This window comes from Paenibacillus anaericanus, from assembly GCF_003994475.1.
GTDB classification, from domain to species: Bacteria; Bacillota; Bacilli; order Paenibacillales; family Paenibacillaceae; genus Fontibacillus; species Fontibacillus anaericanus.
In genome coordinates, this window is sequence record NZ_RZNY01000002.1 from 173,015 (window position 1) to 230,685 (window position 57,671).

The 57,671-nt window shown below is 43.1% G+C and carries 49 protein-coding genes (2 of these 49 running past the window's edge); 10 read left to right on the forward strand and 39 right to left on the reverse strand.

The features are described from left to right. The 3 genes from EJP82_RS03080 to EJP82_RS03090 form a co-directional block, all read right to left on the reverse strand. Positions 1–155: the 5' end (the start) of a hypothetical protein gene (locus tag EJP82_RS03080; protein WP_127190557.1), read on the reverse strand. It extends 382 nt beyond the left edge of the window; only the first 155 of its 537 coding nucleotides appear in the window; its start codon is at positions 153–155; its stop codon lies off the left edge, out of view. A 274-nt stretch (positions 156–429) separates the two neighbouring features. Continuing rightward, positions 430–603, reverse strand: a complete 174-nt coding sequence (locus EJP82_RS03085; RefSeq protein WP_127190558.1) for a DUF896 domain-containing protein — start codon at positions 601–603, stop codon at positions 430–432. Positions 604–840: 237 nt separating this feature from the next. Further along, complete coding sequence (locus EJP82_RS03090; protein ID WP_127190559.1) at positions 841–1,203, reverse strand: LysM peptidoglycan-binding domain-containing protein; 363 nt, start codon at positions 1,201–1,203, stop codon at positions 841–843. 207 nt (positions 1,204–1,410) lie between these two features. Here EJP82_RS03090 and lexA point away from each other — a divergent pair, with 207 nt between their 5' ends. Then, positions 1,411–2,037, forward strand: a complete 627-nt coding sequence (gene lexA / locus EJP82_RS03095) for a transcriptional repressor LexA (RefSeq protein WP_127190560.1) — start codon at positions 1,411–1,413, stop codon at positions 2,035–2,037. Positions 2,038–2,116: 79 nt separating this feature from the next. Here lexA and EJP82_RS03100 read toward each other — a convergent pair whose 3' ends face one another. From EJP82_RS03100 to EJP82_RS03210, 23 genes are all read right to left on the reverse strand, one after another. Next, positions 2,117–2,878 (reverse strand): SDR family NAD(P)-dependent oxidoreductase, encoded by a 762-nt coding sequence (locus tag EJP82_RS03100; protein ID WP_127190561.1) that lies wholly within the window; start codon positions 2,876–2,878, stop codon positions 2,117–2,119. A gap of 144 nt (positions 2,879–3,022) precedes the next feature. Then, complete coding sequence (locus tag EJP82_RS03105) at positions 3,023–3,307, reverse strand: hypothetical protein (protein WP_127190562.1); 285 nt, start codon at positions 3,305–3,307, stop codon at positions 3,023–3,025. 693 nt (positions 3,308–4,000) lie between these two features. Continuing rightward, a complete protein-coding gene (gene glnA / locus EJP82_RS03110; RefSeq protein ID WP_127190563.1) occupies positions 4,001–5,329 on the reverse strand; it encodes a type I glutamate--ammonia ligase in 1,329 nt (442 codons plus the stop codon). Positions 5,330–5,350: 21 nt separating this feature from the next. After that, positions 5,351–5,761 carry a MerR family transcriptional regulator gene (locus tag EJP82_RS03115; protein WP_127190564.1) on the reverse strand — a complete coding sequence of 137 codons (411 nt, stop codon included), beginning with the start codon at positions 5,759–5,761 and terminating at the stop codon, positions 5,351–5,353. Positions 5,762–5,842: 81 nt separating this feature from the next. Next, positions 5,843–7,096, reverse strand: coding sequence for a methionine gamma-lyase family protein (locus EJP82_RS03120; RefSeq protein WP_127190565.1), 1,254 nt, complete (start codon positions 7,094–7,096; stop codon positions 5,843–5,845). Between the two features lie 62 nt (positions 7,097–7,158). Next, positions 7,159–8,442 (reverse strand): GTPase HflX, encoded by a 1,284-nt coding sequence (gene hflX / locus EJP82_RS03125; protein ID WP_127190566.1) that lies wholly within the window; start codon positions 8,440–8,442, stop codon positions 7,159–7,161. Between the two features lie 3 nt (positions 8,443–8,445). Beyond that, positions 8,446–9,441, reverse strand: coding sequence for an AAA family ATPase (locus EJP82_RS03130; protein ID WP_127190567.1), 996 nt, complete (start codon positions 9,439–9,441; stop codon positions 8,446–8,448). Between the two features lie 85 nt (positions 9,442–9,526). Beyond that, positions 9,527–10,201 (reverse strand): YdcF family protein, encoded by a 675-nt coding sequence (locus tag EJP82_RS03135; RefSeq protein ID WP_127190568.1) that lies wholly within the window; start codon positions 10,199–10,201, stop codon positions 9,527–9,529. 17 nt (positions 10,202–10,218) lie between these two features. Next, positions 10,219–10,764 carry a ribonuclease FAU-1 family protein gene (locus EJP82_RS03140; RefSeq protein WP_127190569.1) on the reverse strand — a complete coding sequence of 182 codons (546 nt, stop codon included), beginning with the start codon at positions 10,762–10,764 and terminating at the stop codon, positions 10,219–10,221. 158 nt (positions 10,765–10,922) lie between these two features. Continuing rightward, the gene (locus EJP82_RS03145) at positions 10,923–13,541 is read right to left on the reverse strand and encodes a transglycosylase domain-containing protein (RefSeq protein ID WP_127190570.1); all 2,619 of its coding nucleotides are present in this window, start codon (positions 13,539–13,541) and stop codon (positions 10,923–10,925) included. Between the two features lie 131 nt (positions 13,542–13,672). Continuing rightward, complete coding sequence (gene hfq, locus EJP82_RS03150; protein ID WP_127190571.1) at positions 13,673–13,912, reverse strand: RNA chaperone Hfq; 240 nt, start codon at positions 13,910–13,912, stop codon at positions 13,673–13,675. Between the two features lie 25 nt (positions 13,913–13,937). Further along, positions 13,938–14,912: a tRNA (adenosine(37)-N6)-dimethylallyltransferase MiaA gene (gene miaA / locus EJP82_RS03155; RefSeq protein ID WP_127190572.1), complete on the reverse strand. Its 975-nt coding sequence runs from the start codon at positions 14,910–14,912 to the stop codon at positions 13,938–13,940. Next, positions 14,902–15,681 (reverse strand): class I SAM-dependent methyltransferase, encoded by a 780-nt coding sequence (locus EJP82_RS03160; protein ID WP_127190573.1) that lies wholly within the window; start codon positions 15,679–15,681, stop codon positions 14,902–14,904. The genes miaA and EJP82_RS03160 overlap by 11 nt, the downstream gene beginning before the upstream one ends. 17 nt (positions 15,682–15,698) lie before the next feature. Beyond that, positions 15,699–17,678, reverse strand: coding sequence for a DNA mismatch repair endonuclease MutL (gene mutL / locus EJP82_RS03165; protein WP_127190574.1), 1,980 nt, complete (start codon positions 17,676–17,678; stop codon positions 15,699–15,701). Between the two features lie 40 nt (positions 17,679–17,718). Then, a complete protein-coding gene (gene mutS, locus EJP82_RS03170; protein WP_127190575.1) occupies positions 17,719–20,430 on the reverse strand; it encodes a DNA mismatch repair protein MutS in 2,712 nt (903 codons plus the stop codon). Positions 20,431–20,491: 61 nt separating this feature from the next. After that, complete coding sequence (locus EJP82_RS03175; RefSeq protein ID WP_127190576.1) at positions 20,492–21,928, reverse strand: putative amidoligase domain-containing protein; 1,437 nt, start codon at positions 21,926–21,928, stop codon at positions 20,492–20,494. 138 nt (positions 21,929–22,066) lie between these two features. Then, positions 22,067–22,612 carry an outer spore coat protein CotE gene (cotE, locus tag EJP82_RS03180; RefSeq protein WP_127190577.1) on the reverse strand — a complete coding sequence of 182 codons (546 nt, stop codon included), beginning with the start codon at positions 22,610–22,612 and terminating at the stop codon, positions 22,067–22,069. 675 nt (positions 22,613–23,287) lie between these two features. After that, positions 23,288–23,842, reverse strand: coding sequence for a stalk domain-containing protein (locus tag EJP82_RS03185; protein ID WP_127190578.1), 555 nt, complete (start codon positions 23,840–23,842; stop codon positions 23,288–23,290). Between the two features lie 108 nt (positions 23,843–23,950). Then, on the reverse strand, positions 23,951–24,922 hold the full coding sequence (locus tag EJP82_RS03190) for an aromatic acid exporter family protein (protein WP_127190579.1): 972 nt from the start codon (positions 24,920–24,922) through the stop codon (positions 23,951–23,953). A 105-nt stretch (positions 24,923–25,027) separates the two neighbouring features. Continuing rightward, the gene (locus EJP82_RS03195) at positions 25,028–25,843 is read right to left on the reverse strand and encodes an ABC transporter permease (protein WP_127190767.1); all 816 of its coding nucleotides are present in this window, start codon (positions 25,841–25,843) and stop codon (positions 25,028–25,030) included. A 24-nt stretch (positions 25,844–25,867) separates the two neighbouring features. Continuing rightward, entirely contained in the window at positions 25,868–26,647 is a 780-nt protein-coding gene (locus tag EJP82_RS03200; protein ID WP_127190580.1) for an ABC transporter ATP-binding protein, read from the reverse strand. A gap of 28 nt (positions 26,648–26,675) precedes the next feature. After that, the gene (locus tag EJP82_RS03205) at positions 26,676–27,683 is read right to left on the reverse strand and encodes an ABC transporter substrate-binding protein (RefSeq protein WP_127190581.1); all 1,008 of its coding nucleotides are present in this window, start codon (positions 27,681–27,683) and stop codon (positions 26,676–26,678) included. A gap of 121 nt (positions 27,684–27,804) precedes the next feature. Next, the gene (locus tag EJP82_RS03210) at positions 27,805–29,322 is read right to left on the reverse strand and encodes a carboxypeptidase M32 (RefSeq protein WP_127190582.1); all 1,518 of its coding nucleotides are present in this window, start codon (positions 29,320–29,322) and stop codon (positions 27,805–27,807) included. Positions 29,323–29,452: 130 nt separating this feature from the next. On the opposite strand from EJP82_RS03210, the gene EJP82_RS03215 reads away from it, so the two are divergent. Continuing rightward, positions 29,453–30,034 carry a beta-class carbonic anhydrase gene (locus EJP82_RS03215; protein WP_127190583.1) on the forward strand — a complete coding sequence of 194 codons (582 nt, stop codon included), beginning with the start codon at positions 29,453–29,455 and terminating at the stop codon, positions 30,032–30,034. A 419-nt stretch (positions 30,035–30,453) separates the two neighbouring features. On the opposite strand, the gene EJP82_RS03220 is transcribed toward EJP82_RS03215, so the two are convergent. From EJP82_RS03220 to EJP82_RS03250, 7 genes are read right to left on the reverse strand one after another with little or no spacing between them, the layout of a single operon-like run. After that, a complete protein-coding gene (locus tag EJP82_RS03220) occupies positions 30,454–33,582 on the reverse strand; it encodes a GAP1-N2 domain-containing protein (RefSeq protein WP_127190584.1) in 3,129 nt (1,042 codons plus the stop codon). Continuing rightward, the gene (locus EJP82_RS03225; protein ID WP_127190585.1) at positions 33,579–34,841 is read right to left on the reverse strand and encodes a TRAFAC clade GTPase domain-containing protein; all 1,263 of its coding nucleotides are present in this window, start codon (positions 34,839–34,841) and stop codon (positions 33,579–33,581) included. The genes EJP82_RS03220 and EJP82_RS03225 overlap by 4 nt, the downstream gene beginning before the upstream one ends. Positions 34,842–34,856: 15 nt before the next feature. After that, on the reverse strand, positions 34,857–35,492 hold the full coding sequence (locus EJP82_RS03230) for a beta-mannanase (protein WP_127190586.1): 636 nt from the start codon (positions 35,490–35,492) through the stop codon (positions 34,857–34,859). Positions 35,493–35,510: 18 nt separating this feature from the next. Then, a complete protein-coding gene (locus EJP82_RS03235) occupies positions 35,511–36,788 on the reverse strand; it encodes a vWA domain-containing protein (RefSeq protein WP_127190587.1) in 1,278 nt (425 codons plus the stop codon). Between the two features lie 50 nt (positions 36,789–36,838). Beyond that, entirely contained in the window at positions 36,839–39,241 is a 2,403-nt protein-coding gene (locus EJP82_RS03240; protein WP_211350031.1) for a transcription initiation factor TFIID, read from the reverse strand. Further along, on the reverse strand, positions 39,241–42,630 hold the full coding sequence (locus tag EJP82_RS03245; RefSeq protein ID WP_127190588.1) for a tubulin-like doman-containing protein: 3,390 nt from the start codon (positions 42,628–42,630) through the stop codon (positions 39,241–39,243). The genes EJP82_RS03240 and EJP82_RS03245 overlap by 1 nt, the downstream gene beginning before the upstream one ends. Before the next feature lie 38 nt (positions 42,631–42,668). Beyond that, positions 42,669–44,477, reverse strand: coding sequence for a vWA domain-containing protein (locus tag EJP82_RS03250; protein WP_127190589.1), 1,809 nt, complete (start codon positions 44,475–44,477; stop codon positions 42,669–42,671). A 411-nt stretch (positions 44,478–44,888) separates the two neighbouring features. Between EJP82_RS03250 and EJP82_RS03255 the strand changes: the two genes are divergently transcribed. Together EJP82_RS03255 and EJP82_RS03260 are read left to right on the forward strand one after the other, a co-directional pair. Next, positions 44,889–46,019, forward strand: coding sequence for a hypothetical protein (locus EJP82_RS03255; RefSeq protein ID WP_127190590.1), 1,131 nt, complete (start codon positions 44,889–44,891; stop codon positions 46,017–46,019). Then, entirely contained in the window at positions 46,016–47,752 is a 1,737-nt protein-coding gene (locus tag EJP82_RS03260) for a hypothetical protein (protein ID WP_127190591.1), read from the forward strand. The genes EJP82_RS03255 and EJP82_RS03260 overlap by 4 nt, the downstream gene beginning before the upstream one ends. Before the next feature lie 301 nt (positions 47,753–48,053). On the opposite strand, the gene EJP82_RS03265 is transcribed toward EJP82_RS03260, so the two are convergent. Beyond that, the gene (locus tag EJP82_RS03265) at positions 48,054–48,866 is read right to left on the reverse strand and encodes an inositol monophosphatase family protein (protein WP_170220117.1); all 813 of its coding nucleotides are present in this window, start codon (positions 48,864–48,866) and stop codon (positions 48,054–48,056) included. A gap of 153 nt (positions 48,867–49,019) precedes the next feature. Here EJP82_RS03265 and EJP82_RS03270 point away from each other — a divergent pair, with 153 nt between their 5' ends. After that, positions 49,020–49,259, forward strand: a complete 240-nt coding sequence (locus tag EJP82_RS03270; RefSeq protein WP_127190593.1) for a hypothetical protein — start codon at positions 49,020–49,022, stop codon at positions 49,257–49,259. Positions 49,260–49,390: 131 nt separating this feature from the next. Beyond that, positions 49,391–49,558, forward strand: a complete 168-nt coding sequence (locus EJP82_RS28775) for a DUF421 domain-containing protein (RefSeq protein ID WP_425464314.1) — start codon at positions 49,391–49,393, stop codon at positions 49,556–49,558. A 145-nt stretch (positions 49,559–49,703) separates the two neighbouring features. Here the strand turns inward: EJP82_RS28775 and EJP82_RS03275 are convergent, their stop codons facing one another. Then, complete coding sequence (locus EJP82_RS03275) at positions 49,704–50,180, reverse strand: GNAT family N-acetyltransferase (protein WP_127190594.1); 477 nt, start codon at positions 50,178–50,180, stop codon at positions 49,704–49,706. Between the two features lie 87 nt (positions 50,181–50,267). Further along, positions 50,268–51,809 carry an SAM-dependent methyltransferase gene (locus EJP82_RS03280; RefSeq protein WP_127190769.1) on the reverse strand — a complete coding sequence of 514 codons (1,542 nt, stop codon included), beginning with the start codon at positions 51,807–51,809 and terminating at the stop codon, positions 50,268–50,270. A 185-nt stretch (positions 51,810–51,994) separates the two neighbouring features. On the opposite strand from EJP82_RS03280, the gene EJP82_RS03285 reads away from it, so the two are divergent. Next, positions 51,995–52,639 carry a cupin domain-containing protein gene (locus EJP82_RS03285; protein WP_127190595.1) on the forward strand — a complete coding sequence of 215 codons (645 nt, stop codon included), beginning with the start codon at positions 51,995–51,997 and terminating at the stop codon, positions 52,637–52,639. A 484-nt stretch (positions 52,640–53,123) separates the two neighbouring features. Here the strand turns inward: EJP82_RS03285 and EJP82_RS03290 are convergent, their stop codons facing one another. Next, complete coding sequence (locus EJP82_RS03290; RefSeq protein WP_246053959.1) at positions 53,124–53,810, reverse strand: GNAT family N-acetyltransferase; 687 nt, start codon at positions 53,808–53,810, stop codon at positions 53,124–53,126. A gap of 161 nt (positions 53,811–53,971) precedes the next feature. Here EJP82_RS03290 and EJP82_RS03295 point away from each other — a divergent pair, with 161 nt between their 5' ends. Then, complete coding sequence (locus tag EJP82_RS03295) at positions 53,972–54,448, forward strand: GNAT family N-acetyltransferase (protein WP_127190596.1); 477 nt, start codon at positions 53,972–53,974, stop codon at positions 54,446–54,448. Between the two features lie 7 nt (positions 54,449–54,455). Then, positions 54,456–54,962: a WecB/TagA/CpsF family glycosyltransferase gene (locus tag EJP82_RS03300; RefSeq protein WP_127190597.1), complete on the forward strand. Its 507-nt coding sequence runs from the start codon at positions 54,456–54,458 to the stop codon at positions 54,960–54,962. Positions 54,963–55,101: 139 nt separating this feature from the next. Here EJP82_RS03300 and EJP82_RS03305 read toward each other — a convergent pair whose 3' ends face one another. After that, positions 55,102–56,205 carry a Gfo/Idh/MocA family protein gene (locus tag EJP82_RS03305; RefSeq protein ID WP_127190598.1) on the reverse strand — a complete coding sequence of 368 codons (1,104 nt, stop codon included), beginning with the start codon at positions 56,203–56,205 and terminating at the stop codon, positions 55,102–55,104. 34 nt (positions 56,206–56,239) lie between these two features. Next, the gene (locus tag EJP82_RS03310; RefSeq protein ID WP_127190599.1) at positions 56,240–56,902 is read right to left on the reverse strand and encodes a ThuA domain-containing protein; all 663 of its coding nucleotides are present in this window, start codon (positions 56,900–56,902) and stop codon (positions 56,240–56,242) included. A gap of 112 nt (positions 56,903–57,014) precedes the next feature. Between EJP82_RS03310 and EJP82_RS03315 the strand changes: the two genes are divergently transcribed. Beyond that, on the forward strand, positions 57,015–57,671 hold the 5' portion of the coding sequence (locus EJP82_RS03315; RefSeq protein WP_281278181.1) for an AraC family transcriptional regulator. Its footprint extends 252 nt past the window's final position; the window shows 657 of its 909 coding nt (coding positions 1–657); its start codon is at positions 57,015–57,017; its stop codon lies off the right edge, out of view.

Genomic DNA, 57,671 nt, shown 5'->3' on the forward strand with positions numbered 1-57,671 from the left:
ATGATCTTACGTCCTTTAAAAATATCACCTTCACCTTTTGGTCCTATCGTATACTTTGAATTGGAGTTTCCTACGGGTCCTTTCATAATTGGACTTTTACCCTGTTTCTTCAGCTTAACCATGTTACGCTCTACTTTTCTGTCAAATGAACCCATTCATGTTCCTCCTAAAAGTTTTGTTAGCATTACTTCAGTGATTATAGTTCGTACAAAACTTGCTTCGTAAGCATTAACCTAAGTTTTGTTAGCATTACTTCAGTGATTATAGTTCGTACAAAACTTGCTTCGTAAGCATTAACCTAAGTTTTGTTAGCATTACTTCAGTGATTATAGTTCGTACAAAACTTGCTTCGTAAGCATTAACCTAAGTTTTGTTAGCATTACTTCACTAATTACTTGCAAAAGTAAAACCGGTCCTTTCGACCGGTCTTTATTTATCCACCACTTCGATAGTATCGAGTTGTTGGCGAAAATTTCTTCTAATGTTCTTCAGATACTCTTCTCGAAGCTGCGCTCTCTCCGTCTGCTCTTCTTCCGTTAGCCCTGTTTCCTTATTCTTGTGGGCTAATTCGTTAATTCGCTTAACCAATGCATCTATGTCCATAAGTCCCTCCCGCTGTCATTTACTATGCATTTCATGGCAACAGAGCAAGCATTAACTGTATTGCAACTGCGTTCATGTAAGGCATTCATTTCTTACTTTGACATGAGTAAAAGAGCTTGTCAAGGCGATCCCGCAACAGTGCGGATATCCACATTAAACCAAGCTCAGCATTTATTATATGAAGGAATAGAAATTCCATTAGTTAATCCTTAATTCAGTCATCTATAGACTTAATTATTATTTCGGCGGAAGAATAAGAACATCTCCAGATTGTATCGAACTCACTGTCAATCCATTGTAATCTTTAATATGTTCAACATAGTCACGTGTATCCTTACCCTTCGGTTTATGAGCTACTGCGATTTCCCATAGTGTATCACCTGATTTCACAACAACCGTCTCTAGGTCCGCGAAAGAATTACCTTCATTAGAAGAAGCAAATGCGGAGACCATTCCAGTACAAGTTATAGTCAATAAAATAATTACTGTCATAATTCTGGTTAATCCCTTGCGTATACTTATCGCTTGCAATCCTCTGAACTTGGAACCACCCAAAGAAGGTTTATTATGAATACTCTGATATGTACTGTACTTTAACATTTCCCATCACTCCAAACATGCGTTCTTATTTATGAATTAACTATAACACGAACGTTTGTTTGATTCAATACTTTTTTAGAACAATTGTTCCCCTTATTGATTTTACTATGTTATATAGAAGTTTCTTAGATTTAGAACTCATGTTTGTGCGAACGGAAGTTCTATGTTATAATTTTTCCAAACGTTACTAGATGGGGTTGATATGTTATGTCGAAGGTATCCAGCCGTCAGCAAGCAATTCTTGAATTTATACGCAACGAAGTCCGCATGAAGGGTTATCCTCCTTCTGTTAGAGAGATCGGCGAAGCTGTTGGTCTTGCTTCTAGCTCAACGGTGCATGGTCACTTGGACAGGCTAGAGAAGAAAGGCCTCATTCGCCGCGACCCTACTAAGCCACGGGCTATAGAGCTGCTAGGGCAAGAGAACTCAGATCATCTGGGACTGTTCGCTCATTCCGTAGCTAGAGTTCCCGTCATTGGTAAGGTGACTGCAGGTGTGCCGATCACGGCAACTGAGAACATAGAAGATTATTTCCCACTTCCCCAACACTATTCTGGAGATGGCGAAGTTTTCATGCTCTCCGTCATGGGAGATAGTATGATCGAAGCCGGGATCCATAATGGAGACTATGTGATCGTTAGACAGCAACAAACTGCCAACAATGGAGACATCGTCGTGGCCATGACCGAAGAGGACGAAGCAACTGTTAAGACGTTCTACAAGGAGAAGGATCATATACGTTTACAACCAGAGAACTCTACCATGGAGCCAATACGCTTGAAACATGTAAGTATTCTCGGCAAAGTAGTTGGTCTGTTCCGCGATTTGCACTAATTTATACTTAAATAAAAAGCTATCCCATAAGTAGTTAACTCTACGAATGAGATAGCTTTTCATTTCCTCTATTGATATCCTATATCGCAGGCATTACATTACCACCTGTTACGGGTATGTAAGCACCGGTAATAAAACTAGCTAAGTCTGAAGCGAGGAATGCTACAGCATTGGCGATATCCTGATCCTCTCCCCTACGTTTCAGCGGAACTCCTTGTTTATAACCTTCATCAGCTCCCAATTCGGCCGAACGTTCTTTTTCACTGATCGTCCATCCTGGTGCCACCTGATTGACCGTGATCTGATACTCTCCGACCTCTTTGGCCAGCACCCTATATACTCCGTCCATCCCTCTTTTACCAGCAACATAGGCTGATTGTGTAGCAAAATTCTGCATAGAACATTCGGTATTGATGCCAATAAATCGACCTACTCGTTTCAATTGCATCGCTGGAATAAATGCCTTTGCCAGAAACACACTTTGCATAACGCATGATTCAAACTGACTTTTATAATCCTCAGGAGACTGCTCAAGAATGGTAGTCCAAGTATATTGTACAACCGCATTAGCAACGACAATATCTACCTCGCCAAGTTCTGCATAAATTGAATCCTTCATTTCGAGGATTGAAGCTTCATTTGTTATGTCAGCCTGTACAATAGTCGCAGTTCCACCCCAAGCCTGAATTTCTTCAAGCAATTGCTGAGCCTTAGGTTTGTTGCTATGATAATGAATTGCCACTTTTGCCCCACACTGAGCTAGTGTACGTGCCATCACACGACCTAACTCTCCGGTAGCCCCCGTTACAAGCGCTGTTTTTCCATGTAGATCAATGTTCATCCTACCATTTCCCCCTCTCTTAATTCCTTCTACTATTCTAACAGGCTTATATCTGATTCGCTATGAAGTGTCTAGCCATGCTCTAATATTAAAAAAATTACCCTCACATCGCTGTAAGGGTAATGCTAAAACTAGTATCCCAACTTAAAAATCAGAGGTGGTGATTTGGATGTCACCGAATGCTGCGCCAAAACTAGCAAGAAGAGCTGCTACTAGTAATAGATTAACAGTTTGCGTGAGACTGGATGCCGCAGGGATGGTATAAGTGATAACCGGAGCATTAACACGAGTCAATACAAGATCAATTGGCGCTGGACCAAAATTATTAACAATTACCGTAGCGTTACTTCCACCTCTTAGATCTTCATAATAGGATTTACCGATAAAAGGTCCGATATCGAAGAATTGTTGCGGTAATAGTATCGCCATTTCTTTCACCTCCCTTACTCTTTCATTGTGTATTCTATGCTTCAATTCTATGAATGCATCGCCTATTGTCGCCGTAGAATAGCATATTTTAAGAGATTTATATAAATGAGGGTCCTCACCCTACTTTTTTAGTAATAAAAAAAGGAATCCCTTTAAGGATTCCAGTAAGGCTTATATAAGAGGCATCAATGATACCCAATCTGCTTAGTAAAACGATAATCGTATTATGATTTAGTCAAATGAAATTTATTTAATCCTCTGAGTCGATAGGTATAGCTTGAGTACCAAATATTTAGTTTCAAAACCAGAATTAGTGCATAACCTTCAATCGATGATGATAATGAAACATTGTAACGGAACTCAGCGACCTTATTCGTGGTATACTCGGCTTTTCTGGATTTTAACGGAACCTACAGACGTTAATTCATCATATTTATGTACTAGAGCATCATTTGGAATAAATAAGGGCTATCAGTTCCGTTAGAAATTATTTCGACCCTCAAAACTCAAAATAAGGGTTGCTAGTTCCGTTAGAGTGATGTAAAAATTCGTCAAGCACTGATTGTGTGGTTGAGCCATTATTTATGGGTATCTTGTGGGCATCTCACGGACAACCACATATACACGAAAAAATATGACAGTCCACAAAACAAAAAAATCCCCATACGCAAAAGCGTAAGGGGATTTTCGATTCTAGTACAATGACATATATTGATCGCGTTCCCAAGCGTGAACTTGTGTACGGTACATGTCCCATTCGATTTCTTTCAATTCATAGAAGTGAGTTAATGCATGATCACCTAGCGCTTCGCAAATGATCTCACTACGAAGCAACTCGTTCAATGCTTCTTTCAAATCCGATGGCAAGCTAGGAATTCCTTCCTCAACCCGTTCTTCTTCGGACATAACATAAATATTACGGTCAATTGGATCTACCAACGGAATTTCTTTTTTGATTCCGTCAAGACCTGCTTTAAGCATAACAGCCAAAGCTAGATAAGGATTAGCTGCAGGATCCGGGTTACGAACCTCTACGCGAGTGCTAAGACCACGGGAAGCCGGGATACGAATCATTGGGCTACGGTTACTAGAAGACCAAGCAACATAACAAGGTGCTTCATAACCAGGTACGAGACGTTTGTATGAGTTAACTGTTGGGTTAGTGATTGCTGCAAATGCACGAGCATGTTTCATAATACCGGCCATATAGTAACGTGCTTCAGCGCTCAGACCCAATTTATCGTTCTCATCACAGAATATGTTCTCGCTCCCTTTGAATAGCGATTGGTTACAGTGCATACCTGAACCATTAACACCAAACAATGGTTTTGCCATGAATGTAGCATGCAAACCGTGACTCCGAGCGAGTGTTTTAACTACCAATTTAAATGTTTGAATTTGGTCTGCTGCTTTGAGCGCATTAGCATATTTAAAGTCAATCTCATGTTGTCCTGGAGCTACTTCATGATGAGAAGCTTCGATTTCAAAGCCCATCTCTTCCAGAGTCAACACGATTTCACGACGACAGTTCTCACCAAGATCTGTTGGCGCAAGGTCAAAGTAACCACCTTGGTCATTTAGTTCAGTTGTTGGATTGCCCTTCTCATCCGTTTTGAACAAGAAGAATTCTGGTTCAGGACCCACATTCATTGAAGTGTAGCCCATTTCTTCCGCTTCTTTCAAAGCACGTTTCAGAATGTAACGTGGGTCTCCTTCAAATGGAGTTCCATCTGGCATATAAACATCGCAAATCAAACGAGCAACGCGATCTTCTGTAACCCAAGGGAAGATAACCCATGTATCAAGATCAGGGAATAAGTACATGTCAGACTCTTCAATACGAACATATCCTTCAATGGAAGAACCATCAAACATCATTTTGTTATCTAACGCTTTTGGCAATTGACTTACTGGAATTTCTACATTTTTAATAGTTCCCAACAAATCCGTAAATTGCAAACGGATAAATCGAACGTTTTCCTCTTTTGCAATGCGCAGAATATCCTCTTTTGAATAACTCACTATAACATCTCCCAACAATATTTATATTTTGAAAAAGCGAGATAATTCCCCCTGGATCAGCGAAACCTGACCCGGTCTTTTTCCTGTTACCAACTCTTGCTTCAGCATACGGTACAGCTGCGAATCAGACATTTCCTTACGTTTCACTTCAATGTCCTTTGAAATAACCGTAGCTTCTTGTGATTCTTTAGATATCGGATTCATTACCTGTTTGATTCCTGCGATGTTAACGCCCTTGTCAATCAAACTCTTAATTTCAAGCAAACGTTCAACATCGATAAAAGAAAACAAACGCTGGTTGCCCGACGTTCGGGCCGGTATGATCAATTCATGTTGTTCATAATAACGAATCTGCCTCGCCGTTAAATCGGTGAGTTTCATTACGATACCGATCGGAAAAAGTGCCATATTTCTGCGTATTTCGTCACTCATCGCTATCAACCTTCCACTTGAAGTTCATGTTTTTATTCTATGTCAACTATCCTGACATGTCAACACTTGTGTGAGAATAACTCACAAAAGATTTCGCTCTTTCATCGTCTGCAATGCAGTCAATAGACCAAATTTGACGTGAGAGTATGTTAACCCGCCTTGCATATAAGCGATATAAGGTTCCCTAATCGGGGCGTCAGCTGATAACTCCAAACTTCCACCTTGAATAAACGTGCCCGCTGCCATAATCACGGGATTCTCGTAGCCTGGCATATCCCAAGGTTCTGGCAAAACATGTCCATCTACCGCTGCCGCTCGTTGAATTCCCTGTACAAAAGCGATCAATTGCTCAGAACCATTAAAAGCAATAGCCTGAATGAGGTCTGTTCGCTTCTCTTCCCAACTTGGTCTACTAACAAAACCTGCTCGCTCAAACAGTGCTGCCGCTAGCACACTTCCTTTAATAGCTTGTCCAACAATAGTAGGTGCTAGAAATAATCCCTGAAAAATTCCTCTTGTGGTGCCCAACATTGCGCCGACTTCTCCACCAATACCCGGAGCCGTCAAACGATAAGAAGTCAGTTCTACCAAATCAGCACGACCGCAAATATAACCACCCGTCTCTGCCAAGCCGCCGCCTGGATTTTTAATCAAAGATCCAGCGATTAGATCGGCACCTACTTGAGTTGGTTCTTGTTCTTCTGTAAATTCACCATAACAATTATCTACAAATACTATACAATTTGGATTCAGAGCCTTAACTCTCGCGACCATCTCACCGATCTGACTTACCGAGAAGGAATCTCTCCAATCGTACCCTCTCGAACGCTGAATGCCGATCACCTTGGTACGATCATTCATCTTCGACGTTACTGTATCCCAATCTACTGAACCATCAGCTAGCAACGCCGCTTCATCATAATGGATGCCAAAATCTTGCAACGAACCTGTCCCATCTTCCGGTGCACCGATCACTTTATGTAAAGTGTCATACGGCCGCCCGGTAATATAGAGCAAACCGTCACCTGGACGCAATACACCAAATAATGCCGTAGCAATCGTGTGTGTGCCAGACGCAAAATGCGGACGTACAAGCGCTGCCTCGCTACCGAATACATCAGCATATACGAGGTCCAACACTTCACGTCCGCGATCATTGTACGCATAACCTGTTGAATTAGCAAAATGAAAATCACTAACTTTATGTTTTTGAAACGCTTCGATTACTTTCCATTGATTAAGATCGACAATTCTATCGATTTCACGAAACCGCGGCTGTACCTGTAATTCAGCTGCTTCCATCCAACCCATGATTTCTTCACTAAATATTGCCATAATCCTTTACTCTCCCTTTGCTGTATACAACGCTATGTTTTGCTCATTGTTACATTCTAATTTTATTCCCCAAAAGGGGTCAATACATATCCATATTTGTCAAAGTCGACTTCATTCACCACAACTTCATAGATCATATCGTTATCATCCAACTGTTGCTTCACCACATTCCCAATACGATAGAGTGCAGCAGTAAGATCTCCCCGCTCAGCAGGAATGCGAAACATACGAGTACCACCCGACAACTGCTTCTGTACTGCAACCGAAACCCTATTCAGATCATCAGGATCAAAGGCGCTGATCTTTAAATAACCATCACCAGAGGGAAGCATCTCTAATCGCTCAGGTTCGCAGAGGTCCTTCTTATTAAAAAGTACGATCTGAGGCTTACCTTCTACTCCCAGGTCATGCAGAATGGCCTCCACAACGGCCATCTGCTCATCTCGCATGGAAGAAGCTACATCAACAATATGCAAAATAAGATCAGCTTCGCCTGCTTCCTCTAAGGTAGCACGGAACGCAGCAACAAGATCATGAGGTAAGTTCTGAATAAATCCCACCGTATCCGTCAGGACAACTTCCTTACCATTCGCAAGCTCCCATATCCGTGTTGTTGGGTCAAGTGTAGCAAACAACTGGTTCTCAACGTATACATCTGCCGCCGTAAGGGCGTTGAGTAACGTTGATTTACCCGCATTCGTGTAACCTACCAGTGCGATCTGCACAACACCAGTTTCCTTTCGACGCGCCCGATGTAGTTTACGATGACGGGTCACCTCGGACAATTGTCTCTTCAATTCAGCAATTCGACGACGAATGTGCCGGCGGTCCGTCTCAAGTTTACTCTCTCCTGGGCCCCGCGTTCCAATTCCTCCACCGAGTCGAGATAAGTTAACTCCCTGCCCAGATAGACGTGGTAACAAATAAGTTAGCTGAGCGAGTTCCACCTGAATGATTCCCTCACGAGTTTTGGCACGCTGGGCAAAAATATCAAGAATCAGTTGCGTCCGATCAATGATTTTTACATCGAGCTGCTGTTCCAAATTACGGACCTGAGCACCCGACAATTCCTGATCGAATATCGCCGTATTGGCTCCCTTTTCTTCAATGATCGTGCGCAACTCCTTAACCTTACCTTTACCAATAAACCATCTGAAATCAGGCTTATCTTTGTTCTGAACCATGATCTCTGCTACTTCCACCCCTGCGGTCTCGGCTAATTGCACTAATTCATCTAGAGAATAAGAAGGATCTATTCCGCTGCGTTTCACTTCTAACGTAACCAAACTAACAAGTACAGCTACGTCGGGGATATTTTGCTTCGTCTCATGTAGGGAATTAGACACAAATCACGGCTCCTTATCATTTCGCTTATTCTCCAGCTTCAAATCCTCCATACGAATCGTCATTAATTCAAGCTTACCTGGAGAACCCCCGCCATATTGGCTCAGCAGTCTAACCGCCTGATGACGAACAGAACGCTCGATAACATTACGGACATATCTGGCATTACTGAATAAATGTTCACTCTGACATTTCTCTTTTAACAAATGTTGTTTTAATTTGAGTATCGCCTGAGGCATCAAGATATAATCGCGATCTTTCGCCATACCTTCCGAAATTTGAATCAACTGATCAATGGAATAATCGGGAAAGTCCATTTGAATTGGAAATCTAGAGGGCAGCCCCGGATTGCACTGTAAGAAATAATCCATCTCATCGGAGTATCCCGCCAGAATGAGAATAAACTGATTTTTCTGATCTTCCATCGATTTGACTAACGTATCGATCGCTTCTTTGCCGAAATCTTTCTCACCACCACGCGCCAAACTATAAGCTTCATCAATAAACAGCACTCCACCGAGCGCTTTTTTTACCAAATCTCTCGTTTTTTGCGCAGTATGTCCGATATATTCACCGACCAAGTCTGCTCTTTCAACCTCAATCAAATGTCCCTTGCTTAATACACCCATTCTCTGAAACATCCTAGCAACGATTCTGGCAACTGTTGTTTTACCTGTCCCAGGATTTCCTTTGAATACCATATGATAGACTTGGGCTCCCGAATGCAATCCAGCTTCCGTACGCATAGATGCGATTTGAAGTAACGCGTATATTTCATACATCAAATCTTTGATATGATCCAGCCCGATTAACTGATCGAGCTCTTTCTGAATCTCCAGAAAAAGTCCTTGCTGCTGTTGAGCCTTAGCTGCCAATTGTGGCTCTGAATCCGGGATACTCTGAGATACAACAGGCGCTTCGGTGTTTCGTAAAATAACATTAATTTGTCTTGATGGTCTTTCTTCTGCTGATCCACTTCTGGCCATAACACGCCCTGGCATATGTAATCACCTTCTTTATAGGGTAGGGGCTGAACACACACTTTTACAATGTATTCTCTCACCCTGCTCGATATTAGAAGAATTATTATTTTATACCTATGGCGAATCCTAGTTGAACCAGCTTCCATTTGGTATAGGCTAGAACTTCTCTTGTTACGTTAGTCACCGGCTTAAGCACTTTAGACTCCGTTAGGGAAAGCTTCGGATTACTATAATGAAGTACCTCCGCCATTTCTAGTGCCCGGTTTCCGTGATATGTGTGTGTAATGATGAGCGCGGAAGTCAAACCACGTTCTTCCATTATCTTCTGGCTAAATTCTAAATTTTCATATGTACTGGTCGCATTATTTTCAAGTAACATAACGTCACGAGGAACACCATGCGTCTCTAAATAATTAGCCATCCCTTCGGCCTCAGTATATTTATTATTCACAGAATCTAGTCCGCCAGATAGTATAAAGTAACGGAACTTCCCCTCCTCATAATCTTCTAAACTTTGCAAGAGACGTTCCTCTAGTCCAGGACTCGGCTCATCGCCCCACATTGCAGCCCCCAGCACAATCCCTACATCAAACGGTTCATTAGCCGAACCAACAACTGCTGGACTGCGCTCCACACTGCCGATTTGCGATAATACATAAACGATCCACAGAAATCCTGCCAGAAGTAAATACAGACCTAGACGGAGCCATCTAGAGCGTTTACGCCGGCCTTTACGATACTTTGGATGAGTAGAGATTGCCTTGTCATTAAAATTCATGGTTTCCCCTCCGGCATTTAATGTTCGGAATTCATAAATCCGCTCCGATAATGATCAAGCGACATATGGAAATAAGGAAATTGACCTGAGTTAATCACATGTAGTACTTCCCTGGCAGACTCTGTCGCCATATCGTAATCCTTAACGGTGATATGTCCCCGGCTTAACGCTTCGTCCAACTCATCCTCATCTAATAAGAATACTTCCCCGTTCTGCAAGACAACAATGTCTAGATACAGATCGTCGAACCAAGGAACTCCCTGATCCGTAACGCCTTGATTCTTACAGATGTCGATATACCATTCCACAATTTCTCCCTTATCATCGAACATGGAGGTCACAACAAAATGAGCCCCCTTAGGATAGTATTGCAACCAGGTATAGCCCTTATCGGCAATACGAAAGGTATGTCCACCATACGTTTTCCACAAAGGATCACGTAAAGCAGAAATACTGTACATGGTTACAAAACCCGTAAACGTATTATTTTCAACAAACCTTGATTTGAACTGACGCTGAGTCACACGGCGCCAATTCGCACGATCTCCAAATTTTCGCTTCATGGTATAAACCCTTTCAACACAATGTACATTTAGCTTACCATATTTAATTGAGAGTCTCAAAAGTCAATTTGTAATAATACACATAAAAAAAGCACCGACCTTCTCTTCACAAGAGAAATGTCGGTGCTGCGCCTAGACTTTGGTGAGTTATGAGCTAATCATTCCCCCCAGATTACTCCATCATTACCGGATGCACCCGGATCTTGCGTGCCACTGTTCGTGTCGCCCGCGTTCCCTCCTTCAGATGGAAGTTCACTCCCCGTTCCACCATCCCCTGGTTCCCCAGGGTTGACCCCGTTACCATTACCATTACCATTACCGTTTCCGTTACCATTACCGTTTCCATTACCGTTTCCATTGCCAGGAGGGGTAACTACACCACCAGGGTTACCACCCTCTCCATTACCACCTTGGCCATTGCCTGGATTATTCCCCTCTCCAGTACCACCCTGGCCGTTACCATTCTCACCACCAAGGTTCTCATCAGGATTCGGCTCTGTAATCGGCGGTTCTAGACTTTCAGTCGTAATGACCGCTGTGTTCGAAGCCTCGCTCTCCGTATCGTTCACAGGATCATAGACAGTTACGTAATACTCATAACCAATTCCAGGAACAACACTGATGTCTTCGGCTTCCGTAGTTACCGCGTCCATGTAGTGATAGAAGTCGCTCTCTTCAGAGGATTTCCGATAGATACGGTATACAGAATCCAGTTGATCGACTCCAGTCCAACTTAAGGATACCGTTGCCAACTCAGGATTATATATTGCACTAAGTCCACTTGGAGCCTGCACTTTAACCTCTTCAGGAGGTTCTGGTGTAGGCAGGTTACTCGGCACTGGGAAATCCTTAACAGGAACACCTTCCAATGCTTCCTTCATTACCGCTGCGAACAACGACGCAGCTTGCCCACTGCTCCCACTTAACAAGTGGTCTTTATCAGGGTTATCGTAACCCATCCAGATCGAACCGGTCCATTCCGGTGTATAACCGACAAACCATACGTCACGGTTCTTGCTGCTGTTTAGCCCCTTAATCCCATGTTGCGTTGTACCAGTCTTACCAGCCAACGGACGATTAATCTTCGCCCGCTTACCCGTACCATCATTAATGACATTTTGTAACATTTCCGTCATGTAATACGCAGTTTGTTCACTAATAACTTGTTTTACTTTCGGAGCGTTATATTTGAACACTTCTTTCCCATCATGATCCACAATGGATTTGATCGAGTAAGGAGCATTATATTGACCTTGGTTCGCAAATACACTAAATGCCCCTGCCATTTCCAGAGTATTTGTACCATGTGTCAATCCACCAAGCGCGATCGCCAGGTTACGATCCTTCTCATCCATCTTGATGCCCATTTCCTCAGCGTACTTCACGCCTGTCTTCGCACCTATTTCATTCAACAACCATACGGCCGGGATATTCTCCGACTTAGTTAATGCTGTTGTTAAATTAATCGTCTTAGAATACCCATGTAGGTTCCGAGGACAATAATCTCCAAAGCATTGCTTCTCATTGCTGATCTGTGAATCCGGATTAAATTTACCCGATTCAAGAGCTGGCGCAAAGGATACAATCGGTTTGAAAGCTGATCCCGGTTGTCTACGGCTGTTCAGACGGCTGAATCCTTTTCGCTCATAATCACGTCCACCTAATAGTGCTACCAGACTTCCATTCTCATGATTCATAATAACCATAGAAGCCTGTACCTGTGTATCATCTTTACTTTTCTCGAAGAAATCATCATTAGCGAATGCTTTCTCCAACGCTTTTTGCGCTTGGGAGTCCATCGTTGTATAAATCTTGTATCCTCCACGGTTCAACTCATCTTCTGTTAACCCGTACTTCTCCTCTGCTTCTTGTGTTACATAATCTTTAAAGGCAAGGTAAGCATCGCTTTTAGCCGGAGGCTCGTAAGTATAATCAACTGCTTTCGCCTCATCACGCTCTTCAGCTGAAATATATCCCTCTTGGAACATTAGATCGAGTACAACACTTCTGCGTTGTTTAGACAACTCTGGGTTACTTACAGGGTTGTATTTCGATGGGCCTTTGGGAATAGCTGCTAGTGTTGCGATTTCCCAAATTTCCAGATCCTCCAAGTTACTCTTCCCGAAATAACGCTGGGAAGCAGCCTTAATTCCATATGCTTTCTGACCATAGAAAATCCGGTTTAAATACAGCGTAATAATCTCATCTTTTGTCTTATGACGCTCTAGCGCCATGGCAATAGACATTTCCGTTGCCTTACGGAAAAAGGTCTTGTCAGAACTTAGGAAGATATTCTTGGCCAATTGCTGGGTAATGGTACTACCACCTTCGACCATGGACCTAGCGACGATATCTTTAACCGCTGCACGACCGATAGACCACAGATCCACTCCGTTATGCTCTTCGAAACGCTTATCCTCTGTAGCAATAAACGCTTCCTTAACCAATTTAGGAATTTTATCAGAATCCACTGGCTCACTCTTATCGATCGAGAGCTCACCCATGATTTGACCTTTTCGATCATATACCTTGGATGTTTCGTAAATGATTAATTTATCTTCATTCGCCGTCAATATTTTTTCACCACTGATGGTAATATACAAATAGCCAGCGACGGCGCAAAATACGGCAATCGCTACCGTGAAGAACGAGGTCCACAGGACATGCTTGAGCTTTAACTTCTTTTTTCTATTCTTATTAGGCTTATTAGGCTTATCCGTCTTTCTATCCGGATTACTGTTCCGTTCCACTCTGGAAGGTGGTCTCTTAGTAGCCATAATTTATCTCTAACCCCCTATACTCCTATTGCAATTATTCTCGGAAAGAAAAGAACAACCTTATTAGGTTGTTCTGCTTCTTAACCTATACCATTAAACGAATCAAATTTCAAAAAAGTTTCACTTTAAACTTAACCCTCATTCTGGGAATCTTGCATGAGCGACACATTGCGCTGTGGTTGGAATGTAGAAATAGCGTGCTTGTACACCATTTGCTGGCGTCCGTCACTATCAATTACAATCGTAAAGTTGTCAAAAGCTTTAATGGTCCCTCTGATTTGAAAACCGTTTGTTAAAAACACGGTAACAGGGATGCTATCTTTACGTAATTGGTTCAAGAACGTATCTTGGATGTTAATGGATTTGTTCATTAGTCGTACCCCCAATAGGAATCATTTAGTGTTTATAATTATATTCAAGATCGGTAGGAAACTTTCCTGCTATTATAGCATGTGCCGCCATTAAATTCTCAGAAAAGTTTTGACCATCCCCCACGTCGATCCACGAAATATCACGCATATGCCTAAACCACGAGAGCTGTCTCTTAGCATAACGCCGAGTATCCCGCTTCAATTTCTCTATCGCATCAGGCAATGGTACACCGTCTTCAAGATGTTCTACGATCTCCTTATAGCCAAGAGCTTGCATCGATACCAGATTTCGGGAGTACCCCTGATTCAATAGATGTTTCACTTCTTCAACAAGGCCGATTGAGATCATCTCATCGATTCGCTGTTCAATACGGTTATAAAGCATTTGACGGTCCATTGTCAAACCGATGAAACATAAATCATATGGAGACTCCTTACTTTGCAGTTCTAATCGCGAGGAAAGTGTTTCTCCTGTTAGATGATATATCTCAAGAGCCCGTACGACCCGGCGTACATCATTGTAGTGTAATCGGGCTGCTGATACTGGGTCCACAATCGCCAGTTTGGCATGTAGCGCTTCAGGTCCTTGCTCCAAGACAAAACGTTGCTGGGCATCACGGAAGTCCTCATCAGCACCCGCCTCGGTGAATTTAAACTCGTAACATACAGACTCAATATATAGACCTGTCCCACCTACAATAAATGGTAAATGGTTTCTCTCGCCTATTTGTGGAATTAATGTCTGGCACCACTCCTGAAACAGAGCAACAGAGAAATCTTCATCTGGATTCAGTACATCAATTAAATGATGAGGAACGCCATCCATTTCTTCTGTTTTTATCTTGGCTGTTCCGATATCCATTCCTCTATATACTTGCATGGAATCGCCTGAAATGATCTCGCAGGAGAATGCCTTAGCGATCTCAATGCTGAGCTTCGTCTTACCGACAGCGGTTGGTCCAAGAAGCACTAGCAGTTTGGGTTTTTTGTTAGTTATCAAGCGAAATCACTCCGTACACAATTTTAGATTGGGCGCGCTCGACATTTGTGAATCCTAATCGTTCAAATTCGCCGCTCCCATTCTTCTCTTTCAATACCACTGTTTTACGTGCAACACGACAAGCTTCAGCAACTGCCTCAGTGCTCAAGGAGTTATTATTCGCGAACTTTCGCAAGGGTGAAATGGAAGCTGATCCCAGTAGTGGAATTCGAAACATCGGATCAAAATATACGACATCTGCACTTTTATCAGGTTGACCTCGAAGTACTTCTAAATGATCCGCACAACGAACCTCAATTCGTCGTAACGCCTCGTTAAATTCCTTAATTCTACATTCGTATGAAGATAACCCTTCCCTTAGTAACGCAGAAAGCGAGAGTGACGCTTCCAATGCCAGCACCCTACCTTCTGGGCCTGCTCCAAGAGAAAACACCATGGAATCCGCACCTAGACCTGCCGTGCAATCTATAATCGTGTCACCCGGGGTTACACGAGCCACTTCAAGCATGCTGTCAGGTTCACCTTTGAGTAGCCTTTTCGCGCGAACGAAGGCCATGCTAGGATGAAATACCATCGGCTCATATCCTTCGCGATACAGCCGAACCTCTTCCTTCAAAATAATCAGGATATCCTCGCCTTTATGATTCTTAGACATCTTAGCAAGCGATGTGCTGTTTCTTCGGACATATACCGAGCCTGTTTCAGCTGCTAAGGATATCGCTCTTTTCTCTGTCTTGGGAGAACTCTGATCACCTGTTGTAATAATCACTTTGGTTCTCCTTTCGTTTACATGACCCGTTTAAACAATTTCTCCAAATCGTACGTAGAGAAGGAAACGATAATCGGTCTGCCATGCGGACATGTGTAAGGCTGCTTGCAGGCAGCCAGCCGCTGTAACAATGTATTCGCTTCTTCGGGCGTTAATTTCTGATTTGCTTTGATCGAAGCTTTACAAGATACAAGAATGGATGATTTCTCACGAAGTTTCGACAGATCGATCACTCGTTCACTTAGCACCCATTCCGCCATCTCTTCAATAATTGCAGTCTCTTCTCCAGATGGAAACCAATAGGGATGACTTACGACTCTGAACGTCCCACCACCGAAATGTTCAAGTATTACACCCGCATTTTGGAACCATTGTAATTTACTCTTTAACTTCTCACTATCTGAGGGAGTAAACTCCAGAGTAATCGGTATTAAAAGTTCTTGCGAAGCATCTGTTGGATGACCGAATTTTTCATAGTAGTACTCATAATTCACCCGTTCATGGGCAGCATGCTGATCTATTAAATATAACCCATGTTCATTTTGTGCAATTAAATAGGTACCATGATGTTGTCCAATCAGCGAAAGTTCCGGGAATTCTGGAAGCTCTGGGACTGCCTCAGGCGAGCCATATAACATTTCCGATGTTCTTGCTCCCACTGGGGCGATCACTTGATTAAATCCAGCTGTCGGCGTGCTAATGCGGTTAGATTGCGTCGCGTTCTGTTGCGTCGTTCTCTGCCCACCCCCTGATGAAGAAACTGCAGGTACTACCTGAGCCGTATATTGTACATCATTACCACTAGCAGAGGGAGTATTGTAGCCATTAGAAGTTGCACTTTCTCGCAGAGAATAAGCTGCTACGGATTGATCAGGTGCTCTAGGTGGTGTAGGTGTCCCCACATTGCTACTTGCTTCTGTGCTAGGTGAATTGAAATGGAACTGCTCCTGAATAATAGAGCCTGTTCTTCCCTTCCCGATATTCTGCTTAACGACCTGCGGAATTAGCACTTGAGCCGACAACACCGCTCGTAAACTCTCTTCGATAAACGTATTAAGTTCTGGTTCTTTGCTGAAACGAACCTCCAGTTTAGCTGGATGAACGTTAACGTCTACCAATGAAGGGTGCATCTCTAAGTTTATAACCCCCATCGGATAACGATTGATCGGTAAAAGTGTATGAAAAGCTCTTAATATCGCTTGATGAAGGCCTTGGTTACGAATATAGCGTCCATTCACGATAGTCGACATCGCCCCACGGTTTGAACGTGTAAGTTCTGGTCGACCTATAAATCCCGATATACGATAGTCAAGATTCTCCGCTTCAATCGGGATCATGGCTTTTGAGGCATTAACTCCGTAAATAGAGGCAATCACTTGAAGCAAGTTTCCGCCTCCAGGGCTCTGAAGCAAAGTATTTCCGTTATGACGAAAAGTAAAAGCAATTTCCGGGTGAGCTAAGGCCTGACGATACATCACATCCGAAATATGACCGAGCTCAGTTTGAATTGTTTTCATATATTTCAATCTTGCCGGAGTATTATAAAATAATTCCTTTATCGTAATATCAGTTCCTTGCGGTGCAGCAATTTCTTCATTTTGTTTCAAGGTTCCACCCTCAATAACGATAATCTGGCCAAGGCCAGAATCATTGCTTGATGAGACAAGCTGAACCTTAGAAACGGCGGCAATACTCGGAAGTGCCTCCCCACGAAAACCAAGGCTACGGATTTGGAACAAATCTCGGCCAGTGGACATTTTACTAGTAGCATGACGATAGAACGCTGTTTCACAGTCCTCGGGATCCATTCCAGAACCATTATCCGTAACTCGGATGCTTTGGAGTCCACCTTCTTCCGCGATTACCTCAATTTTACGAGCCCCCGCATCGATTGCGTTCTCCACAAGCTCCTTCACAACGGAAGCCGGGCGCTCCACCACTTCACCAGCTGCGATTTGGTTCGCGATATGCTCATCCAACACTATAATTTTGGCCATTGCTATTTGTCCCCTCCGCTCCTAGATATTCTTCAGTACATCATAGTTCCTTGGCCTTCATCTGCCATTCATTGATCAACTGCATTGCCTGCAGAGGCGTCATATTCATCAGATCCACATTCTTCACCAGATTGACAAGCTGTCGCATTCCGGGATCTTCACTGGTGGGTTTCGCTTCCCCCACAGGCTGCTCGTCCCCGAAGATTGATAACTGTATGACCTCTTCTTTAACGACAAGCTCATGGCTCATATTACGGGAGATATTCTTCTCTGTATGAATGGACTCAAGCACAGGCTGACTTGTCTCTTTTGGATGTTCACGTTCAGTGATAACTCCCGATACAGCCGTAACTTCGGCTGCTGTTTGTTCAATATTTTGTAGCAATCCGTACGCACGCTCAATAATTCCCTCTGGTAATCCAGCCAGACGAGCACAGTAAATACCATAACTTGTATCTGCCGCACCTGGAATAAGCTTCCGGAGGAAATGAACCTTATCGCCACTCTCCTGTACCGCCATCCGATAATTACGAAGTCCTGAAAGACTACTTTCCAAATGGGCTAATTCATGGAAATGTGTCGATACTAATGCTTTACAGCGGATATGATCATGGACGTATTCAATAACCGCTTGTGCGATTGCCATCCCTTCACTGGTCGAAGTTCCTCGTCCTAATTCATCGATAATAATCAAACTTCTTGAGGTTGCTTTCTCCGTCATGACTTGAATATCAGCCATCTCTACCATGAACGTGCTCTGTCCGCCGATAAGATCATCTGCGGCTCCGATGCGCGTAAAGATGCGGTCAACAAGTGGTATTTCTGCGGATGTTGCCGGTACAAAACTACCGATTTGCGCCATAATTGCGATCAAGGCTACTTGACGCATGTAAGTACTTTTACCCGCCATATTAGGTCCTGTAATCAACAGAATACTTGCATCGTCTTTCCGCAAGTGGCTCCCGTTCGCTATAAATGCAGAATCACTCATCACCGACTCTACAACAGGGTGCCGACCTTGTTCCACCACTAAGTCATAGCCATCCGTGAGTGTTGGCTTAACGAACCCATTATCAGCTGCAACCGCAGCAAGAGAACGATACACATCTATTTCTGCGATATGTTCCGCAAGTGACTGTAAACGGGATATCTCCCCTGCAATCATCTCCCGAAGCTCACTGAACAGCGCAAATTCTAGATCCACCATCTTCTCTTCTGCTTCAAGAATAAGAGTTTCTTTCTCTTTCAACTCTGGGGTCACATAACGCTCGGCATTAGCTAGTGTCTGCTTCCGCTCGTAACGTCCTTCTGGAAGTGAAGCCAGATTCGACTTGGTCACCTCGATATAGTATCCAAACACCTTGTTGTAACCGATCTTCAACGACTTAATGCCCGTGGCTTGGCGTTCCGCAGCTTCTAATTCTGCAATCCAGCGTTTACCGTTCAATCCAGCTTCTCGAAGCTCGTCCAACCGTTTATGATAACCCGGCTTAATAATTCCACCGTCACGTACAGACACCGGAGGCTCATCGGCAATCGCCGCATGAATCCGATCAGCCAGATCTTTGCATTCATCCATATCTTCAGCAATCCGTCGAAGCGTACTCGAGGAAGCATCCATTAACAGTGATTTAATTCCAGGCACTTGATAAAGTGATGACTTGAGCGCAATCATATCGCGTCCATTGGCATTACCGTAAGCAATTCGCCCCACTAGACGTTCAAGATCATAAATCTCCTGGAGAGCCACCTTGAGGTCCTCCCTCAGAATGAAGGCGCTATGCAGATGATCGACCGCTTCTAGTCTGTCTTCAATTGCACCCTGCTTCAACAAGGGTTTGTCGATCCAACGCCGAAGCATACGAGCACCCATCGAAGTCTCCGTCCGATCGAGTAACCACAACAGCGATCCCTTTTTCGAACGCTCTCGAACTGTCTCAACCAATTCCAGATTCCGCCGGGTGAACGGGTCCAGGATCATAAAATGTTCCGGTTCATAAGAAGAAATCTTGGTCAATTGACCAAGCTGGCGCTTCTGTGTCTCGCCAAGATAACCAACCAATAGTGCTACGCAGTCACGCCGTTCCGGCTCCAACCTGATCCATACAGCTTCACCAAATTGTTTCCTGCTATTCTCTTCTTTCATCTTGTCCCAAGGCGTATACACAACTGGTTTACCTAATGGAGTAGCTTGTCCAGCAATCCACTCCAGCAGTTCAGCATCCCCAATCATTTCCGCGGGATCGTAAATACCGACCTCATCACGAAGCCACTGCTTATTTGATGGCGAAGACGTTACATACAGCTCACCCGTAGATAAATCGCAAGCAGTCACCGCCATAATCCCGTGTCGTTCAGTAACACAGAGTATATAGTTATTGGTTCGTTCGCCCATCGCCTTGCCTTCCATCACCGTTCCCGGTGTTACCACACGGACGATCTCACGACGAACGACTCCTTTTGCCTCTGCAGGATCTTCCACCTGTTCGCAAATCGCTACTTTATAACCTTTTTCAATCAAACGGTAAATATAATTGTCCGCCGAATGATGGGGCACGCCGCACATCGGAATTTTCTCGTCGCCGCCGCCCCCTCGTCCGGTTAGGGTAATTTCCAGCTCCTTCGAAGCTAGAATAGCATCATCAAAAAACATCTCATAGAAATCACCTAGTCTAAAAAACAAAAAGGCATCTTGCGCCTGAGCTTTGACGCTCAAATATTGTTCAATCATTGGTGTATATGTAGTAGTCATAATCACCCTCCACTCATACCCTCCATTATACCAGAAAGAGAGGAGTGCTTACGAGGGGGTTTTATATTTTCCAGTGTCGCTTAATGTCCGTAGATTCGTCCCAAGTACGTCCTGAAAGTACTGCTTCTAGAAATGGAGCAATATAGTTCTCGTAACGAGAATAAGACTCCACGGATGTAATATCTTCGATTAACGGATTAAGAATGTTACGAATTGCGTCTTGTTGTCCTGCGTAAAAGGCAAAATAAATCCTGTCATCTTGTAACGGTCTTGCCGTTAATGTCTCTACGTTCTCCGCTATAAGCCGTGAAAGAGCCACGACACCTTTGGTGACGAGCGGGGAAATTAAAAAGCTGGGTAAAGTGCGGTATTCAAAACCGCCATAGGCTTGAAGGCGGAAATCACCAAGAAATCCATAACGTGGTCGGCGACGGAAACTACGTTTGTCTTCTAGTACAGATACTAACAGCGCTAGATAGTTATCAAGACTACGTAATAACTCGGCACTCAGTGGTATGCCACTGAAGTGTAAATGCCCTCCAAGTGGGAAACCTTGTTGGGGCATGCCGCCTGCCTGCCAAAATAGCCCTTCATCGGTAATGGCCACCCCAGCAATCCTGAAAGCATGTAGCAAATGAATCATCATTTCACGAGGCTCCCTTGCAGGTGCAGGACGAAGCTCGGCAAGAGGAAACAACAATTGCCCTTGTATCCGTAAGGAGTCACAACCAGCCTCACCCTGACGATTTAGATATCTCGATGCTGGTATGACCCTACTTCGGGAATGATCATAGAGGAGAAACTCAGGGTCCATTCCTATTAGTAGTTCCCTTCCCACTGGAAGTTGGCTTAGATTCATAAGCATCTCTGCCATCGCATTGGCAAACAAATCCGCAGTCCCAACACCTCGCATATCAGGGGTCACCGAAATCTCCTCCACGGTGAATTTACCTTCTTCCCCAGCCGAGATTACTAATTCACCCATATCCAGATCCAGTGCATACAACGTCCGAACAGCGGTTGACTCTAGGCGTCTCCAGAGCACCGATGGAGTGTCTGATTCATCTTCGCTACTCCAAGGTGGTAGAATCCCCGCCTTACCAAGCGGTAGAATTTGTAGCGCCTTTAAGTGAAAAACCCGAACAACAAAACGTCTTAGATAAGTACCAGCATTCGAAGACACTCTCCCCGAAAGCTCAGTAGTTATCCCACAAGCGTTCAGGCGATCCTGCCATTTCTTCACTGACTTGCTTCGAAAGATCTTAGCATTCTTGTTGATGAACCGCTCTTGGAGTTTAGTCGCGAACTGAGCATCCGGTGGTCCGAAAGTAATCCATTCCCAGGGGGCGTCCTCCCTATCCCCAGACTGCTGCGTAATTGCCGGACTATGAACAACGTGAAAGGAACTCCCACAGGAATCTAATGCCTGCAGCAGCATTCTACGGGATGGACCAGACTCCATCCTAATTTTCAATATCATAACGGACTCCTGGTTCATGTCTGTCCCCTCCTCAAACGCAGAAAACATGGAACAACCTAAAAATTAATAAAATAAAAAAAGAGGGCGAACGCCCTCGACGACGCCGCCCTTGCTGCATATATTGCACTATCATCATAAAGCACGGCTTACTACTACTTACAAATCGTCGTCGAGGAGATCCGGATCTAAATCCTCGTAGTCCCCACCGTCTGAACCGAAGTCAAAATCCTTGTCTTCGTAATCGCCGCCAGGCACGACAAGAACATTAATCTTCGTTTCAGCAACCAGTTCAACGGAGAATTCGCGTTCCACTCGAATTGCAACGCGACCATCTCCTGTCACACTTGCTTCAACAGTGCTTGGTTCTTGCGTTGCCTCCGCAGAAACCTCCACTGTTGAAGAACGATGTCTGTTGTCAACAAAGTTTAATGGCACGTTCTCTACATAGGAAATCGTTTCTTTGGCTACTTCGGTCTGTGAGTTCTTGTCATAGGAGTACCAGATGTTGATATCGTAAGTACCAATAACTTCAATTCCGTCACCGGCTGCAACCGCTTCATACTGGTGGTTGATAATCCAAGCCCCCAGGATACTCGTCGGTTTGTGAGGCGGAGTCACGGTATGTGTTACGGTAGAGAACTTACGACCCTTTCCACAGATCGCTTTCGTTATAATCTCTCTACTTTGATATTTCAATGACATGTTTGAACCTCCTCCATACATCATTCACTACAAGTGTATGCAGGACATGGGCGAATGTTGATTACCTTACAATAAATAAATATGTATAGATAATAAAAGCCTATAGAATAGCGACTTTTCGCTATATTTACAGATCAAAAAAAAGAACGTACCCTGAATTGTATTCCAATTCATACAGGTACGTTCATTAACTTTCGGCTCAAAACCAAAATCAGCGGTTGACAGACAATATAGCGGGAAGCAGCGTTCCGTTTTGGAGGATGTTAACATCACTGTTAAAGGAGGATTTCCTGAATTGAATGTCATATGGTAGAAATCCTCCTTTAAAGGTGAACGTTTCACTTGTCCACATTCCTCCAAAACTCCACTTTTGTATTCGTTTTGTCAACCACTGATTTTAAAATTTAACCTAACTTTTTCACCTTTATCTTTTTAGATCGGAAGTAAATCCTCTTTATCTCCGATTTCTTTTCGGCAATCCTTACATAAACCTTTAATGATTCCTATGTTATTGGCGTAAAAAGTTAATTTCTTGGTCTCTTTACATCGGGAACACTTCTGGGTGGATTCATCTTTTCTGAGCTTTTGTTTACCAAAAATAACAGCCGCCTCATTTCCATCTGTTATTTAGCATAGCATCAACGAATAATGGGCTAGACCCTCATCCTGTGATCCTTAATTTTGCAGTAATTTTAGAGCTGCTTCTACTTGTTTAAGTTCATTATTGAATTTCTCGATCAGTGCATCTTTAGAAGCCAATTGCTCTTCTTTCTTCTTCAGCGCTTCAGCTGAACCTGATTTTTTGAGTTTCTCGATCTCCTCAACCAATTCTGCACGCTCTTTAAGGGTTGGAGGTAGCATGTCGTTTTCCAATACTTTTTTTGAATCTTCTAACTGCTGCTTAGTTCTACCGATAAAAATATTCGTTGTGGATGAATCAGCATTTCCCGATGTTTCTTTACTTCCCGCGTTAGTCGTTACGGTAATCGTTTTGCCGGACACTTTAACTTCAGCTCCGATAGCATCAGCAAAAGCTCGTACAGGTATATTAGCCCTACTATCAATAATAGCGCCTTTATCAGTCAGAGTCTTTGAGTCTACAATGACCGTGTATTCGCCCGTCACTTTTTTTCCTATTAAACTTTGGACTTGCGCCGCTAACGCACTACCTGATGTTGTAATTAACACGCCGATTAGAATTCCACTTAATAGATACGTCCATTTTTTCATAGCTACTGACCTCCGTTAGTATCGTTAGGTTAATCATACCATATCATTCAGTAATAGTTATTACGATAGCAACTATAGTCAGAGTTTGTTTAACTTAATACCGGCCGTTCAGTCCATCTCTTTCCTAGCTTGGAGCTCCGCTGGTGATTTATATTTCTTGGCGATATTCAGATATATCTCTAGTTCACGACACAACTGCAATATGGAAGATCGCATTTCGAACTCATCACGAGTTGACGGTAACTCCATCATTTTAAATTCCGCTTGCATTTGATCAAGTAAATACTCCGTCTTACCCGTATAGGTTTCATCGATCACATCGATACTAAGTTGGTCGAACAATATGGCTGCGACTTCTCCTTGCGGCATCCGCTGATAAACTCGAGAAATGAGCTCCAGCATATATTCAACCCGTTCTAACTGCTGCTTTCGCATATAGAAGTATACATTCCATGCATCGTTTGGATTAATCATCTGATTCTCTAACGCATGATTTGCAGTGACTTGACCTTGCGAGATCAAACTTTCTGCTTCGATCAATTCTTTACCATCCCATACATGATAAGGATCACGTAAAGTAACTGCTATTTGCTTAAAAATAACAGCGAACAGCTTGTCCACTTTACATCGAATATCACTGAGCCTATGCTCATGCTTCGGCATGTAAGCGAAATTGACGATTGTTGCGTACCCTAGACCGATTATAAGTAACTCGATTTGCGTAATCATGATATGCATCGATAATGCTTCGCCAGTAAATACGCGAAACACGACAACGGAACTAGTCACAATTCCTTCCTTCATATGAGCTCGTGACATTAACGGAAAAGCAATCAGTATGTATACAGCTAATACCCAGTAATGAAAACCTAATAAATAAAAAATTCCAAATGCGAGTAGCAGCCCTAACACTGAAGCAAAAAAACGTGAAGAAACGGTATGGAGGCTACGTTTACGAGTTACATCCACGCCGAGAATGGCCAATAATCCAGCAGATAATGGGTTTTCCACACCCAAAGCATCAGCGGTCAAAATAGACAATAGCGTGGCTATCGATGTTTTGATCACCCTAAATCCCATGAAACCACCCTTTTCTCTAAGCTGTAAGTTATACGAAATATCCTACTTGATTTTATTTGTTCACACAATGACAGATTGTCCATATAATTTGCACAAAAAGGAGCGTTACCGCTCCCTCACCAATTTTCTTTCCACATATACGACTAACTGATACATTCCAGTAGCCACAACTGCAATGATGACTAGACTGGACAATACCAATGTGAAATTAAATACCTGGAATCCATATACGATCAAATATCCAAGACCGATCTTTGCTACTAAAAATTCGCCTACGATAACACCCACCCATGCCATTCCGACATTTACTTTAAGCGTTGAGATGATCGTCGGAAAAGAAGCCGGTAAAATGGCCTTAGTAAATACATCGCGGCGTTTCCCACCAAACGTTGCAATAACCTTGATCAGGTTGGAATCCACCTCATTAAAGCTATTGTACACAACTAAAGTCGTTATAATCACAGTGATCGACAGCGTTGTCATCACAATTGCGGTAAAGCCGGCGCCAAATAGTACGATAAAGATTGGACCCAGCGCTACCTTAGGCATACTATTGAATACAACCATATAGGGATCAAGCACTTTGGATAAGAAAGGTGACCACCAGATCAGTACGGCAAGCAGTGTCCCTAAAAGAGTTCCTAGCAGGAACCCCACAGCAACTTCACCAACCGTCATGGCTAGGTGTGGCCAGAGTTCTCCACTAGTTACATCCCTTATAATTTGCGCACCTACTTTGGAGGGATAACTGAAGATCAGCACATCAATCCATTTCATACGCCCTGCTAACTCCCATAACACAATAAAAGATAAGAGCATCAGCGTTTGAACGGTTAACACCCAGAACTTCGTACGTCGTTTCTGTAACCTGTGTTGTTTCCATTTCTCGTGGAGCCACAGTTCTCGCTCTCCTACGGACATTTTGGAATTGCTTCGCTCCAATAGCTATCCCTCCTTTCCATCCGAATCTTCTAGCTCTCTCCAAATTTCATGAAAAAGCTCATTAAAACCTGTCTCTTTTCTCGCAAAAAACGGTTGTGTTCTAGCGATATTGTCCGGAATATCGAAGATCCCCTTTATCCTCCCTGGTTTAGCCGCTAACACAATCACTCGATCACTTACAGCAATAGCTTCCGATAAATCGTGGGTCACCAATACCCCCGTCTTCTTCCGTTGTTTCAGGGTATCCACAACAAGATCCTCGAGCTGAAGCTTAGTTTGGTAATCTAACGCTGAGAAGGGTTCATCAAGCAGGAGTAAATCAGGATTCGTCGCAAGTGTTCGGACCAGCGCCACGCGCTGACGCATGCCTCCTGATAACTGATTGGGATGCAGCTTCGCCGTATCCGCAAGCCCCATTCCATCTAATAGTTCAAGAACAAAATCCATGGTCTCGTTATTCAAACGCCCTGTAAGTTCCAAGCCCAACTGCGCATTGCCGAGTATGCTCCGCCAAGGAAATAAATAATCTTGTTGTAACATATACCCCACTTCTGGCGATGGACCTACAACAGGCCTGCCGTGAAGAAGCACCTCTCCACTAGATGGAGGTATCAACCCGGCTATGAGGGATAGAAGCGTGGTTTTGCCGCATCCACTAGGACCGACCAAGCTTATGAACTCACCTGGGGCAACCGCCAGATTCATCCCTTCCAGGGCGAGTACCGCTTCTCGCCCTGTGACATATACGAGATCCACGTCTCGTAGTTCGACGACAGGCGCCATGGTTGACACGCTCCTTCCTTAAACGCCATTATTTATCGGATGCTACCGCCGAATCTGCAAATGTATTGTCCACCAGCTTCTCCGCCGGAACCCGTTCTTTTAATTCTCCGGCACTTTCCATGATATCAAGCAGGTTGTTCCAAGCTGAATCCATAAGTGCAGGTGATTCAGCATAGGATCCTTGCTCCAAGTAGCGTTTCACGGCACTTGCCAAAATCGCTTGATCACTGTCCTTGAAGAATGGTGAGATGGTCTTCGCTGTTTCTTCTGGTGAATGCTCCTGAACCCAGAGTTGAGCTTTGTGAATGGCATTAGTAAATTTCTGTACAACTTGCTGATTGTCTTTAATATAGCTTTGCTTTGTCATAAACACCGTGTATGGGAGCTTACCACTCTCCGTACCAAACGAAGCTACAACATGCCCTTTCCCCTCAGCTTCAATGATAGATGCTTGTGGTTCAAAGAGTTGTACGAATTGACCCGTACCAGAAGCAAATGCTGCTGCTATGTTGGCAAATTCAATATTCTGAATCAGTTCAAGATCGTTATGAGGATCAATCTCATGTTTCTTTAGCGTGAATTCTCCAGCCATTTGTGGCATGCCACCTTTTCTTTGGCCAAGGAACACGCTCCCTTTTACTTTAGACCAGTCAAAATCACTCATTTCTTCCCGGGACACAAGGAATGTACCATCGGTTTGTGTAAGCTGAGCAAAGTTAATGACAGGATCTTCCGCACCTTGTTGATACACATAAATCGAGGTTTCCGCTCCAACCAATGCAACATCTATCGCACCTGATAACAATGCAGTCATCGTCTTATCGCCACCTGGAGTTGTCTGAAGCTCTACATTCAGCCCTTCCTCTTTGAAGAATCCTTTCTCTATCGCCACATACTCCGGCGCATAGAAAACCGAACGTGTTACCTCCCCAATCTTAACCGTAGGCAACTTGTCGCCACTACTTCCACATCCACCGAGGATTAGAGACAATAATACTAAAGCTGATATCAATGACACAGCATAACGTTTTAACATTTCGGTTCACCTCTTCCTGTTCAAATAGCAAGGCCATACTGCAGTGTATGCGCCTGCCTAGAAAAAGGTTAAGAAAGCAAAATCCCCCCGCCTAATTGGCGAGGGGATGTGAATATTAAGATTATATTCCGTAAATAGCTTTGTACTTTTCTTCTAGATACTCTGCCAAATAATCCGGATTTAATTCTTCTCCGGTAACTTTCAGAATAATCTCAGATGGTCTCAAGCTCTTACCATATTTATAAATCTTATTCGTGAGCCACTCTTTGATCGGTGTAAAGTTACCTTCTGCGATGAATCCTTCAAATTGTGGTAACTCTTTACGAAGCGTATTGACGATTTGTGCTGCATACATATTTCCCAGCGCATAAGAAGGGAAGTAACCAAAAAGCCCACCCGACCAATGCACGTCCTGTAGTACGCCTAGACTATCATTCGGCGGAGTTAAACCAAGATACGAACTATATTTTTCATTCCATACTTTAGGCAACTCACTAACCGGAAGCCCTTCGTTAAAAATTTTCTTCTCGATTTCATACCGAATAATAATGTGCAAGTTATAGGTTAATTCGTCCGCCTCAATGCGGATTAATGAGTTTTCTACTGCATTGATAGCTGGGTAGAACTGATCTACGGTAATATCTTTTAACTGTTCTGGGAAATGCTGCTGCAGATCACCATAGAACCGTTCCCAGAATTGCCGACTACGGCCAATAAAGTTCTCCCATAAGCGGGACTGGGATTCATGAATACCCATGGATGCACCTTGGCCAATTGGAGTTCTCGCTAACTCTGGACTGATATTTTGTTCGTAGAGCGCGTGGCCCCCCTCATGCAATGAGCTAAATACTGCACTTGTCACATCATCTTGCAGATAATGTGTCGTGATTCGAACATCACCTTGATTCAACGTGATTTCGAACGGATGTACACTCTCATCTACGCGCCCAGCCTCAAAATCATAACCAATTTGCTCTAACAAGAAGATGCCAAATTTCTCCTGCTGCTCTTTGTCATACAACTGTTTCAGAAAAGCGGTATCAGGCTTCTTGTTTGTCGCCTTAATCTTATCAACAAGTGGGACTAGACGATCGCGAAGTTGACCAAATACTTGATCTACCTTCTCAACGGTTAGATCCGGCTCATACATGTGAAGCAGCGTATCATACCTTGTATCTTTAGGTCCCCAATAGTCTATAAATTCCTGCGTTTTAGCTACGATTTGTGTCAAGTATGGCTCAAATCCGGCGAAATCACCATTTTCCTTGAAATCTTCCCAGAGCGTCTCCGCATGCGCAGTAAGTTCCGTATATTCACGGTATTTCTGAGCGGGAATTTTGACACTACGATCGTACTCTTCTTGAGTTTCTAACACTATTCTACGCTGAGTTTCACTAAGTTCATTGATCACAGTTGCGTGATTCAAGTAAGACAGATATGCCCCCATCTCACTTGAGGTCTGCAACTTGAATGCCTCAGTAGATAATAGACCGATTGTCTCCGAACGAGTCTGAACTCCTTTTTTCGGCGCACCTGTACGTAAATCCCATGCCATCAAAGAAACGGCCTCATTATAACTATTAATTTTGGATAAAAGCTCAGTAAATAATTGCCATTGTTCAGCGGTTTCCTGTTTCATAAGCTAATCCACCTCTTATAATTTTTTTATGTACACCTCTTGATGATACTTATAACAAAACGTATAATCAAATTTTGAAACAAACTTTTTTTGAAAAACTTACACAAACCTATAGAGGAGGTAGACAAGTATGAGCCAAGTTCAAACGATTTTGGAATACAATAAGAAATTTGTTGCCGATAAGGAATACGAGCAGTATATCACGGATAAGTACCCCGAGAAGAAAATGGCAATCGTTACATGTATGGACTCAAGACTTTTCGAGCTACTTCCAAAAGCAATGAATTTACGCAATGGTGATGCCAAAATTATCAAGAATGCCGGTGCCATCATTTCCCAACCTTTTGGAAGCGTAATGCGTAGTCTGCTAGTTGCCATTTACGAACTAAATGCCGAGGAAGTATATATTATCGGACACACAGGTTGCGGTATGGCTGCGCTAAACTCCGAACATATGATTAATTCCATGAGAGAAAAAGGGATTTCAGATGACGTGCTCAATACCTTGGAAAACTCAGGGATCAAATTGAAAAAGTGGCTTCGCGGGTTTGACAATGAAAAAGAAGGTATCATTCGTACTGTTGAACTAGTCAAAAAACATCCTTTGCTTCCCTCTGGAATCCCTATCCACGGTATGTTAATCGACTCGATGACAGGAGAACTTGAACTCATCGTTAATGGTTACAATGATCAAGAAGGTTTGGATGTTTAATTTGTAATCAATTTGGATCAACCCCACAATCAGTGCTTGACGTATTAAGACATCAATCTTAGGGAACTAGAAGACCTTATTTGGAGTTATGAGACTCAATAGAAATTCTAACGGAACTGAAAGACCTTACTTCATCCAAATGATGCTCTAGTACATGAATTATGATGAAATAACCTCTGCTAGTTCCGTTAAAATCCTAAACGGCTGAATAAGCTGCAAATAAGGTCGCTGAGTTCCGTTACAGCGATTCCACTCTTCTTCGATTGATGGTCAAGCGCTGATTTTGGTTTTGAACCATACCTTTTAGAGCAAGCATAGAGGAACTACGCAAATTAAAAAATGGCAAACCTCCGTGTATTGGAGGCTTGCCATTTTTAATTTTAAGTTCCTTAGTGGCTTGCTGTGAAAAGGTACTTTACTTATTCTTTATCGCTACTATCAGTTTTACCATTGGCAGCACTATTGTCAGCACTATTTGTACTGTTCTCCTTGGTGCTGTTGTTTGTAGCGCTGTTATCAGTATTATTTTTATCCAAATTACTGTCTGGGCTGCCAGCGTTGTCCGTGCTGTTCGGCACGATCCACTCTGTAATGGCGTACACTTTATCTTGGACTGTAATCAGGCTGCCAACTGGAATATCTAGGCTACGACCTAACGGAACAGTAACTTTCCACGGATACGCAGTTACCCCACTCTTGCCCACATTTCCAGGTTTGACATTTAATAAGGAAAATTGCTGTTTCTCTTGTCCTTGGATCTCTACAAATAAAGTCCCTGGATCAAAAGCTAGACTTGACGCCTCATCCTGAAATAAAAATACGAGTTGCGTCATTTCCCCTGAATTTACAACTTCACTAGCAGATGTATCATCCCCAGCAGCCCCATTACCAGCGACATTGTCAGGAGAATCAACAGTTTCTTGCTCATTGGTTGGGTGAGGGTCAACAGGCGAATCTGTATTTATATCAACTTGATCGCCTTCAGGCAGCTTGTCCTGCTCTTGGCCATCCAATGGCTGATCCTGAGAACCATCCACTGGTTCATTGTCGACAATGCTGCCCGCGACCTGCTCAGCATAAACGATCACACCCGTCTCGAGAGTTGAGGTGCCGTTAGGATTATTCGAAACGATAGGTCCTGCCTCCGTACCCCCATCGAACACTCCCAGGTTCTTCATTGTCAGTAACCCTACTAATACTATAGCTAGGGAAAGTACCACAATACCTGAAGTTAGAAACAGTTTTTTGCGGTTACCGGCCACAAATTGACTCAAAGGTGATGAGAGATCGAATCTAGCCTTTTCAAATACCGGCTCTAGCGCCGCACCAGCTTTGGAGAAGTACCTATTGCGATAATCGCGATTTTTGAAGGCGTTCTGATCATTTTTGTTAAAATACGCCAATATGGCGGTAGTATACGCAGGAACAAGTCCCCTTGGTCGAGCGAAGAATGGATGCCCTTGCGACCAGAGGAAGAATTCGTAAATGGTCTCTTTATCTGTCGCATTTTTTCGTAAAAATTCTAGAAGTGAACTGTATTCCACAAAGCCGATTTCTGTTTCTCGATAAAAGCCTAATACCAACTTGCTAAAATAATCGACATTCACTTCACTCTGCAACCATTTGCGGCCTAACTGCTGGACTCGATCGATATCTTGCAAGGATAAGTCAGAAAATATCTTCTCATCCGGTTGCGCCGATGTGAACCACTTGTACGCAGCAGACAACACCATAGCATTACTGTACAAGCGCTGATCCAGTTGATTTCTCCCCAGTTCTACTCCATCACACTGCTTCATGAAGTCAGCGGCCAGCAATTGCTCCTTACTAAGTTTCTCCAAGTCGATCTCACTAAGTAACACTCGGATGGTCGTCGCACGCAATAGATCCAATATCGTCGAATTAGCAGTGCCTCTACCTGTTGCCTGTTGTTGCGATTCTCTCCTAAGTTTGCTTATAGCTTCGAATACAGCATTTACGGCAGGTAGAAGCACTGGCTCATCTCGTAATTTCTTACCTAAGGCAATCTGCGCAGATTCCTGAAAACACTCATTATGAAGCACGTCTGGGTGGGATGCCGACCAATTTTGTACTAGGTTCAGTACATTTTTGCTCTTCTGTAAACTCAGAAACTTCTCCTGAATATATGGTTCAAACAACATTCGTGCTAACCCATCATTACTCAAGATACTATCAAAGAAATCTTTTCTAAGCCCAGGACTCTCTTCAATTATTTCATATATTCTTATAGAGAGATCCTTACGATTATGCGCCAGCGCATTGTTAACAATCCGAATAAAATAACTTACAATTTTGCCCTTTTCATTGCCCGTGACGCCATATTTGCTAATAATTTGGTAATAATCTCGGAAGTACTCTGCAACGAGTGGATCTGGAACTGTTCCCTGCCGTACTTGATCAAACTCCCGATCAAATAAACTCATGAGCAAATCATTAAGTTGCATTCTTGAGTCTAGTGCACCATCAGGTTTCAAATATTCCATCAGAGCTCGTAGAGTTCCCGCTTTATCCCCTTCGTACAAAGGGTCATTCCCCTGTTCAATTTCAAACAATACGGTAAGTTCATTGTAGCTAGCTACCGCCGTTTTACGAATCCCCATCCCCTTAAGCATATCGTCCGCGAACTGAAGAAAGGGCTCCAGTATATGAAGACGGTCCAAATGATTCCACGCAAAATCTATATAAGGATGTCTTCCACTCCAATCCACATTCGTGGAGCGCCCCGAGCTCAGATCAAAGGTGAATTCTTTCTCTAAGCTACGATCATTCGCTCTCAGGCTTCCACGCTCAACAAACTGAAGATGAATAAACTTCCGGCTTTGCGGTTCCTTTGCATAAGTGATAAACCCAAGCCGTCTACGGAATTCGTAAGGCAATACCGCATATAGCAGTTCCAACAAGCGAGTTGCCTGCTGATCTATTTGCTCAGGTGGTACATCAAGCGCCACATATACCTTTTTACGGCCCTCCCCACAGGAGGTCATAACCGCAAGCACTAATTGTTTAAACATCTGCTCATCCATCTTGAGCTCGCTCAGCAGCTCTCTCCAGGAGGATAACGTTGTTCGACCGTCAGAACCATTCAGCGGTAAGTCCTGTAATTCAGGCAACTCACTACCATTTGCTACATCGTATTCTTTGAAAAAAGCCGCGGTGAGCCAGTTGCTGTAACTTTTCACAAGCTCGTCCGAGCGCTCTGCAGAAATGACATAATTATGAGTCAGGAATGCACTACGTAGACCTGTAAAATCTGCTGGCTGATACACACTACGTCCCAGCACCGTTTCGCCGGTTTCCGTATGGAACAGATGAAGCGCCTCTGGATAAAGCGTTCCGTCCTTCTCACCGCGTGTAGTCAACTCCGCCGGAGCGTCGTAAGTACAGAACGGATGAAGTATTTTTTTGATAAACGAACTATCCAATCCTGCAGATTTAGCCACCGTATCAAAACCCTCAGCAGAGCGAAACAACCCGTGCCGTTCACGAGTATATATCTGCTGCTGAATAGGGAGAGAGACTGGTTTCAATGGGCTTCTCTCCCCTCAATGTAGTTCAGTTTGTAGAGTAGCCAGATAAACGGTTCGTCCACTCGAATCGGACTGACTACACCCTGCAGCTTCTGATCTACTGGATTACTTCCGAGCGCAGAAACGGCAAAATAAGCAGTGTCCTTAAAATAAACATCCATCGTTCCTTTGAACGGACGGTCTACTTTTTCAATAAAGCGACGGATCTCGCCGTCAATATTTTGGAATTCAGCAATATCGAAATTTTTGCGATGGACTACATTATTAAAAATGTTGCTGTTTGATTTGATATACTCGCCATCTTCGTCTTTCAAAGAATGCAGCATATCGCTCTTGGTCAACACCACAGCCGTAGGAATATCGGTCTTTCCTTTATCTTCATAAGCGATAAAATCCCCAAACATCGTCAAAACTACATCACGAGGCTCATCATACTGGGACACCCATTCACCTGGTTTATCCCCCATGTTAATATGAATCTTCTCGCGGATAGAGCGGATTTGCAGTGGATCGACCATGAACAATATACCCGATGAATTTTTAATATGTTGACCCTGCAGTCCTAAGTAATCTTGATCGACCATACCTTCCCCAGCCACATCGAAGAACACCAGTGTCAGCGGTGGTTTGTTCTCATCTTTGAACACAAACTGAAAAATAAACGGCTCTTGCATCCGCTCTTTTTGAGTAGAAGCTAATAAATCTCCACGTTCGAAGAGTGGTTCCTCATAGAGCGTTCGGAATTTACGGCTGATCTCTGCATTCAGCGGCATACAAGCCGCGTCAAAATGATCCGCTGTTGTATTCTGCAACGTATGGATCAAAGAGGTCATATAGACCGATTTACCGACCTGTGAAGCGCCGATAATTGAAATAATGTTGCTCGGCACCTGCCCCGCCGTCACCGGAAGCTCGTTATGACATTGCGGGCATAACCGTCGACGAGTGATTTTTCCATATCGATCGTTAAGACCCGTAACAACATGATCAGTGTAGATCCGATGCTCCTCTGGAAAATCCTGTGGACGCAATATCGCTTCCATATCATAAACGGTGTCCAGACCAAATCGTTCTCTATATTTGTTAAGGGGTTCATCCTCACTCAGAGCATAGTCTTCATCATCTTCCCGATGATGAGTAGCCCGGAATACAACCTCTTCAGGTGAAAATTTACTGAAGCAATAAGGACATACAATATCATAAAAAAGCGGCCGCGGTGCGGCTTGAGGCTTCTTCTTAAACATATCAAAAATACCCATATCTATTTCCTCCTCTTACTCAGGCAGCAACTCATAGAACTGCCCGAATTTACGACCGTCTGTAAAAAACAAGCGAACAAAGTCATCTCTTCCTACTTCGATAGCAGGTAGATCATTTCTACCTGGTGCGAAATCTCGAAGGAACGGATACTGAGTTCCATCCTCTCTATTGGAAGGATAACCACCCTGCTTCTTCACGTAGCAGAGTACCCCGCTTGGAACCTCACATTCGGTTGTCACGGAGATATACACCGTTTTATATTTACGAAGTAATCCGCTTTTATGACGAATGGAGTATCTAATTCTCGTTCGGCCAGTACTGACCGCAATCGAATTTTCTCCATCTTGCTGTTGAATTAACTGCATCTCACCATCTTGTCTCTTCGCTCCATATACAACATAGAGGAATTGACCGATGACTTCGATCCGCTCATGATAGCCGTTATTTGCCTTATACTCTTCCCTTGTATATAGTTTGAGACCATCTGCAGAGATTGGTGTGTCGGGGCTGTCGCCTGCGGCTACCCTGCGGATATATACAGCCTGAATCCCTTCAGGCCAACGCCACCATAAGCTGCAAATATCTTCACCGACTTTGTAACGGAGCTCAGTAATGGCATCGGCAACGTCTTCCGGTTCTATAAACCGCATTTCGCTTTCCCCCCGCTACTAGAATCCTTTGCTTTGATTATCACGTCGACGCGGATTGAACCCGCCTCCTGTATTCTCTTCTGTCCCGCTTCTACGACGCCCAGTAAATCCAGTGCCTTTATCTTTCATAGGTACAACGAGTGTGAACAACGTAATAACTGCGGCGAGAATCAAACAGGCTAACAGCCTGACAACTCCATCTTGGAATGCTGATCCAGAAAGACCAAACTCAAGTACCATCCCCGCAATAAGTCCGGCAACCGCCCCACCTGCGCTAAAGCTGCGCGCCAAATAGCGATTATCAAACAACAGTCCAAGTGATAGTCCCATCGCTGCACCTATCAGCAAGATCGAGATGATCCGCAGCACCATATAATAACTACTGTTCTGAGTCGTACCCGTACGTTCAGTGATCAGTGTACGATCATCTATGTTATCGTAGATTTGTTGAAATACCATGGACACATTGGCTGAATCAGTTACATCGTAATACCTTCCGCCTGTACGGTTTGCAATGTCTTGCAACAGTCCTGAGCTTTGTTGATTCGTAAGTCCAAGTCCTATTGTGTTAACAATGGTACCTCTACTTACATAATCGGCAAGAGCCTGCTCTGTATTCACTTCACTAACCCCATCGGACAACAGAATCGCCATTGCCCCGCGGTTAGATCCTTCCTTACGAATCTGTTCCATCGCTTCATCCAACGCCAGGCTTATGTTCGTCCCGCCATTGGTAGATTCAATATTATCCAATTGAGAAATAACATCATCCTTGATTGATTGATTCTTCAGCCGGACAAATGGCTGCAGTAACTTCGGCATATCATCAAAGAGAATAATTGCCGCTTCCTTATCGCTGTCCATACTATTAATCAAAGTCTTAGCCGCTTCGTAACGAGCGTTATCCGGATCAGTCTCTTGCATACTTCCTGAATTATCTATAATGAGGACGATATCCTTAATTGCCTTCCGTCCCCCGATATTCAGTTCATATACAAACTCCAGTGCAGTACCTACTAGAAGTAACAGTACTAGTGTTACGGGCACTAACATCTTCCACGATGTGCCCATATATCGTTGCCGCCATGACGAACCGTTCAGTTTGGGGGAGATCATCTCCGCGAGCAGGCATGCTACACCGATGCAAAATGCAAGCAACCCGAAATAACAACCAATCAATAACACGGTTGGTATCCTATCCGAATACTCATTCAGCAAAATTTCGCCAAATGCAAACCCCACTCCGCCTCCGATTAGACTGAACAACAACATGAGCCCATTGATTTTCCGTTGCATGTCTTTGGTATCCTTTCGACTAAAAAAATTGTTTCGAACCCGCTACGCCACTACCGCAGTGGTGGCAACTTCTCCAAGTCAATGCCGTGGAACTCGTAGCCATTGTCTACATACGTTTCGTAGTACATTTTACCATTCCGGTAATACAACAAGTCCTCGGGATGAAAACCACCCATCAAATTCAGTTTCTCCACCCCGCTACTGCGTTTCTCATGTAGACACCCTAATCTATACATGCGAGAAACTTCGTCGGCGGCAAAAGCGTAGCGGATAAATTCACTGTCGAAGTCCCCAAATAAATATTTCTCAACATAACGATGCTCCTGCGTGTAATCGTACAATCGAAGCTGTATTGCTGCGTTATCCTCCAAGGTCTGATACAGCCGTTTGAACAATTCGTCCTTGGATAACACGGCTTTGTTATCATAGTTAATTGTCACATTAGAACGCTGAAGCAGTTCCTCTTCGAATGTTAGTGCAAAGTGCGGGGAGGTTAGCAGCAAGTTACGGCATACCGAGATTAATTTCTCGGTCAATACTACCAGCCCTTGTTCCAGCAATTTCATCGGTTCTCCCAGATAATGCTCCTCGAAAAAAATGTGATTTCCACGTTTGCTCTCGATTTGTATCATCAGATCTTCAGTTACAACTTCATAGTACTCCATGATATTCTGACCGATATACCCATCCGTACGGGAAATACTGTCCAGTGCAGCCTTCCGAAGCCAAGTCATGAGCAAATCAAGACTCTCAGCAGACTCCTTATATTGACGATGTAGGCGCTCAAGTTCACGTTCGTACCTCAATAATAGCTTTTGCTTCATTTCCAGCTTAACAATCTCCACTTTTCTAGCATAAACCGAACCGAACAAATAACGAATGAACCCTCGTAGATTATGTTTATCCATGAGTGGAACCCGTTGAAAAGGTTGATCTTCAACCCTTCCTTCCCTAAGTCCCTCCAGTTCGCCTCTTGCGTTCTCTAGATCTGCCGCTATTTCACGTCTTAGCGTCTGTAAACTGGAGATGACTCCTTCTGAAACATTAGCCTCATCACTCCAGTCTCGGACATGAAATAGACTGATGCCGTCATGATGCTTCAATCCTTGTCTTACCGCCTTCGCTATATCCTCAGCAACGTTGATAAGATCAAGTCGACGCTGGGCAGCTTCCACATAGTTCGTGTGAAAAAATGCTCCTGCACCACTGCCAAAGACCGCTTCCTCGGCTTCAAACATCGACATGCCCCGTATAGCCGCATAGCTGATGTTGTTACTCATCAATCCCTGCATCTCCGTAAGTCCGTCAACGCTAGGAACCACCGCTTCAGCCATAGCTGAGAGCGTCGCCGGTCCTGCGCCAAAGAACTCAAGTCTTTCACTCACACTAAGACTCGTCTTGGATTTCATTCGATCCAGTAGACCGTGATAAAAGTGATAGAGTACTGTTAAAGCTATCGGTTCATGCGGCCGCTTTACTTTCGAGAAACCAGCAGATACATATCCCTGTCTTCCTGATTCAGCCATCAAATTATTCTTAAATGAAGTATTGTTATAACTTGCATTATTGGCACTATAAACCTGATCTCTAGGTTTACGGTTCTTCAAGAGACTTACATGACTAATAATCTCATAACAATTCTGCAGTTCATGATCTAATGTCATACCTAATTCATTCTTGTCGGATAACATATATACCAGATCAAACAACGGTGAAGGTGAATGATGAACTGGAATGGATAGCCCCTCTTCTGTCACATGCAGATTTGCAGTATAGGAATACGACGGATCCTGTATGTGATCCAATTCCCGCAGAAAAGCCATACCTACCCCGCTGGAATACCCTACACTTTCACGTTCACTGATCAAAGCGTATAGATCACTTTGTACCGATTTGAACGACTGACTTAGAATGGCACCAGCCAGTAATGTAATTTCCGGTACCAATACATTTAGCGGGTCATCGACCCGCGTTATGACTGAAATATGAATGCGATCAAAGGAAGCATATAGTCGACCGTACTGCGATATAGCACTGCTGATATTGTGCATTGCCATATTGAGTTCGTATAGTCCTTTTTCATTGCGTTGAAATTCCTGATACAGGTCACGACGAACAGTCTTCCCTTGCTCCGCAGAAATCTTGGGAACAACAAACTGCGTCAGAGATGAGGACCTGCCTTGAACACCACTAGGTGGAGCTGACGCAGAAGATTTCTCCTGCGTCGTAACTTGAAAGTACATAACGCCATCGCTGTTATCCCATTTCTTATTATTCATGGCCATGACTTGCTCAGCCGCTTCCGCCGACTTATCACCGATAAACAGAAACAAAGCGGGGTAATGAATGCTGCTCTGATCATCGCCTTTACCACTTAGATTCTCTTCCGCGCGGTCATAATCTGCTGCATAACTATCCAGCAGATTTTTGATGTCTACCTCCGCCCGAACCATTATTTCAGCCTTCTACGGATATCATTCAGCTTTGCTGTCACTTGCTTGTAGAACTGATACATATCCTCACCGTTTGCATGCTCAACTTTCTCATACTCCAAAGTGTCGCGCGCTTGCGAAAAGCTGTCACTAAGCTCATTCAATGTAGCTAATAAAGGTTCGATATCCTCCGAAGCGGTTAATTCCGCGCCACGACGTGAAGTCTTACGCAGCAACGTAGCCCGGTTCTTGTCTTCAAGACTGCGGAATTGAGTGAATACTTCATACTCGACATAGTTACGGCTCTTCATGAGATTTGCGAATGGCTCCCATGCTTCTTCCTCTGCATCACGATCATATACATATAGGGCACCCTTTTTTGTGATAGTACCTGTATACAATGATTCAATGAACTGCTCCAGCAGGTTCTCTTCATCCTGATATTGCCCAATTAAGGTCTCCAGCTTAGCAGCCATGTCTGCAATGGCTTCATACTTAGATAATTCAGCTCGCACGCGGGCGATCAGTTCTGGCGAACGGATCAAGTTCTCCTGAGCAAGCTCCTCATTAATACTACCAAAGATATCTTTAACTCCTTCACGCTCCAGCCCCTCGGAGAGCAGGCGTTTCAAATCTACTAACGCTCTCTTCACTTCGCCTAAATTCGGCTTAGTATTATCAAGGCGCATGTCGTAAGCTTGAAGTTTCGATGTCAAATCGAATGGCTTGGTGAATACCACCGCATAGCGTGTGCTTGTGTTCTGATCGATCCCTTTCTCCACAACAACATTAAGAGCACGTGCCCGTGCGAATTCATCCCGCACTCTAGCGTTATAACCCTTCACACGAGAATTGGTGTATACATCACCCCATGATTTTTCCGGAATCGGCGAAGGTAGATATGTCCAGTTGTTCTTATCTGTCTGAACCAGGTGGCGTCCAATTCCCTCTTTATCAAGAATCGTCCGCTCGTAACTTTCCTCATATACTTTCAGCGGTGTATAAACATAAAGCGGAACCCCATTGCGTGTGTTTAACCAGAAGATCCGGTTCTTCACTTGGCTTTCCTTCACCGTGAAATGCGATTTGCCAACAGCATTATTCTGATAATTACGAATCCCTTTTAAGATGTTTGGCGCCTGCACCGGTACTGAGACAAAACCCCATGATGGGAAGTGTAAGTTCCCTGTACTGTTCGCAAGATGGAACACAGGTACAGCTTCATCGTCTAGTTTTCCAGCGATAAAACGTTCTACCAATTTATCAATTGACTCTTCCTGTCCATATTTGATAACTAGGAAATCTTCCATAGACTTCGTAATCAAATCACCAAATTTATCACTCAGAAACTCAGAAATCGAACGAACAATGTCAATTTCCTGTTCCTTAACCCATTGGTTCGAGTTATTCAATAGTTCGTTAGAGAAATCACGGATCAGGTCATCCACATCCTTCTGATCCATCAGACTATTAACAACTTTGGAGATGTCCGGAACACTAACCAAATTCCAATAGTATGTCTTGTTCCCCTTATGGTCAGACTGTTCTTCTCCAGCGGTCAAAATATCGCCGTTCTTAGCAAAGATAGAGCTTAATGCATTCAATATTTCAGTGAACACACTGTAAATCCGATTATTCTCCGCATTAAGTAGCGCATATAAATCCTCATAGAACTCAATTAACTGCTCGGTCCGCTCGACATCCGCATGGAGCCAATACTCATTTATTTTAGCTTCGATGTAGAAGTTCTTCTTCTTATCTTTGGATACAAACGCGCTCTTGGCGTCACCTAACTTCTCCGCAGCTTGATCCTGCGCAGCCTCAATATCCCGCGGAATATGAAGCAGGTTCTCGCGGAGTGTTTCGATATAGGACAGCAACATTTTCAGTAGGCAGAAACCCTTTTCTGTATAAATTAAACGTGATACATAGAAAGGTCCTTGCTCAGGATGTAGAAACAATCGACGCACCTGGTCACTAAACTGCGCAACAATTTCGCCTGGCATTTGCTTTTTGGCCTTAATATATTCTTCACGGGCACGGGCCAAGAAGTTCTGTTCAAGTTCCGTATCAATATTTACGACCTGTGATTTGATCACATTGTTGTAACTGAGACGTTCACTGTTCTGATAACCTGGCAGCGGCTCTGGAACACGAGACTCGAAGGTTTTCTCCATACTATCTAGATCTAGTCCTAGCTTACGAGCAAACTTCTCAACATCCTCTTGCGTAGGTGCCTTCTGGAACATCTTATCCATTTTGTCGAACAGACGATATGCCAAATACGTAGTCATCTCTTCAATAGGTAACACCGCCGAAGAAGCACCGATAATGTTATATTCGTAATTGGCTGGATATAACTTGTTCATCTGAGCAATATTAGTGCGAATGTTACTTATATAATCGTGAATAGCGAATTCTTCGCCCGACTGCTTCTCTTCACTCGCCATAAAGTTAGTAATGTTCTCTGCCGTTACGTTCATGCAGTAATCATAAGCATTCTCAAGCAGTTTGCCTTCCGTGTTCGTTGCTGAGATAAGATGACAAAGATTAAACGGCGGCAGTGGAGAATTCACCGTCAGAATGTTGCCATACTGCTGTTTGAAGCGTTCGCCTCGGCTATCCACATTCATCCAGTAATCCAATTCCTTAAGTGCAGCATAACCGTTCTTCTTAATATATTCGCGTGTATGTTCGCTTAGGCTTTGATTAGATAGATTGATATCCGGTGTAAACAAATACCCTAGCGTATTAACACGGTCAATCCCCGCGGAACCATGATCTCTTTCAATAATCCCCCGAACAATATAGGCGATATCGAGGAAACATCCACTCCCTGTCCCCCCTGACAACCCTGTTAGCAGAAACACCATCAATTTCTTGTTGGTGCCTACCGATAGAGTTTTGATCTTCTTATCAATAGCTTGAACCACTTGGTTTATCTTCGTAAATAGCAATAGTCTTCCGGCCTGACGAACACCAGCAGCTCCGTTCATACCATCGGTAATACTTAGCTCGGGTGACAACCAGTCGGTAATATAAGGCTCCAAAATACTGCGGTTTTGCAAAAGACCGCCGATCTCTGCATTGGATAGAAGTACGAATTCATTGATTGGATCAAGCCCAATCCCTTTATACCGCTTGGTGCGATCCTGTTCATTGGTCTCGAAGGCTAGGAATTCCACATTGTCTGGCTTTTCTTGTTTCTTCTTGGAGAGCGGATCTTCCGGCAGCTTAAATCGACGGTTGATTTGATACTTCAGACGAAGCAATGCGTCGATCCCCGTACCACCCAAACCAATAATCAGAATTGGGTTATCAATTGTATCCACTCGAATTTTGTCACTGACAATACCGCCACCAAGTGAAACATCGAGTTGCTGAATGTGCTCTCTTACGATTGGCTTCATTTCATTTTCCTCCTAGACTTCCATAAGTTAATTAATAATTATACAAGATATTCCAAGAATATTGTCTTATCTGCCTGGCTCAACGGTACAGTAATACGGTCTCCACTCTTGAGTTCAAGCCCTTTGCTTATATCAACGGCTCGCCCTGATTTCTCCAAAGTTCCGCCATTCTGACTGCGAATGATAATCCGATCATTTGAGCCTGGAATGAAGATAAAACCTTCAGTCTCCTTCAATTCTGGTGCTAGCTGGAGCAACTGATGTAGATTAAATTTCCCTTTGAACGCTCCGAGTTTCTTGTATTGCGGGAATGTCTTCTCATTTGTATTCTCATCCCGAATTTCAATGACTAGTTGGCCCACAAAACCTTTGTTTGCCTTCTGGATCATTTTCATAATTAATATGGCGGCTCCCAACAGTGTGGCGATAATTAAACCCCATATAATGGTGAGCATAACGGGAAACGGTTTGGCATCTTCTTTTTCCACGTCCGCTGGTTTCGGTGTTGTGACCCCTGCACTACCTGAGGATGATGTCGTTCCTTTGGCACTGACTGTAACCGGCTCTGTTTCACGGTAGAAGCTCTTTTCCTCCGCTCTTACAGTGAGTTCATACTCATGCTTATCTGCAATTGTATAACTTCCCTCAAAACTGTCCCCGGTGTTTGTTAACTTAATCTCTTCCGTTTTACTACTATCTAAGTCCTTAACAACAAGTACGGCATTCATATTGGTGTATAACTCCGTATTAGGCAATTGCTGACCATTGCTAGTTAAGGAAGCTCGGATATCTATCTTATCCCCTGTTTTATACGTTTTGGACGGGATAGGATCTATCGCTAATTCCAAATCATAGTTAAACACTAGATTAATATCGATCTTGTCTTTGGAGGCACCCTTAACTTTCAGCTTCCAGTCCCCTTCTGCAGGTGTCAGAAGCTTGATTAGTGAGTAACTCTTAGATTTAGAGAGTAATACATTATCCGAAGGAACGGCTACTTCAGTTCCAGTAGGATCTACTAATACTGTCTCCACTGGCTTCGAGGACATAATGGATATGTTGGCCTCAAGTACACTAGCGTTAGGTACATTAATCGTAACCTCTTGAAACTTTCCGTTACCTGTCATGCTTTGAATAGGAACCACTTTCAATTTCAAATGGCTGGCGAATATTTCACTTAATATTTGTGGTAGATCATCCGCAGTATTGGTAGAGAATGATTTACCTCCGGTTTCATTAGCGAGATCTTCCAGCGCTTGTTTGTTCAATTTACCATCGGCGTTCAAGCCAATTGTATAGATCGGAATTCCAGCGTCCTTGGCTTCTTGCACAGCTTGCGCCATTTCCTTGTCAGACTGACTTTGCGTTCTGCCTGAGTTCTTGGCGAAATCGTTGTTCCCATCAGCCAGCAAGACGATCATGGGCTCATGATTAGGATCGGCGCCATGCTGCAGTACTTTCATGGCCTCCGTAATTCCGACCGCAGTATCAGTGTAAGGTCCTCGATCCAATCCATCGATAAATTTCTTCAAATCTTCTTTGTCACTTGGTGATTGAATTTCCAGTAACGCTTTCTCTCGTTGTACTTTGTCTGTATAGGCTACAATACCTACTTTATCACCTTTTGTAGACAACATATCAATGAACATTTTCATAGCTTCATTGCCAATTTTGTCTGTGTCGCTTGTGTTCATAGAATTGCTGACGTCAACAACTAATACGGCATCAATTTGTGAAGCTTGACCTGCAGCAGCGGCGCCGGCTATAGGTAGGCTCTGAGGTAAATAGATCAGTAGTAATGAGAGTGTCAAAAGTAGGCTCAGTGTGATTTTAATTCTTCGAAACATAAGTTGTACTCCTTCACAATAAAATCAAATCAAGAGATAGATTAGTCAATTATACCTAATAGACATTAAGAAAAGATTAAGATCGTTGTTAACTTTATTATAAGCCTAGTCTAGTTAAGGGAAAGATGCTACCAGTTATGACAATATGATATAATTAATACCACAAAAGTTCAATTTTTGAGACTTAATATAAGTTGAATTAATAAATATAATTAGGCTTCGAGAATGAAATGTTCTTACGATCGCTGTTGTCCCCGAATTTTTTGATTGATTTGTTTATTTAGGTTAAATTTCGGGGACAAAGGCGAACGCTTTCGCTTCTTCAGAATCATTTCGCTCTCTCCGCTATATTATTTTCTTATTTTAACTTATATAATTGCAGCTTAACTTCTATTAAAGAAAGGACTACCTATGATTACAAACGGCTTTTTGATCATTTTGTTACTATTAACCATTGTCAAATGGGTGAAATATTTACTTGGACGTAAACGTGTTCTTTCCTCTGAGCAGGTTAACACAGCTCTACTTGACTTGTTAAATCAGGAGCGCGGACAACAGGATCCCAAACATAATAACGAATTAAATTCTTCTCGGCGAATCCCTGCTCCACTTGGATCTTTACATAAGCCTATGTATGCCTATGAAAAGTTAAGGGTTTGTACGCATTGTGAGCGTTACACGGTACTTCATGAGCCAAGCTGCCTATTCTGTGGTAAAGGAACGCTACGCCCTGTCCATTGGAAAGCTGAAAAACTGGTGCGACGTTCCATGCGTAATGAGCTCCTGCTCACTTTGCTCGTTACGCTACTGGCTATTCTTTTTGCTCGTGGTGCGGAACAAATCATTATTGCCTGTGTAGGAGGTGCAGCCGCTATAGCTTTGTTGTGGCTCAATCAACGCAAAACACTGTCACCTCGAACCTATGGTGAACTAGTGAAGTTATTCACTCGCAATCGTCAGAAGATCATTGATGGATTGATCAAGAACCTAGATACTGCTGTTGAAGTCGGTAATAACAAAGAACATAAGCGCTCCTATGAAATGTTTCGTGAGGTAGCCACCCTTGTGCAGAACGATCATATTCGGATGCTGCAAATTATGCAGTTACAATCATTTGTTCTTCGTAGCGACATGGACTTGGAGCTAGAACCGCTAATGCTTAAACATTTCGACCCTCATCTAGCGGCTTATATCGGTGAACTGGCCAAGGTCAAACGCGAATTGATTAAGGACAATGCACTACGTTACGTGACTTCTTATGAAGATGAAATACTCGATATGAAAGATGGATTAAGCATCCTTATTGGTGCAGCGGGTGCAGCTGTTCGGAAGAAGCGTTATGTTGCTATCTATGCCCGATTCATGGCACGTTATGCCAGCAAATTACCTAAAGAACGCTTTCTACGACTGTACCGCGTAATTAGCGGCCATCCCGAACAGGAATGGGGCGAATTAGCTGATATCGTATCCCGCTTATATGAAGAACAATACGGCATGGATCCCGAGTCGCAGACAAGCCTAACAAGGGGCCACTCAATATGACGATCAAAAAAATAATAACCCTGCATAATCTACTTATTTTATTATGTGCGATTGTAATCGTCCTGATTGGTTACAAGGGTTATCAAGTACAACAAAAAATAAGCTGGATTGCCGAAGCAGATCGGCTGTATGCAGAGAACAAGCTCGTCGAGGCGGAAGCACTGTACACTAAAGCTCAAAACAATAAATTTCTCGATTATAAGGAACAGGAAGTCGCTGCACGGCTGGCCGAATTGGCACCCATTACCACGATCAACAGCAAGCTTAGTTCTCTGGATCAGGCTGCTCAAAGAGCAACATCGAGAAATGATTATGATGAGCTAATCCAAACCTACGAGCAGTTTCAAGAGGTAAAAAGCACTTATATGGAACCAAAAGGCAAATACTCGCCCTACTATACTCAGATTTCGCAAAATCTAAGGATATCCGATCAAATCGCAGCACATTTTAAGCAATTCAAAGAGCAGTTCTTATCACAAGCAAATGAAAATCTGAAGAAATCGAAGTATACGGATGAGACCTTCAAGTGGAATTTGCTACGTCTTCCTAGTGAATTTTTTGGGGGAGATAAGGAACATAAAGCTCAATTATTAGAAAATTTCCAAAGCTATGATGAGACAAAAATGAACCAGCTTGCTTCAGAAAATTCATATAACAATCTCTATAGCAACGTGTTGTTGATGTTCAAACAATACAAAGAGCTTGAAATTAACGCCAAATGGGTGACCCATGGAATCGAAGACATCGGACTGGAATTATTGAAAAAGGATGTTGAGAACAATAACTATGGTAGTTTTGCTGCAAATGCCAAACAATATGAAAGTTTTGCGGCTAGTGCAGATCTCACCCCTTCTGAGGTGACTAAGTATATCGCAAATAGCTTCAAAGAAATGTTGAAAACAGCTGAAAAACTTACAGCCAATAAAGAGTTCCAACCAGCTATCGATATGTATGAACAACTTAGCGCATACCAAGATACATCTGCCGAAATTAAGGAGGTTCAGATGTCCTGGCTGATTGCCGAGCCCGTCCGACTTCTGCCAGAACGACAGGATGAATACGTATTTGCTAGTAGTGGAACCGATCGATTCGGCTCCAAAGTATATGTCGCAGCAGCCGATCAGACGAATCAAATCTATTACGGTCGTATGAACTCTACAGATAGCGTACAGGTATTGACCTACAGTGACCTACCTAAAAGCGACCTAATACAAAGCATGGTTATCGACAAGGACTTCAGTATCACATCGGCGCCCGTCTTACTGATTCAATCTGCTTCTGATAGTCGGACTGCTATCTATACAGCACTTGAAGTTCAAAGTGACAAGATTTCATTGCTCTATCGGATTGAAGCCGATGAGATCAGCATTAATCCTGATGGCACGCTGACTGTAATCAATCCTGTAGGTGAAGGTGCAGGTCAAACTACCATTTATGAACATAATGGAGATAGCTATCAATTCGCCAAAGTCCAAGTGAATATTACGGATATTGATGGAAGTTTGCTCGCTGAATTTCCAGGAATTAAAGTGAGATTCACTTGTACGGTATTTGAACCAGGCGCTGGTGAGGTTATCGCTTTAGTTGCTAACAATTACATCTTGCTATCCGGTAACTTTAATTTCAACGATGGAGATATCACTGTTACGGGTACATTCACTCAATTTAGAGATGTCGATCTATTCGGGGAGCTAACTTCCATTCCCGTGTTAGAAGTTGAAGCAGTTCAGTAGGATATTTGACAATGCAAAAAGGAGCCACCTGGGCTGAGGTGGCTCCTTTTTGTTTAGTAAATTTACTTTCAAGGTGCTGCTATCAGCAGAAAATAAAGTATTAGACTGTCGCTGTTTTATTGAACTATCGTTTCCCGTTAGCGGAATGACCTGTCTGTAAACTATGATACGGTTCTCCGTGCTGTCTGAAGCGGCAAGTAATTAAGGCTATCCTGAAAAGGATGGCCTTTTCATTGAAGAACATGTCTTACTAAGCTAACGTTTTCGCACGTACAACAATGTTGAAGAGAGACTGAACCTTTTATTCTGATTCCATCCGCAATAATGTCAAGAGATCATCGAAGATTCCAGGTGTCGTGAATACGACCTCTTCACCATAGAGTTCATTAGGGATGTCATCTGGCACCACTTGTACATTGCAACTCAATGCTCCCGCCTCCCGTGCAATCAAGCCCGCGGCGGCTACGTCCCACGGTGAAAGACTTTCCGTATGCGCATCTAGTTTTCCGGACGCCACATAACAAATGTCTACTGTTGGTGCGGCAAAACGCCTAATGTCACGACAGTTTCTTCTGAGTCGATTCACTCTTTCGATTGCTGGCTGCACTTTTGCTAGATCATGCGGAAAACCTGTGCCAATTACAGCATCTAGTAGCGAAGTACATTTACGAATTCGTAAACGCTCACCATTGCAATAGGAGCCTTCCCCTTTAATCCCAACATAAGTACAGTTCAAATCTGGCGCATATACTGCTCCTGCCAGCACTACGCCATCAAGGGCAAAAGCCAATGAAACGCCGTAATGCGGCAGGTTCCGAGCAAAATTAACTGTTCCATCTAAGGGATCAATCACCCATACTGGACCGTCAAACTTGAAATTATCCCAGTTATGTACTCCATTTTCCTCCGAAAGAATTCGATGACCTTGAAATTTACCCATTATGGCTTCTTGAATGATTTTTTCCGATAACAAATCAGCGGATGTCACAAGTTCACCATAATCCTTGTAATTCACTTCAATTTTTTCCCGACTGCGCAATTCGGAAATTCTGTCACCCGCTTTTGTTACAGTCTGTTCTGCAAACAACGCTAACTCTCGAAGATCGAACTTCATTTCGTTCCCATGCCTCCTTATAGTGCGTAATTTATTGAGCATTTCTGCCCGTCAACCGCTTCAAGCAAACTTTCAGACATTTATCATATTCGTTACCAGTACCACGCCTCCTCCTTTTCGAGGGGGCATTTTCTTTTTCAGAAGGTATGTAGATTGAGAATCATCGAAACGAAGAATGACATTGTCAATTTGCGTCGCGCTGAAGTGCTCCCTTCGGCGTTCCTCATTCATGTCGAGGATTACTTCAACCAACTTAGAACTGAACTGGAAGACGAAGCTGAACATCAATTCAACTTAGGCGAGAACGGCTTCATCGTCTTGCTTGAAATGGACGATAACGTCCGGGACCTTAGGAGCACCGGACTTGCCGCTGAGAGTGGCGGTTTAGCCTAAAGAATTCCCTTAATATGGTCAATCGTTTTTTTGAAGAGACGTTAAGAAAACAAAAAATCCCTAACCTCTCTCAAAATTCCGCCCTTCTTATGATACGGTTTATCGCGAATGATCTTAGACTAACGTAGACGATGTATACACTTATTTTCATTAAATTGATACTCTCATTTGTGAGTCTTTGGATCATTACCTTCTTAATGGGTAGAAAAGAGATCTGTCAATTTACTCCTTTAGACTTCTTCACATTTATTCTTTTGAGCGAAAGAAAACGATGGATGAAGCAAAAATCCGAGATTTGACGCTTAAGCAAGGATATAGTGATCTTTCTGAAATTGTATATGCTGAGTATAACGAAGCCACAGAGGAACTCCTGATTATAAAAAAATTATAGAAATCGTCATAATAAAAAGCCATCGAGATGAATTAATCTGATGGCCTAATTTTTTATACTGATAGGTCCTTCATATACCAAGCGTCGCAAGCAAAATGTTCCGACCCCGCAAGCGGAGCATCTAATGATTCAAAGCCATGTTTTTTATAGAACCGATTGGCAGCGTACATGTCTTGAAGCGTTTCTAAATAGCATTTTTCATAATGAATCTTAGCAAATTCCATGGCTGTTTCTAGAAGTTTCAAAGCCCCACCTGATCCTCTGGCCTTTCTCGATAAGTACATCTTCTGTAATTCACAAACTTCGTTAGAATCAGCAAATGGGGCGATTCCGCAACCCCCAACGATCTCTCCACCATCTTCTAATATCCAGTAAGCTTTACCTTCTTCATTATAAAATTCGTAGAGACTATGCAAGCTGCTATCAGCCCACGCCAACCCCACTCTATTTCCTCCAAATTCGATTAGAGATTCTCTGATGATTTGTTCAATAGCTGCATTATCCTGTGGTTGTATTCCTCTGATGTTCATAACAAGCTGCCTCCACTTTATATAGTAAGGATGTGCGATATACGTCCCCTTATTCTTTTATCACTTTTGAAACAATCACGTCCACCTCTACAAAGCTGACAACAGCGATAAAGCACCTTCATGATCTGGATCCTTAGCCAATGCTTTATGCGCATAATCACGAGCGAGTTGTTCAATTCCAGCCTCATCATAACAAATCGCCATGTTATAAAGTACATCACTATTAGCCTGATCAAGATTCGTTGACCGTTCAAAATAAACTAAAGCATCCTCGTACAGATCCATTTCGAACAGCAGCATACCACAACCTACTGCTAAGTCATGACTACTCTCCATCGGATAATAGCCTGTCCACATCAAGTGGATGCCTGCCCCAAGATCCTTCATCTCTTCATCATCACTCGTTGGAATTAAGTACGATATACGCTCAACACTTTTTAGAAACAATTCAGTATCATAGCGACCCAATCTCCAGAAGGAAAGAATCTGCCGGAGCTCCATCTGATCCAAATGCTCTTCAAACCACTCTTTTAAAGTAAAGAAGTCATCAGGTCCAAAACGATTTATAAACCGCTGGTATGCGAGTCGTGTTTGAGTATAGGATTTCGGGTCATGAAGCATAAGAATAGATCCTACGTTCAAGTTCTTATAGTGATGTGGAGTAAAAAAAGTCATCGCTCCTTTATGCTCATAAAAAGTTTGAATCGCATGATAATTCGCCGTTAAAGAGAAACTCCCATGATGAATGATCTCTGGCGGCTCTGCAAATTCCCAATTCTCTAATCGGTGATCGCCTTTGTCCGCTGTAAGTAGAAGAAAACCATGCTGTGACAATCGACTCAGCCTCTCTAAACAAGACAGTCCAGTCTCCGGAAAAAGAATATGTGAATCCTCTAACCTTTCTTGGTATAGCTTTATTACATCTCGGTAGGCATATGACTCCTGCTCATACTCCTCCGCCCTATCGTAATGGTACTCAGGAACTACCTGCTCTAGCAATTCAGATGTACTAAGCTCCCCTGCTCCATCAGGATACTTTAGGGATACCCTACATTCATGAATTTTACCATCACCAACATAAATCAATTCTTGCGGGATACTGTCAAAAAAATAATTGGCGATGATCATCAGTGGTTGCTGCAAGTCTCCCGTCCGAATAATCGTGTTAGACTCCGTTAACTGTAACTCCGTATCATGAGTAGCATCAAACAGGGTAAAATCTAGAACTCCCTGCTCTACAAAGGGTTTAAGGCTACGATGCTGCTGCCAGTAAGTTATATTTTTCTGGGCGAAATCACTCATACAATAGCAAAAAGAAGGAAGCGCCACCCCCGCTTCATCTCTTAACTTACATAGCTCCTTGAGCACATGAAATGCTAATCGACCTGAACCTGCTCCAAGCTCTAGAATCGTAACCGGCTCAGTTGTATGCCCTAATTGAGCTCGATCTTGAAGAAACCCAAATACCATTTCTGCATATGCCGTAGCTATCATAGGATTATTCGTTATATATAGGGGGACTTCCTCACTCTGCCAAGCTTTCATCCCCTGTTCTTCATAATAAGCCCGTTGCATCTCCCAAATGGGTGATTCACTGAAGCGGTATATATTCTGTTCTATACCTGTCATCTCGTTACCCGCCATGAAATGAAACCTACTTTCTAGTATTGATAAGTCAATAATATACCCAACTAGCCCTTCATTCCACTCCCTAATACCTCCCACATAAGTAATGACGCACTTTCAACTGGGAAACAACATAAGATATCCCACAAGGCTGTTGCCTATACTAATTTGAAGGGTTGGTTAATAAAATGTCGGCTTCTTATATGGATTTTACTTCTCCATCTGTACAGTTTACGTATGATGTAAATAATAACTCATTTTTCAAAAAGGATAATCAGAATTATATTAATTTTCTGTCCATCAATCAGCTTAACACATTAGGAAATGTGTCCTTACTAGACATTTATCTCAGTACGGGAAACATAGTTGAGCCCCATACTCATCAAAATGCTACTGAATTAGTATTCTGTATTTCAGGTGCAGCTGTCGTTTCGATCATTAACCCATTTACAAAAGAACTCCTCAATTATTCGATTCAACCGGGACAAGTAGCTAATGTACCTCAGGGATGGTGGCATTATGAGATTGCTCAGGTCGATAATACACATTTAATTGCTATTTTTGATGCACCAGTTCCTGAATTTATCGGTGGTTCCGACCTGTTACGGCTAACGCCAGCGAGCGTGTTTGCTCGTGCTTATTGTCTTGATGAGGCCAAAGTGAAGAGTACGTTTGCTCCAATCACAAATACAGTTGTCATCGGACCACCTAACGATTGCAAAACGGGTCAAATCCAAGGCAAAGCAACAGAAAACTCTGCGAAACCAAATCAAGCGTTCAACAGCAGGGCAAATAGTAACCGTCCTGTCATCGGTAACGGATGGCAATATTGAGTTAATAACAAGATTTAGATCTACCGTCTAATTAGATTTGCATTAGTACTACACACTCAACGCTGCGGACAAAGCATTTTTTTGAATCCGAGGTCCGCAGCCGCAGTGTTTATTTTTTTGCCATAGGACTAGCGATGAGAAGCACACAATAAATAGTGTGATGATATATTCTAGCTTATACATAAAAAAAGACGCTGGGCAGCATGGCCCAACGCCTATTCAGACATCTATCTAAGGGAACTGGTAGCCCTTATTTCGAGTTTTGAAGATCAAAAATACATCTAACGGAACTGAAAGACCTTATTTCTTCCAAATGACATTCTAATGTATGAATAATGATGAAATAACTTCCGCTGGTTCCGTTAAAATCCGCAATAGTGGAATAACCGCAAATAAGGTCGCTGAGATCCGTTACAGACTTTCCAGCCATTCCACGGCAATTGTGGTTGGAGCAAGTTTCGTCAACATCTTCGATTGATGATAATCAAGCGAGGTTTCCTAGTAAATCACCATCCGGCCTGTACACCATACAATACTGCTCCAGCGAGCTGTTAGGTAGCGGGATGACTTTTACAGTACGAAACTGATAATGTTCATATATGGGTAAATTACTTAGCGTCTGCGTCTCAAGTGAACACATGATATTCTTCCTACGGCATTCCGCAATAAGCGGATTGATTATCTTCGACACATACCCCTGACCGCGGTATTGTTCTTGCACGACAAGCATATCCAAATGCATATATTCCTGATCACCTAGCATCGCTAACCACGAAGAACTCATACTAAGCAAAATAGATATACCACGGATAAATCCTCGCACCCCAACGATTCGGCAGATCGGTAACGACTTAATAATGGCAAATGCAATCTGCTTCATATATTTGACTTTCGAGCGCACTGTCTCCGCTTGACGTTCCGAATGAAATACGAGCGCCACAGCTTCATAGTTCTCAGTTGTCGTTAGTAAATCCGAATAAGGATATAACATCTCAATATATCGATGAAAAAATATATTCAACACTTGAAGCCTGGTAGTCTCATCAGGCAAGATATGTTGATACAGCGGGTCATCCTTAGCAAAAGTTTGCGCCATGATGCTGGCTGCTTTCGGAATGTCATGAGTATCAATTTTCAATAACGTCTTACAAATAGTTCCACCCCGTATCATAATTACTTCTCTATAAGCATAGTTCATTATAACGAAAACGACCAACTGATCCAACCTTATTACGAATGGTTTACAGAAACCTTTATGGTTTGATTGCGTTTATATTGAAGAAAGTCTACATATCAGAACATTCGAACTTCTAAGTCAGGAGGAGATACATATTGAAAATTAGAAAATTCCAAGATTCAGATATTACTCAGATTTTCACCTTATTCTATGAAACAGTACATTCGGTGAACAAACAAGACTATTCGCAAGAGCAACTTGATGCATGGGCGCCTCATGAAAAAAAGCCAATCAGGGTACAAACTTGGAGTGATTCACTGAGACACAACATCACTTATGTTGTTGAAATCAATGACATCATCGTCGGTTTTGCAGATTTGACCCCAGATGGTCACCTAGATAGACTTTATGTGCACAAGGATTTTCAAGGCCAAGGAATTGCTTCAACTTTAGTGAACAAACTGGAATCAGAGGCAACGGATCTAGGTCTTGTTGAAATAAATACTGACGCAAGCATTACCGCTAGGCCATTTTTTGAAAGAAACGGGTACCGAGTATTGCATTCTCAGACCGTAGAACGTAATGGTGTAAACTTAATTAATTTCAAGATGATTAAACTATTAGTAAACTAACTTTCCGCTGAGAGGTGAATCGCATGGATGGCTCCGTTACTACTATTTAAACGAGGGTAATCAGCGGAGGTGGAGCTTTTATTTTCTAGGTACCGATGAACAAACAAATCAACATGCCGTAGATAAAATTAGACAACTCTATCCGAATGTGAAGATTGCTGGTAGACATCATGGTTTCTTTACCGAGTTGGACGAGCCGTCCATTCTTTCTGAAATTGTACAAACGAGACCCGATATACTGATTGTAGCCATGGGTGCTCCCTACTCTGATAAATGGATTTATAAGCATAAACAAGATATTGCTCATACAAAAATTGTATTTGGAGTTGGAGGAAGTCTGGACGTAATCGCCGGCAAAGTACCTCCTACACCCACCATATGGAAGAAGCTAAATTTAGAGTGGATGCATCGGCTATTTACTGCTCCCGTTGCCAAAGGGCAAAAATCAAGATGGCGTAGACAGTCTGCGCTACCCAAATTTATATATCGAGCTATCATACGAAATGCCAAATAGGTGAATTGGAACGCAAACGCCTTTGCCCCTGATCTCAATCGCTAGTTGGTGTACAATCAAGAAATCAGAGGGCATAGCGTTCAGTAAAGACAATCCATCATCGCAGCAGTATCCTTACAACTAGTTCCGTGAGGATCCCTTAGCTCAGAAAGCCCTTTACAAGTCCCAGCGGCAACGGCCTTGGCTGTTCGCAGCTTATCTCAAGCTCTACAAAACGTTTAGTGTCCGAGCTTGTATGGAACGCATGCATAATTTCAAGCACATGATTGGCGAGTTGACCGTTTGCTCTAGGTTGATCTCCTGTTTCAATGCAGCTAGCCATATCAGCAACGCCGATTCCTCTACTGTTCTCCTCATAATTATGCACAAGTGGAATTTCCATAAATTCAGTGCCCTGGGCAGGCTTAAATAGAATCGGACCACCGAACGTATTCGGATCGGGCACGATCAGTGTTCCCAGCGATCCATATATTTCTATCCGCGGCAAAGTACTGCTCCAGATATCGAAGCTCGTAATAACTGTTGACACTACTCCGTTAGCAAATCTTATTGTCCCCGCCACATGAGTTGGAACCTTGACCTCCACCTGCTGGCCAAATTTCTTAGCGCTCGTAATTGTTCTTTGCGGAAAGGATGTTTTGGTCATACCGCAAACGGTCTCTGCAGGTCCCAAAAGGGAAACCAGCGCAGTGAGATAATACGGCCCCATGTCGAACATAGGCCCTCCGCCTGCTTCATAATAGAACTCTGGGTCTGGATGCCAGCTTTCATGTCCGTGACAGACCATAAATGCGGTTGCCGCAACCGGCTCTCCAATAAATCCGTCGTCAATCAACTTTCTGCACGTTTGAAGTCCTGCACCGAGAAAGGTATCTGGAGCACAACCGATGAACAGATTTTTCTCTTTGGCTAGAGCGACCAGTTCTTTTCCGTTGTCCAATGTAAGCGATAGGGGCTTTTCCACATATACATGTTTGCCTGCCAACAGCGCCCGTTTGCACACCTCGAAATGTCCTTGGGGTGTGGTCAGATTCACAACAATTTGAATCTCATCGGAAGCCAGTAACTCCTCCGTGGATAATACATGAGGTACGTTGTATTTCTCGGCTGCTTCCTCAGCCCTTTCCCTGAACAGATCGGAGCAAGCATATACCTCCGTATTTACAAACAACTTTGAAAGGTTCTCAAAATAAATGCCGCTGATATTCCCACAACCTACTATCCCTACCTTAGCTTTACCCAAGCTCGTCCCCACCTTATCTGCTAATGAAATATCGTTATTTGGCCGCCCAAAGGAACCCTCTTCGCATCAATTCCTTGGCTTCTGGAATATCGAAGATATCTGCATGATGACCTAATGCATTATAAAAGACCTTGCCTTTTCCCCACATTTTTGTATATACCACGGGCATTTGTATGATACCATTTGCCGAATGAGCTCCATCGCTCAGTGGAAAAGTAGTCGTGGCAAGCACATCAACCGATGGGTCTACATGCAGGAAATATTGTTCTGACTTGACTTTGAAGTCTTTGATCCCTTCAATAATGGGACTGGATCCGGAACCAATGATATTCACTTCATACTCCACGCCATCATTGAAAGGATGAGCAACCCATTGTGACCCGGTCATAAATTGCCATTCCACACTGTTTCTAAACGAATCACACATCCCACCGTGACATCCAGCCATCCCCACTCCAAGTTCCACAGCTTTCAATACTGGTTGAAGCTGCTCATTGCTGATATCCCCCATGGTCCAAATCGGAACAATAAGGTTTAAATCTAGCAACTTTTCTTCGTTCTTGAAACTATCTAGTGTATCAGAAACTTCAACCTCGAAGCCTTCTTCCTTTAGTAATCCAGCAAAAACCTCCGAAACCTTCTGTGGTTCATGCCCATCCCAACCGCCTCTTACAATTAACGCCTTTTTTGACTTCATAAAATATCTCCTTTGGGATCAAATTAACTAGTCTTATTCCTTCATTACAATAAAATTGTAAATCAGAAGTCTCTTTACTGCTCGTCATTTCCTTTGCTTGTATGGTCATTTTTTGCTAAAGTTTAGGAATATATCGGGACTACTGCAATTATTATTTGGTTCAAGAGTTAAGGAGGCAGCAATGAAAGCATTTCATGAAAATCGTTTATACCACTCTATAATTCCATTCACCGCATTTATTGCCCATAATTTTAACTTTTTAGCGCATTGGCATAATGATCTTGAATTTATCTATGTGTGTGAAGGCACGATCCGAATAGGAATCAATTCGGAAAGCCGGATTCTCGGCAAAGGAGATATTGCCATCTGTTCTAGTGGAGATATTCACTATTACGACAGCAAAGATAATGAGTCTAGCATCTTGATTGTAATATTTAATCCTCAACTTATCGGGGTTCCCGGAGGTTGGCCCAAAAACATTAGGCTAACCAGTCCTTTCTTCAGTAATTCTGAATCGGAGAGTAGGGAGCACCAGGGAATGTTTGTTGAGAAAATGACTGATCTTATGCTTAATTTGCTGCGGGAGTCAGAGGATCAATCAGAGCACTATGAAATGTTTATAACCGGCATGGTGTTTGAACTCTGCGGAACCATCTTGAGATATGCAAACAGTGAACCTGCTGACCTAAAAAAAGATAAGCGGCGTATGATTACTATGAAAATTATGCAGGAGGTACTGGAATATCTAGAGATGAATTATTCAAGGGCT

Excerpts from the sequence above, each read along its gene's own strand:
- mutS (WP_127190575.1), bottom strand. The coding sequence starts at position 20,430 with ATGACTACTACATATACACCAATGATTGAACAATATTTGAGCGTCAAA.
- EJP82_RS03250 (WP_127190589.1), bottom strand. The coding sequence starts at position 44,477 with ATGTTTCGAAGAATTAAAATCACACTGAGCCTACTTTTGACACTCTCA.
- EJP82_RS03240 (WP_211350031.1), bottom strand. The coding sequence starts at position 39,241 with ATGGTTCGGGCGGAGGTAGACATCAAAAATCTGCTGGATAGTTATGCA.
- EJP82_RS03115 (WP_127190564.1), bottom strand. The coding sequence starts at position 5,761 with ATGAGTGACGAAATACGCAGAAATATGGCACTTTTTCCGATCGGTATC.
- EJP82_RS03185 (WP_127190578.1), bottom strand. The coding sequence starts at position 23,842 with ATGAAAAAATGGACGTATCTATTAAGTGGAATTCTAATCGGCGTGTTA.
- EJP82_RS03290 (WP_246053959.1), bottom strand. The coding sequence starts at position 53,810 with ATGATACGGGGTGGAACTATTTGTAAGACGTTATTGAAAATTGATACT.
- hfq (WP_127190571.1), bottom strand. The coding sequence starts at position 13,912 with ATGAACAAATCCATTAACATCCAAGATACGTTCTTGAACCAATTACGT.
- mutL (WP_127190574.1), bottom strand. The coding sequence starts at position 17,678 with ATGGCCAAAATTATAGTGTTGGATGAGCATATCGCGAACCAAATCGCA.
- EJP82_RS03200 (WP_127190580.1), bottom strand. The coding sequence starts at position 26,647 with ATGGCGCCTGTCGTCGAACTACGAGACGTGGATCTCGTATATGTCACA.
- EJP82_RS03235 (WP_127190587.1), bottom strand. The coding sequence starts at position 36,788 with ATGCAACGGAAAATCAATGGGCTCATGTTGTTGTTCAGTCTAATCGGA.
- EJP82_RS03175 (WP_127190576.1), bottom strand. The coding sequence starts at position 21,928 with ATGAACCAGGAGTCCGTTATGATATTGAAAATTAGGATGGAGTCTGGT.
- EJP82_RS03195 (WP_127190767.1), bottom strand. The coding sequence starts at position 25,843 with ATGTCCGTAGGAGAGCGAGAACTGTGGCTCCACGAGAAATGGAAACAA.
- EJP82_RS03210 (WP_127190582.1), bottom strand. The coding sequence starts at position 29,322 with ATGAAACAGGAAACCGCTGAACAATGGCAATTATTTACTGAGCTTTTA.
- EJP82_RS03100 (WP_127190561.1), bottom strand. The coding sequence starts at position 2,878 with ATGAACATTGATCTACATGGAAAAACAGCGCTTGTAACGGGGGCTACC.
- EJP82_RS03090 (WP_127190559.1), bottom strand. The coding sequence starts at position 1,203 with ATGTTAAAGTACAGTACATATCAGAGTATTCATAATAAACCTTCTTTG.
- EJP82_RS03205 (WP_127190581.1), bottom strand. The coding sequence starts at position 27,683 with ATGTTAAAACGTTATGCTGTGTCATTGATATCAGCTTTAGTATTATTG.
- EJP82_RS03275 (WP_127190594.1), bottom strand. The coding sequence starts at position 50,180 with ATGAACATCAGAGGAATACAACCACAGGATAATGCAGCTATTGAACAA.
- cotE (WP_127190577.1), bottom strand. The coding sequence starts at position 22,612 with ATGTCATTGAAATATCAAAGTAGAGAGATTATAACGAAAGCGATCTGT.
- EJP82_RS03245 (WP_127190588.1), bottom strand. The coding sequence starts at position 42,630 with ATGAAGCCAATCGTAAGAGAGCACATTCAGCAACTCGATGTTTCACTT.
- EJP82_RS03105 (WP_127190562.1), bottom strand. The coding sequence starts at position 3,307 with ATGGCGATACTATTACCGCAACAATTCTTCGATATCGGACCTTTTATC.
- EJP82_RS03120 (WP_127190565.1), bottom strand. The coding sequence starts at position 7,096 with ATGGCAATATTTAGTGAAGAAATCATGGGTTGGATGGAAGCAGCTGAA.
- EJP82_RS03145 (WP_127190570.1), bottom strand. The coding sequence starts at position 13,541 with ATGGCTACTAAGAGACCACCTTCCAGAGTGGAACGGAACAGTAATCCG.
- lexA (WP_127190560.1), top strand. The coding sequence starts at position 1,411 with ATGTCGAAGGTATCCAGCCGTCAGCAAGCAATTCTTGAATTTATACGC.
- EJP82_RS03190 (WP_127190579.1), bottom strand. The coding sequence starts at position 24,922 with ATGGGATTTAGGGTGATCAAAACATCGATAGCCACGCTATTGTCTATT.
- EJP82_RS03280 (WP_127190769.1), bottom strand. The coding sequence starts at position 51,809 with ATGACAGGTATAGAACAGAATATATACCGCTTCAGTGAATCACCCATT.
- EJP82_RS03265 (WP_170220117.1), bottom strand. The coding sequence starts at position 48,866 with ATGAAGTTCGATCTTCGAGAGTTAGCGTTGTTTGCAGAACAGACTGTA.
- EJP82_RS03260 (WP_127190591.1), top strand. The coding sequence starts at position 46,016 with ATGACGATCAAAAAAATAATAACCCTGCATAATCTACTTATTTTATTA.
- EJP82_RS03255 (WP_127190590.1), top strand. The coding sequence starts at position 44,889 with ATGATTACAAACGGCTTTTTGATCATTTTGTTACTATTAACCATTGTC.
- EJP82_RS03310 (WP_127190599.1), bottom strand. The coding sequence starts at position 56,902 with ATGAAGTCAAAAAAGGCGTTAATTGTAAGAGGCGGTTGGGATGGGCAT.
- EJP82_RS03130 (WP_127190567.1), bottom strand. The coding sequence starts at position 9,441 with ATGCCAGGGCGTGTTATGGCCAGAAGTGGATCAGCAGAAGAAAGACCA.
- EJP82_RS03135 (WP_127190568.1), bottom strand. The coding sequence starts at position 10,201 with ATGAATTTTAATGACAAGGCAATCTCTACTCATCCAAAGTATCGTAAA.
- EJP82_RS03085 (WP_127190558.1), bottom strand. The coding sequence starts at position 603 with ATGGACATAGATGCATTGGTTAAGCGAATTAACGAATTAGCCCACAAG.
- EJP82_RS03225 (WP_127190585.1), bottom strand. The coding sequence starts at position 34,841 with ATGGGTATTTTTGATATGTTTAAGAAGAAGCCTCAAGCCGCACCGCGG.
- EJP82_RS03140 (WP_127190569.1), bottom strand. The coding sequence starts at position 10,764 with ATGAAGCGAAAATTTGGAGATCGTGCGAATTGGCGCCGTGTGACTCAG.
- EJP82_RS03230 (WP_127190586.1), bottom strand. The coding sequence starts at position 35,492 with ATGCGGTTTATAGAACCGGAAGACGTTGCCGATGCCATTACTGAGCTC.
- EJP82_RS03215 (WP_127190583.1), top strand. The coding sequence starts at position 29,453 with ATGAGCCAAGTTCAAACGATTTTGGAATACAATAAGAAATTTGTTGCC.
- EJP82_RS03285 (WP_127190595.1), top strand. The coding sequence starts at position 51,995 with ATGTCGGCTTCTTATATGGATTTTACTTCTCCATCTGTACAGTTTACG.
- EJP82_RS28775 (WP_425464314.1), top strand. The coding sequence starts at position 49,391 with ATGTATACACTTATTTTCATTAAATTGATACTCTCATTTGTGAGTCTT.